At 40.7% G+C, this 40,632-nt stretch carries 31 protein-coding genes and 1 pseudogene (1 of these 32 cut by a window edge); 2 read left to right on the top strand and 30 right to left on the bottom strand.

Annotation, left to right across the window (positions count from 1 at the left end; translation table 11 throughout):
• Window positions 1-118: 118 nt before the first annotated feature.
• The 7 genes and pseudogenes from DXB52_RS02735 to DXB52_RS02705 form a co-directional block, all read right to left on the bottom strand.
• Window positions 119-631 (bottom strand): annotated as a pseudogene (locus tag DXB52_RS02735) (cysteine hydrolase family protein); the annotation flags it as partial.
• A 179-nt stretch (window positions 632-810) separates the two neighbouring features.
• Window positions 811-942 (bottom strand): sporulation transcriptional regulator SpoIIID, encoded by a 132-nt coding sequence (locus DXB52_RS02730; protein ID WP_330677901.1) that lies wholly within the window; start codon window positions 940-942, stop codon window positions 811-813.
• A gap of 105 nt (window positions 943-1,047) precedes the next feature.
• The gene (gene glgB, locus DXB52_RS02725) at window positions 1,048-2,973 is read right to left on the bottom strand and encodes a 1,4-alpha-glucan branching protein GlgB (protein ID WP_118106452.1); all 1,926 of its coding nucleotides are present in this window, start codon (window positions 2,971-2,973) and stop codon (window positions 1,048-1,050) included.
• A 240-nt stretch (window positions 2,974-3,213) separates the two neighbouring features.
• The gene (locus DXB52_RS02720) at window positions 3,214-6,351 is read right to left on the bottom strand and encodes a hypothetical protein (RefSeq protein ID WP_472519914.1); all 3,138 of its coding nucleotides are present in this window, start codon (window positions 6,349-6,351) and stop codon (window positions 3,214-3,216) included.
• Between the two features lie 793 nt (window positions 6,352-7,144).
• Complete coding sequence (gene metG / locus DXB52_RS02715; RefSeq protein WP_117825925.1) at window positions 7,145-9,046, bottom strand: methionine--tRNA ligase; 1,902 nt, start codon at window positions 9,044-9,046, stop codon at window positions 7,145-7,147.
• 590 nt (window positions 9,047-9,636) lie between these two features.
• Window positions 9,637-12,306, bottom strand: a complete 2,670-nt coding sequence (locus DXB52_RS02710) for an MFS domain-containing histidine kinase (RefSeq protein ID WP_117961188.1) — start codon at window positions 12,304-12,306, stop codon at window positions 9,637-9,639.
• A gap of 13 nt (window positions 12,307-12,319) precedes the next feature.
• The gene (locus tag DXB52_RS02705; protein ID WP_015530100.1) at window positions 12,320-13,015 is read right to left on the bottom strand and encodes a response regulator transcription factor; all 696 of its coding nucleotides are present in this window, start codon (window positions 13,013-13,015) and stop codon (window positions 12,320-12,322) included.
• Window positions 13,016-13,289: 274 nt separating this feature from the next.
• Between DXB52_RS02705 and DXB52_RS02700 the strand changes: the two genes are divergently transcribed.
• Window positions 13,290-14,180, top strand: a complete 891-nt coding sequence (locus DXB52_RS02700; RefSeq protein WP_118106448.1) for an undecaprenyl-diphosphate phosphatase — start codon at window positions 13,290-13,292, stop codon at window positions 14,178-14,180.
• A gap of 81 nt (window positions 14,181-14,261) precedes the next feature.
• Here DXB52_RS02700 and DXB52_RS02695 read toward each other — a convergent pair whose 3' ends face one another.
• From DXB52_RS02695 to DXB52_RS02650, 10 genes are all read right to left on the bottom strand, one after another.
• Window positions 14,262-15,833: an AAA family ATPase gene (locus DXB52_RS02695; RefSeq protein ID WP_117961192.1), complete on the bottom strand. Its 1,572-nt coding sequence runs from the start codon at window positions 15,831-15,833 to the stop codon at window positions 14,262-14,264.
• 143 nt (window positions 15,834-15,976) lie between these two features.
• Window positions 15,977-16,384: a hypothetical protein gene (locus DXB52_RS02690; protein WP_117579439.1), complete on the bottom strand. Its 408-nt coding sequence runs from the start codon at window positions 16,382-16,384 to the stop codon at window positions 15,977-15,979.
• A 134-nt stretch (window positions 16,385-16,518) separates the two neighbouring features.
• Window positions 16,519-17,811 (bottom strand): sensor histidine kinase, encoded by a 1,293-nt coding sequence (locus DXB52_RS02685; protein WP_181989148.1) that lies wholly within the window; start codon window positions 17,809-17,811, stop codon window positions 16,519-16,521.
• The gene (locus DXB52_RS02680; protein ID WP_118106444.1) at window positions 17,801-18,532 is read right to left on the bottom strand and encodes a LytR/AlgR family response regulator transcription factor; all 732 of its coding nucleotides are present in this window, start codon (window positions 18,530-18,532) and stop codon (window positions 17,801-17,803) included. The genes DXB52_RS02685 and DXB52_RS02680 overlap by 11 nt, the downstream gene beginning before the upstream one ends.
• A gap of 210 nt (window positions 18,533-18,742) precedes the next feature.
• Window positions 18,743-20,200 carry a xylulokinase gene (gene xylB, locus DXB52_RS02675; RefSeq protein ID WP_118106442.1) on the bottom strand — a complete coding sequence of 486 codons (1,458 nt, stop codon included), beginning with the start codon at window positions 20,198-20,200 and terminating at the stop codon, window positions 18,743-18,745.
• 87 nt (window positions 20,201-20,287) lie between these two features.
• The gene (locus DXB52_RS02670) at window positions 20,288-21,772 is read right to left on the bottom strand and encodes an L-fucose/L-arabinose isomerase family protein (RefSeq protein ID WP_117961194.1); all 1,485 of its coding nucleotides are present in this window, start codon (window positions 21,770-21,772) and stop codon (window positions 20,288-20,290) included.
• Between the two features lie 100 nt (window positions 21,773-21,872).
• Window positions 21,873-22,487 (bottom strand): DUF4867 family protein, encoded by a 615-nt coding sequence (locus DXB52_RS02665; RefSeq protein ID WP_117569828.1) that lies wholly within the window; start codon window positions 22,485-22,487, stop codon window positions 21,873-21,875.
• Between the two features lie 162 nt (window positions 22,488-22,649).
• Complete coding sequence (locus DXB52_RS02660) at window positions 22,650-24,722, bottom strand: efflux RND transporter permease subunit (protein ID WP_117961255.1); 2,073 nt, start codon at window positions 24,720-24,722, stop codon at window positions 22,650-22,652.
• Between the two features lie 175 nt (window positions 24,723-24,897).
• The gene (locus DXB52_RS02655) at window positions 24,898-25,716 is read right to left on the bottom strand and encodes an AraC family transcriptional regulator (protein WP_117860646.1); all 819 of its coding nucleotides are present in this window, start codon (window positions 25,714-25,716) and stop codon (window positions 24,898-24,900) included.
• 19 nt (window positions 25,717-25,735) lie between these two features.
• Window positions 25,736-26,461 (bottom strand): hypothetical protein, encoded by a 726-nt coding sequence (locus DXB52_RS02650; RefSeq protein WP_117860645.1) that lies wholly within the window; start codon window positions 26,459-26,461, stop codon window positions 25,736-25,738.
• Window positions 26,462-26,773: 312 nt separating this feature from the next.
• On the opposite strand from DXB52_RS02650, the gene DXB52_RS02645 reads away from it, so the two are divergent.
• Window positions 26,774-27,202, top strand: coding sequence for an RrF2 family transcriptional regulator (locus DXB52_RS02645; RefSeq protein ID WP_117579447.1), 429 nt, complete (start codon window positions 26,774-26,776; stop codon window positions 27,200-27,202).
• A 118-nt stretch (window positions 27,203-27,320) separates the two neighbouring features.
• Here DXB52_RS02645 and DXB52_RS02640 read toward each other — a convergent pair whose 3' ends face one another.
• From DXB52_RS02640 to DXB52_RS02580, 13 genes are all read right to left on the bottom strand, one after another.
• Complete coding sequence (locus DXB52_RS02640; RefSeq protein WP_117836674.1) at window positions 27,321-28,505, bottom strand: MalY/PatB family protein; 1,185 nt, start codon at window positions 28,503-28,505, stop codon at window positions 27,321-27,323.
• 11 nt (window positions 28,506-28,516) lie between these two features.
• Window positions 28,517-29,668 carry a trans-sulfuration enzyme family protein gene (locus tag DXB52_RS02635; RefSeq protein ID WP_270370757.1) on the bottom strand — a complete coding sequence of 384 codons (1,152 nt, stop codon included), beginning with the start codon at window positions 29,666-29,668 and terminating at the stop codon, window positions 28,517-28,519.
• A gap of 33 nt (window positions 29,669-29,701) precedes the next feature.
• The gene (locus tag DXB52_RS02630; RefSeq protein WP_117860644.1) at window positions 29,702-30,145 is read right to left on the bottom strand and encodes an RrF2 family transcriptional regulator; all 444 of its coding nucleotides are present in this window, start codon (window positions 30,143-30,145) and stop codon (window positions 29,702-29,704) included.
• 80 nt (window positions 30,146-30,225) lie between these two features.
• The gene (locus DXB52_RS02625) at window positions 30,226-31,533 is read right to left on the bottom strand and encodes an O-acetylhomoserine aminocarboxypropyltransferase/cysteine synthase family protein (protein ID WP_055165845.1); all 1,308 of its coding nucleotides are present in this window, start codon (window positions 31,531-31,533) and stop codon (window positions 30,226-30,228) included.
• A 114-nt stretch (window positions 31,534-31,647) separates the two neighbouring features.
• Window positions 31,648-32,580: a cysteine synthase A gene (gene cysK, locus DXB52_RS02620; protein WP_015530088.1), complete on the bottom strand. Its 933-nt coding sequence runs from the start codon at window positions 32,578-32,580 to the stop codon at window positions 31,648-31,650.
• 213 nt (window positions 32,581-32,793) lie between these two features.
• Window positions 32,794-33,108 (bottom strand): type II toxin-antitoxin system RelE/ParE family toxin, encoded by a 315-nt coding sequence (locus tag DXB52_RS02615; protein WP_055146569.1) that lies wholly within the window; start codon window positions 33,106-33,108, stop codon window positions 32,794-32,796.
• 3 nt (window positions 33,109-33,111) lie between these two features.
• Entirely contained in the window at window positions 33,112-33,378 is a 267-nt protein-coding gene (locus DXB52_RS02610; protein WP_015530086.1) for a type II toxin-antitoxin system prevent-host-death family antitoxin, read from the bottom strand.
• A gap of 1,201 nt (window positions 33,379-34,579) precedes the next feature.
• Complete coding sequence (locus tag DXB52_RS02605) at window positions 34,580-34,942, bottom strand: sortase (RefSeq protein WP_270370767.1); 363 nt, start codon at window positions 34,940-34,942, stop codon at window positions 34,580-34,582.
• Between the two features lie 11 nt (window positions 34,943-34,953).
• Entirely contained in the window at window positions 34,954-35,148 is a 195-nt protein-coding gene (locus DXB52_RS02600) for a hypothetical protein (RefSeq protein WP_207658466.1), read from the bottom strand.
• Window positions 35,149-35,284: 136 nt separating this feature from the next.
• On the bottom strand, window positions 35,285-35,785 hold the full coding sequence (locus DXB52_RS02595) for a PTS sugar transporter subunit IIA (protein ID WP_117836186.1): 501 nt from the start codon (window positions 35,783-35,785) through the stop codon (window positions 35,285-35,287).
• A 2-nt stretch (window positions 35,786-35,787) separates the two neighbouring features.
• Entirely contained in the window at window positions 35,788-37,227 is a 1,440-nt protein-coding gene (locus DXB52_RS02590) for a 6-phospho-beta-glucosidase (RefSeq protein WP_118106440.1), read from the bottom strand.
• Window positions 37,228-37,265: 38 nt separating this feature from the next.
• On the bottom strand, window positions 37,266-39,821 hold the full coding sequence (locus tag DXB52_RS02585) for a glycosylhydrolase-like jelly roll fold domain-containing protein (RefSeq protein WP_117860641.1): 2,556 nt from the start codon (window positions 39,819-39,821) through the stop codon (window positions 37,266-37,268).
• Between the two features lie 83 nt (window positions 39,822-39,904).
• Window positions 39,905-40,632: the 3' portion of a PTS transporter subunit EIIC gene (locus DXB52_RS02580; protein WP_207661747.1), read on the bottom strand. Its footprint extends 604 nt past the window's final position; the window shows 728 of its 1,332 coding nt (coding positions 605-1,332); its start codon lies off the right edge, out of view — the gene reads right to left on this strand; it ends in the stop codon at window positions 39,905-39,907.

Raw genomic sequence — 40,632 nt, 5'->3', positions numbered from 1 at the left:
TGCGATAAACAAATCTATCCACTCCAGCCATAATAATATAAAGAATAATTCCCATACTGATTAAAATACTTTTATCTTTCATAATAATCTCCTCATCAACTAAATTTAGTCCTCCATTCTTTTTTATAGTTTCCTCTATAGAAATACATTCAGCATACCGTTCATGCCACATAAATTCGTTATAATACCGATAGCTTTTTTTGTTATTCATATAATTATTGTTTACCGTCGAATTTGCGAATGCAGGTACAATCAAATTAAAGCCATATTCAAATCCACTTATTACTGTTGCATTGATACATTTATCGGTTTGAAGTCCAACAACAACTATATCTTTTTCATTTTTTTTCATTAAATACTCAACTAAACCAGTATCTTTAAACGCACTATTCACGATTTTAACAAATACTTTTTCATTAGATAGTGGCTTAAATTTTTCAAATATTTCAAAACCATCAGTACCTTTTGTTAAACCGCTCCCAACACCATCATCATGTACAACATAAATGACTTCAACATTGTTTTCTCGTGCTTTTTTAATTAGCAGTTGAATATTGTCAATAAACTCATTACAATTATATAATTCATCGTTAACAAGTGCCTTTTGCGTGTCTACAACCAATAATACCATTCTTCCACTACTCCTTAATAAATTCCAATATTTATCTTTATTTGCATTATACCAAATCGTTAGCACGCCAACTAGTCCTAAGTACATTGTTAGTTCTATTTTTTATAATGAAAACGGGCATATTGTACTTACACAACACGACCATTTTTTCTCTTATATTATCTCGATCAGAAATCTTTCTATTTTGTTACTGCCATATGCACCGTACTCTTACTAATCCGAAACTGTTTCGCTGTCTGTCTCACTGTCGCATTATTTTCTATAATATAATTTGCAATTTCTACTGCACGCTCCTCAATATATTCTCTCATAGAAAAGCCCCTGCATAGTTTGTTTTTTACAATCTATGCAGGGGCAAATCAATGTATGTCTAATTCCTGTTCCATCTATTCGTAGAAAATATCATACCATACAACTTAATACTCAAATACTGCCACACCATATCCCGGAAGAGGATATGCAAAGGAATATTTCTGACCATCACATTCCTGTTTCTCTGGCTTGTAAACCAATTGGCGTTCCTCTCCTGATCCGCCGTATTTTGTCTCATCACTGTTAAGAACAAGCTTGCACTGCTTTCTTCTCGGAACACCAACACGGTAATCTGGCCTGTCTACCGGTGTAAAGTTGCATACAAAGAGCAGATTTTTCTTACCATCCCTTGAATGTCTTATGAAACTGAAAATACTCCGGAAGATGTCATCCTTATTGATCCAGTCAAATCCCTTCGGATCATTATCCAACTCATACAATGCCTTATTCTTCTTATAAAGATGAAGCAGATCTTTATACCAGTTCTGAATCTGCTGATGCGGTTCTTCTGCAAGAAGGAACCAATCCAGTTCTCTCTCTTCACTCCACTCACGAAGTTGTGCAAACTCCTGTCCCATAAAGAGAAGTTTCTTTCCAGGATGTCCCATCATAAATGCATATGCCACCTTCAAGTTGCGGAACTTATCCCATCCTTCTCCCGGCATCTTATTCAACATGGAGCATTTCAGATGAACAACCTCATCATGAGAAAGTACAAGAATATAGTTCTCTGAATATGCATATTCCATAGAAAATGTCATCATATGATGTGCATTCTTTCTGAAATAAGGATCCAGTTTCATGTATTCTGTAAAGTCATGCATCCAACCCATATTCCACTTCAAAGTAAATCCAAGTCCATCATCCTCAGGAGATCCTGTCACCTTCGGCCATGCTGTAGACTCTTCTGCGATCATCATAACGCCTTTATTTCTTCCGCAAACTACAGAATTCAGATGTTTAAAGAATGCAATCGCCTCAAGATTCTCATTTCCGCCAAATTTATTCGGAATCCACTGTCCATCTTCTCTTCCGTAGTCCAGATACAGCATAGATGCCACTGCATCTACACGAAGTCCGTCTACATGATAATGTTCAACCCAGAACAATGCATTCGCCAAAAGGAAGTTAGAAACTTCCGGTTTTTCATAATTGAAAACCTTCGTTCCCCAATCAGGATGCTCGCCCTTTCTCGGATCTGGATATTCGAATGTCGGTGTTCCGTCAAAATCTGCCAGACCATGTGCATCTTTCGGGAAATGCGCCGGTACCCAGTCAAGAATAACACCGATATTATTCTTATGAAGATAATTTACCATATATGCAAAATCTTCCGGTGTTCCATAGCGTGAAGTTGGTGCATAATATCCGGTTACCTGATATCCCCAGGAACCGTCAAATGGATGCTCTGCGATTCCCATCAACTCAACATGAGTATATCCCATCTCTTTTACATACTTTGTAATTGCTTCTGCAAACTCACGATATGTATAAAATCCTTCATCTTCTCTTCCAGGATGTCTCATCCAGGAACCCATATGTACTTCATAAATAGACACTGGTTCTTCTTTGTTATCCCATTTCTCACGAGCAGTCATCCACTTACTGTCTGACCAGTTCAGATTAGAAATATCTGTGATTCTGGAAGCTGTTCCCGGCCGGAGCTCTGCATAATTAGCAAATGGATCTGCTTTGTAAATCTTCTCACCCGCCTGTGTCTCTATACAGAACTTATACAAATCCCCTTTCTTCGCCTCCGGAACGAAGCATGTATATATTCCGAGAGGCTCCCCTCTCTTCATCTTATCTTTCGTCTCATCCCAGTCATTAAACTCTCCGATTACAGAAACGTTTACTGCATGAGGAGCCCATACCGCAAAATATACTCCTCTTTTTCCGTTCTTTGTCACCTCATGGGCACCCATCTTTTTATAAATCTCATAATGATTTCCCTGCCCAAAAAGATAATGGTCAAGTTCTCCGATCTCATAAGGCTGCACTTTCGTCTTCGTGCTGTTTTTCTTAACCATAAAGCCACCTCACTGCTCAAATATATTCCTGATTGTAATGATTTAAAAACCATACAATTTCTTATAGATCAAGGCACATTACCGAATCATTCAATTGGTAACAAAGTTTCATTCTACCCTTGAACACTATAGTTTTATTATACTTGATACTGTATAAAAAAGAAAGAGAAAATGTATTATTGCACAAAAATAGACAGTCGTTTTACTGACTGTCTATTAATTCTTAACAAATATATGTCATTAAATGTTGAAATCTTTCTCTGAAAGCAGAATTCTGTCGGAAGAATCTGTATTCTTTCCAAATACTCTCTTCACAAGCTTCTTTGCGGAAGCTTTCTGTGAATGAGCGATTGCATCATCCATCACTTCTTTCACTTCTGCTACTGTCACTGCATGATCTTCTCGCTGTAAAGAATCAATCTTACTGTACAGTGCAAGAATTCCCATCTCATCGATTCTGTAACCATTCTCCTGAGCATAAGTCTGTCCAAATGTTACAAGCTCATCATTGATAAAGATCGGCACTTCAAGTCTGGAAGTAAATTTTCTTCTGAATTCTCTGTTGGAAGAAAGAAGTCTGTCCAGTGGTTTTCTCTGCTCTTCAAGAACTACCAAAAGTTCTCCTGTATCCTGCTCCATTGCTTTGTTCAGCTTGGCGAGTGTTTTTTCGTTCATCTGTCCGGCTTTTTCAATGATCAGTGCACCGCCGTACAATTTACGGAAAATGTCTCCGATTCTCTTCTTATTCAGTGACTCACCTGTCACAATTGCAACCTTACCCTGACGGATATCACGCTGCTTCTGAATTGCCTTTACAACATCAACAGCGAGGACTGTCTTTCCATTTCCTTTGTTTCCAATGATCAAAAGGTTTCCTGTTCTGGAAGTTCCTTTGCGGTTTGTACAGTTCTTATCCTGCTCAAGTACATCTACCAGCTGCTCACTCATACCACGCACAGGTACAAAATAAGAGAAGAGTTTTTTCTGTTCCTCTGTAAGCCCTGCTCTTGTACCGATTCCACTCTGTGTTTCAAGATCATAACGACCATGTACGATAAATCCTGTATCAGACATTGCATCTGCAATCTCATCTAACGGTAATGGTGATGTCTTACCTGTTGCGATCAATTTTGCAGTCTCTTTACGGCTCAATGGTGTCGTCGCAGACATGATATCAATTCCGCCATCTTCATCCGGAATCTCTCTGTCATCCGGTTCCTCACTATGCGCTGGATTCACGCTGAATTCATCTTCAAAATTTGGCACTTCTTCATAAGAATTCAGACCAAGAAGATCATCATCTGAAACCTTATCTTCCGCTGTGAAAAGATCTCTTGGATTGATTACTTCATCATCCTCATCGTCTTCTTCATAACCATAAGCATCCAGATCATCATATCCTTCTTCCTCACCGAACAGATCATCATCAGACTCTTCATAATCATCCGGCAGATCGTCATCAGACTCTTCATAATCATCCAACAAATCGTCATCAGACTCTTCATAATCATCTAAAATATCGTCTTCGTCAAACTCTTCTGCATCATCCCAGTCATACGCATCATAATCTTCGTACTCGTCCTCACCGAGTCTGAGATCATCCGCAAGCTCTCCCATATTTTCATGTGGTTCTTCTTCTACCTCAAGAACTTCTTCTGAACTTACTGTTGCATCTACTTCTTCCTCTTCCGGAATAACACCTTCAATCTCATCAATCAGTTTCTGTATCTCTGGTGATAAAATTGGTTCTTCATTATTTTTATTGTCCATAGTCTCTCTTACTGCTGCTCCTTCTGAATCATCTTCATCATTGACAACTTCAGTTTCTGAGATCAGTTCCTCCACCTCAGACAAATCTTCTGATTCATCTGTCAGATCTTCTGACTCAGCTTCATCTATTTCAAGGATTTCTTCCTCTTCCGGTTCTGCCTCTTCTACTTCAAGGATTTCTTCCTCTTCCGATTCTGCCTCTTCTACTTCAAGAACTTCTTCCTCTTCTGGTTCTGCCTCTTCTACTTCAAGAACTTCTTCCTCTTCCGGTTCTCCATCTCCTGCTTCTATAGCAACTGCATCTTCTGAGACATCTTCTGAAGCCTCCTCCACTGCCTGTTCTATAAGCTCTTCTTCTGTCTCCGGTTCCGGTATCAGTTCTTTCATCCCTGATGGAACTACTCGTTCTTTACTGGCTTCCTCAGCTTTCTTCTCTTCTGTCAGTTGATTCACGATCTCAAGATCTTCTATATCCTCAATTGCTGCAATATCCTCTTCCAGATCTGTCATATCCGGTTCGACTTCTTCTCCCGGTTCTACCTGAACTTCCGGTTTCGGGTTGAGTAATTGCTGCAGAGCTTCATCTAACCGCATCGTATCTCCAAGTTTCTTCTTGACTGGTTTTACCGGATTCTTACTGACAATCGGTATGGAAGCAGTATCTTTGCTAAGTGTTCTCTTATCTCCACTTGTCTCTACCGTTGCCGGCTGAACTTCTGACTCATCCTCGGAAGATTCTATAACTTCTGCTGTTTCTGCTCCTGTTTCTTCCGGATTTTCTACTTCGGCATCCGGCTCTTCTGCCGCTTCCAAAGTAACCGCATCCGTGTCAATCACATCGGAAGTACTGTCGTTCTCCATCACCGGCTGCTCCGTCAGCCCGATTGATCTTGTATCTCCAAGTGCTTCAGCTCCTTCTGATACAGAATCTTTTTCCTCGCCTTCTCCTAAATAGGAAGTCAGATCCGGTATTTCTTCTGTCTCTGAAGAAAGCTTCTCGTATCTGTGATCATATTTCTGCTGCTGCGATGGTGACAATGGCTTATACTGCATCTTCAGTTCCATTGCCTTATAAACATACTTACCCTCGCTGAACCAGAGGATCAGATCATCACACTCTTCCAGACATTCTGTCATCATACCTGCTTCGCGATAAAGCTTCGCCAGTTCATAAGCCCACTCTTCAATATATTCTGCCTTCTTAAATTCCTCCAGAGCCTCAATCTGCTGTTCGATCGGCGCTCTCTGCGCTCTTAAGATCTGATATCTAAGGATATGCCTGTTCGGATCTTTCGGTGCAATCTGGATAAATTCGTCATAATAGTCGATTGCTTCATCTATATTCTTTGTCTTAATTGCAAGAGAACATAACTTATAGATCACCTTGCGGCTTCCTTCAGAACGGCGATATGCAAGATTCATCACATCATAGCTCTTCTGATACTCTTTTGTTTTTTCATAAATATCACTGACATTCATCAGCATCCCTGCGTTACGGACACGCTTCCAGTCAATCAGATCTGCTGCTGCCGCTGCTTTTCTGTATTCTCCATCTTCCATAAGTTCCAGCATCTCTTCTGTCTTTAACTTATATTCATACTTATCCACTGTACTCACCTCATTGTCATTGAAATATTAGTTTTGGTCTGAATGTGTCCATTAGGCACTAGCCGATACTCTTTCATTATTCTACCATATGAGGTCTGTAATGTCAAAAAAATGCACCTTCAATTCCTTTTGAAAGTGCATTTTTAGTGTTATTTAATTGTATTATTATTATAATTTTATATTTTGTATCGGAGATTATTCGCGATTCTACGTTCCTGTGAGACCTTTGTCGTCTGTTATTTTATCACTTGAATGATTTTCATATCCATTCAATACTTTATGTATTAAATCTTCTGTCAAGTCATTCCTGCTTTTATAACAAATCTGAGATTATAACATGTCCTTTCAATGTTTCTTTACACATTTTTCATTCTATGTTATATGCGGTATTTTTATTCAATACATCTATGAGTGATTCATCTTTTTCTCTTTGCTTCCAGTTTTCGTACTCTCCGATCTTTGATCTTCTTTTCTTTCTACTGGACTTTTACGCTTGGCAAAGGTCTCTTTCTTCACAGGAACCTTCACTCATCATACCACTGACATATTGATAAAAATCTGAAACTATACTGTCCATGGGACTGACCTCCTGTTGAACTTGTATTTTTAATCTAATCAGGCATCTGTTACTTTTGCCTTCTTAGTTAAATATCTTTGGGAGATTTCTTTCTCTCTTTGATGGTTATATAATAACATTCGGCGTCTAATTTGTCAATATATTTATTTGATTTTTTTATATTTTTTATTTATTATCTACTTTAGTTGTAATTGTCTGAATTTTCAAACGTTTCAATTAACAGATTTCTGCTCCAGCCGGCATTTCTTTTTCCGGTGTCATCAGTGCAAGGTTACCTTCTGCATCTTCTGCACAAAGCAACATTCCCTCTGAAAGTACGCCTGCCAGCTTCGCAGGTTTCAGGTTTACAAGAACCATAACTTTCTTACCAACCATTTCTTCCGGTGTGTAATGTGCTTTGATTCCGGATACGATCTGTTTTACCTGGCTTCCAACTTTCACCTGAGAGCAGAGAAGCTTTTTGGATTTCTTTACAGCCTCACATGCAATGATCTCTCCAACCTGGAACTGCATTGCTCCGAACTGCTCAAATGTGATCTCATCTTTCGGCTCAATGTCGATAACAGCTTCTTCCTCTTTCTTTTCTTCTACCTTCGGATGAAGTTCTTCAACTTTCTTCATAACCTCTTCGAGATCCATTCGCTGGAACAGGATCTCCGGTTTCTCTGTTACATGTCCGTTACCAAGCTGCTCAAGGATCTTCTTACTTGTAGAAGGCATAAAAGATTCAAGAAGTCTTGCCCCTTCAGAAATGCTCTGGATCAGATTCCAAAGTACTGTAGAAAGGCGATCCTTCTTGGATTCATCTTTTCCGAGTACCCAAGGAGTTGTCTCATCAATATATTTATTGCAGCGTTTGAACAGATTGAAGATTTCTGTAATCGCATCGGCAACGCGGAGGTCTGCCATCTTAGCATCAACTGCTTTAGAAGTATTCTCTACAACTGCTTTCAGTTCTGCATCTACATCTTCTACAACACCCTTATCTTCTACTGTTCCGCCGAAGTATTTGTTTGTCATAGAAACAGTTCTGTTTACAAGGTTTCCAAGTGTATTGGCAAGATCAGAGTTCAGACGCTCTACCATCAGCTCCCAGGAAATAACACCGTCATTCTCGAATGGCATTTCATGCAGTACAAAGTAGCGAACTGCATCTACGCCAAAGAAATCAACGAGTTCATCTGCATAGAGAACATTTCCTTTAGACTTACTCATCTTACCGTCTCCCTGAAGCAGCCACGGATGTCCGAACACCTGTTTCGGAAGTGGAAGATCAAGTGCCATAAGGAAGATTGGCCAGTAAATTGTATGGAAACGGATGATATCTTTTCCAATCAGATGAAGGTCTGCCGGCCACAGTTTGTTGAACTGCTCTGTGCTGTTTCCGTCTGCGTCATATCCGATTCCTGTGATATAGTTTGTAAGAGCATCAAGCCATACATATACAACGTGCTTTGGATCGAAATCTACCGGAATTCCCCACTTGAAGGATGTTCTGGATACACACAGATCCTGAAGTCCCGGAAGGAGGAAGTTGTTCATCATCTCGTTCTTACGGGCAACCGGCTGAATGAACTCCGGATGTGTATTGATATGCTCGATCAGGCGGTCAGCATACTTGCTCATTTTGAAGAAATATGCCTCTTCCTTTGCCGGCTGAACCGGGCGTCCACAGTCAGGACATTTTCCATCTACAAGCTGAGACTCTGTGAAGAAAGACTCACATGGTGTACAGTACATTCCTTCATAATGTCCCTTGTAAATATCTCCCTTGTCGTAAAGTTTCTTGAAAATCTTCTTAACCTGTTTCTCATGATCTTCATCTGTTGTACGGATGAATTTGTCATAAGATGTATCCATCAGATCCCAGATTCTTTTGATTTCTGTTGATACATTATCTACGAATTCCTTTGGTGTGATTCCAGCCTCCTCGGCTTTGAGCTCGATCTTCTGTCCATGCTCATCTGTTCCTGTCTGGAAGAATACATCATATCCCTGGCTTCTCTTGTAACGTGCGATTGCATCTGCAAGCACGATCTCGTATGTGTTTCCGATATGCGGTTTACCTGATGTATAGGCAATCGCTGTTGTTATATAATATTTTGGTTTTTCTGACATTTGTCTGCCTCCTTTTCCCACAATGTGGGATTCTTTTCTCAACTTTCAGTGATTACTAATACGATTTTTTCTGAATTTTCCGGAACATCCCTAGCGGAGCGTTTTTAATATATTAGGAAAGAACCTAATACATTAAAAAACGCCCTCCCAGAGACTTGCATCCCTGAGAAGACGAATCCTACTTTCGTGTTACCACTTCTCTTCGTTCCTTCCTCGCGGAAAGAAACCTCTATGAGTATCTGCACTTTCGTTAGTAAAAACTGCTTTGTTAATCAAAACCACTTTGAATACTACGGCATTTCTCACTGTTGATACTCTTCGCTATAAAGGGCGAATCCCTTCACAGACTAACCCGGATCTTTTTATTCAAGATTGCCGCTTAAACAACTCACTTGCTCACTCTGTTCAGGCTCATCTGCGCTGCTCAGAAGCCATCTTCATCTGTCTTCCATCCATCCCTCTCAACATCCAGCCTGACAGCCTTCAGGACTTTTCTGTAGAATCTGTTACAGACTACTCTCTTCCTCATCGCGTTTCGCTTATCACTGCTTTTCATTCCTTAAAAAGGTTAGCATAACGCGAATAGAATGTCAAGATACACCGCTTGATGATTTCTTTTTCGATTCCTCTGTTGCCCCGGCAGCATTTCTTTTTGCTTTCACTCTTGGAAATGTAATATCTACCCGGAACAAATCTCCGTCCAGATACAGATCAAATGTGCCGCCCTGCATCGTTGTAAGGCTCTTCGCAATGGAAAGTCCCAATCCACTTCCCTCCGTACTTCTGGAAATATCCCCGCGAATAAAACGTTCTGTCAGTTCGTCAGCCTGAATATTCAACTGATGCTCGGAAACATTTTTCAATGAAAATTTCACCTTTGTATCATCTGTTTTCAGAGTCGCATAGACTCTTGTTCCAGGCATTGCGTACTTGGCTGCATTTCCGTAAATATTTTCCAGGACACGCCACATTCTTCTTCCATCGACATGCACAACAGCCGGTTCTGCCGGAAGATCTGTGACGATCGCCAGATTTCTCACCTCGAATTTTTCTTCGAGTTCGCCCTGCGTCTGCTGGATCATTTCCGACAGATCAAGATCCATATATTCCAGCGAAATATTTCCACTGCTGACTTTCGATGCTTCTACTACATCTTCTGTCAATGTCTTCAGTCTCTGAGCTTTCTCTTCCAGAATATTCAGATAATCCTGAACTTTCGGATCCGCCGGATCTGTCTGTCTTAAGATGCCGACATAATTCAAAATGGACGTCAGTGGTGTCTTAATATCATGAGAAACATTTGTGATCAAATCTGTCTTGAGACGTTCGTTTTTCATTGCCTCAGCAACTGCTTTATTAAGTCCGGTTCCGATTCCGTTGATCATCAATGCAATGGTTTTATTCTCTCCATGCAGTCCGTCAATTGGAATCTGATAACTCATATTTCCGGCAGCAATCTCCTGGATTCCTTTTCTCAGTCGGTTCTTCTCCATCACATCTGCAACCATGTAATAGAATAGCACTGCGTCAGCGATCAGCAGCAGAAGCACCAGGAAGAAATCTCCATTCCAAAGTACGAAAAACTGAAGCAGGAAATAAAGAATCAAAAGTCCTGCTGTTTTCTTTGTAAGCTTCACATCTCGGAATACTTTTCCAAGAAATACTCCCACGCTTCGAAGCAGACTGTTCTCCCACAGACTCTTTGCTTTAATTCTTCTTACCAGACTGAGGTAACCGGCAAAGAAACAAGTAAAAGTGAACACTCCATAGGAAAACACACCCACTGATTCTCCGAGACTTAAAGTCTGCATATATACATTCGGAACATAGGATGATGGAATAAATGTATCACTTTCCATAGCCCCATAAGAACTACACAACCCTGTAATTCCATCAAATCCTGCTACGAAAAAGAAATAACTTCCAATCACCCAGACAAAAATAATAACTGCAGCGGCAATCTCTGTCTTCCGGGAATCGAACTTTAACAAATGCAGTTCTTCATCCTGCGGTTTTCTTCCTGCCCCCAATGTCAGCCACACTACTGTGATCAAAAAGAGTACTCCGCTGAAAATCATAAAATGCAATGCTGCTTTCATATGCGGAATATTATTCTGATACTCAATACTGTTCTGGTAAAATTGATCCTGAATCGCATATTTTGTATCAACCGCAACTGCAAAAACATCTTTCCACTTTGTTCCTCCGGAATAATAACCATAAGAACGAATATTAAGCCATTGATCAGAATAAGATACATTCATATTTGTCTTAAAATCTTTCAATTCCGGATAGATCACCATGTATTTCACAGATTTTTTAGATGCAGAAGCTGTTATATTCTCTATGCTATCTCTTACATCCGCATAATTTGCATATTCTGCTTTATTTGTAGTAACTTTCTTTGTCGATTCATCTGCGTACAGATAGGTAAAATTGGTATTTCCCTCTTCCAGATAATTCCAACCGTCTTCATAATCCTGCCAGTCTTCATAGATTGTTTGCAATGCTGTGGCTATATTATCGTAAACCAGCGACAATCTTCCATTTAGCTGTGGATTGTTATTTACAACCTGAAGCAGATTATCCGCTTCAGCCGGTGCGTATTTCTCTATCAGAGACTGGCCAAAATTCCAGCAGTCTGTATAAAGCAGATCACCATTTTCATCTGTAATCTGAAATGTATAATATCCGGAAGTTGTAAATTCACCTGCCTGCAATCCTGCCAGGAACTGATCTCTGTCCTGTTCGCCCATCTGAAATTGAAGTTTTCCTGCATTTACAAGAGAGAAGAAATCATTCATATAATAGTAGTAATAATTTCCGTCTGGTTTCTGGCAGACGATCACGCCATTCTGTTTGTAAAGATTGTCGTTATCTGTCCCACTGTAAGTTTCGCCCCAGTTCACCAGCTCTTCCATCGTGTACGTGACGCCGGACAGATTCGTCTCAGATATCTTTCCCTTCTTCGACAGTTCCATTACATCCACCAGCTTTTTCGGATTGTAGGCGCCGTCACTTTCAAAAAGATTCTGCAGATAAAGCTTCTCTTGTACATCGTACATGTAACTTTCGACCATCTTGCTGAATTCTTCGGATTCTTCAAAAGACTGTGTATTCATCTTTTGGATCTGTGACAAACTCATTCCCCCCGCCAGTGTCAGGAGAGAAAGCAAATTTGTCACAAGCAATGCTCCGCTAAGAATCGCCACAACAAGAACAATTGTCCTTGTCACGGTCTTCCTGTACCATTTCTTCATTGTTAATCCTTTCTTATGCTTTTTCGATTTTATATCCGACACCCCAGACTACTTTCAGGTAACGTGGGTCTTTCGGATTGATCTCTATTTTTTCTCTGATATGACGAATGTGAACTGCAACTGTGTTATCCGCACCAATTGCCTCTTCATTCCAGATGGATTCATAAATCTGATTGATTGAAAATACTTTTCCCTGATTCTTCATCAGAAGCAAAAGGATATTGTATTCAATCGGTGTCAGTTTCACAAATTCTCCGTCTACTGTCACCTGCTTGAGATCATCATTGATCTGAAGGCCACCCACCTTATAAATCGTCTCTTTTGGCTCCTGTGCTGTTCCGCCAAGCTCGTTAAATCTTCTCAGCTGTGATTTCACTCGTGCCACAAGTTCCAGCGGATTGAACGGCTTTGTCACATAATCATCCGCACCGATATTGAGTCCAAGAATCTTATCGGTATCTTCTGACTTCGCAGACAAAATAATGATTGGCAGACTGTTCTTCTCGCGGATCTTCAATGTCGCTCGGATTCCGTCAAGTCTTGGCATCATGACATCGATGATCAGAAGATTCACTTCCTCTTTCTCCAGAATCTCCAGTGCCTCGATTCCGTCATATGCTTTTAAGATCTGATATCCCTCCTGGGAAAGATAAATTTCGATTGCTTCTACGATTTCTCTATCGTCATCACATACTAATATTTTATACATTTTACATACCCCTCGATAATTGCTGACACCGATAACAGCGCAGCAACATAATTATCACATGATCAAGTTCTAACTATAGTATACATGATACTTGATGGTTTTTAAGAGATAGATTGGAAAAATATTAGAAATTTCTTAAATCGACGATTTAACAATTTAAATACTTTCTATTTCTTGCACATCTTTCATCAACGTTTTATAATAAGAAACCGTGAGCCGCTTTAGAACATAAGTATAGCTGCAATCCATCAATAAAAAGGAGTATAAATTAAGAATGATTGAATTTTTAAAATCCTTCCTCTTTGGAATTGTGGAAGGAATCACAGAATGGCTGCCGATCAGCAGCACCGGACATCTGATCCTTTTGAATCAGTTTGTGAAATTAGATGTTTCCGAAGAATTCTACAGTATGTTTGAAGTTGTGATCCAGTTAGGTGCGATTCTTGCCGTTGTCATCTTATTCTGGAACCAGATCTTCCCGTTTGGTGCACCGGAAGGAAGTCACACGGTCAGACGCCGTCAGGCAAAACATGCGCATAGAAAAAAGAAATCCGGAAATGGAATTTTAAGTTATGTGAAGATGGATATCATTATCCTCTGGCTGAAAGTCCTTGTTGCATGTATCCCTGCGATCGTGATCGGAATGCCGTTCAATGATCTGTTTGAGAAATGGTTTTACAATTACCCTTGCGTTGCGATTGCTCTGATTGTCTTCGGTATCGCCTTTATCATTGTTGAGAATAATCACAAGGGCAAACCTGCGAAGATCAACAGTATGGACGAACTTACTTATAAGACTGCATCTCTGATCGGACTTTTCCAGCTGATTGCTGCAATCTTCCCTGGAACATCCAGATCCGGTGCAACAATTGTCGGCGCTTTAATCCTTGGAGTATCCAGAACCGTTGCTGCTGAATTCACTTTCGTACTTGCGATTCCGGTTATGTTCGGTGCAAGTCTTCTGAAGCTTGTGAAGTTTGGCCTGAACTTTACCGGAACAGAGGCAATAATTCTTCTGATTGGTATGGTAACAGCATTTGTTTCTTCTATTATCGTTATTCAATTCCTGATGGGATATATTAAGAAACATGATTTCAAAGTATTTGGATATTACAGAATCGTGCTTGGTATTCTTGTGATACTGTATGCGTTGTTTTTAGCGTAGTTTGAAAAAGACGGGTAATGATGAGTTCCATTCACCATTCCCGTCTTTTTTAACTTACTTTCACTAGAGGTCCGTTTCCTTTTACTTAATATCTTCCTCTATTATACATTCATGTTTCTTCGTTTTTTTATTGTAATTTACTCCTACAAGAAGTATGTTTCCTTTGTATTCCTCTAAACTTTTACAATATTCTTTCTTCTTAATCTGTTCAATTGCACCGTTTGCGCTTTCATTCCATTTAAGTTCTACCACAAGTGCAGGTTTTTCCTGGAATTTTTTTCTAGGAAGAAATACAAGATCTGCAAATCCTTGTCCTCCGGCCAATTCTCTGTGAACAGTGTAAAAGTTTCTTGCAGCATATAACGCAAGTGATATCGTATAACTCAATGCATTTTCATCGTTATATTGCAAATGAGATGTCTCAAAATGTGCTTGTCTTATTCCCTCTGCTACTTGTACAGGACGTTTCTGCCAAATAGCATTCAATGTATCTGCCGAATTTTTCAATGCTTTAGAAACTTCACCCCAATCCGACACCGAAACGCTGCTAACGTATTCTGCTCTCACCTCATTATTTGGTATTTTCACTGTTTTATTATCGTAGTCATATGCCAGATATCCAAGATGGATTAATAAAGTAAGTACATCATCCTCTGTATGAAATGTTGCCATATCATTTGTAAAACTTCCTGTATTCACTGGAACACTTTCCCCGGCGATCATGCTTAACACGTCATCTCGCAATCCTTCAAAATTCATATCAATGTACATTTTTAAAGCTTCAAACGTTTCTGTCTGATTCCAGTAATTTCCAAATTTCCCAAATCGCATGCAGCTCACTACTGAACGTGGACTATAAACAGAAGGTGCTCCTTCAAAAGAATATCCGTCATACCAGCTTTTTAGCTCCTGCATGTCCATGCCATATCGTTCACACAGCTCGCTTACTTCTTCTTCTGTAAATCCGACATATTTCGCCAATGGTCCCGGATCAATCATGGAAAATTCATCAAACATATTCAACGCTGAATGTGTTCCATATTTTTTTATTGGAAGAATTCCTGTCATATAAGCAAGTGCGACATATCCTTTGTCTTTCAACAAATCTCTTAGAAAATCCAAATACTTTTCCTGCGCTTTTTTATCTGTTATATACTCTCTGAAAATGCAGTCCCATTCATCAATAATTACAACAAACGGTCTCTTTGTCTTATTATAAATATCCTGAAGAGTTCTCATTAAATTTGTTTCATCAAAGTATCGGAAATCCGGGTATTTATCTAACAAATCCCATATTACGCTCTTTTTAAGCAAGCTAAGCATTTCCTCCACATTGGAGCTTTGACTCAGGAATTCTTGCATATTAAGAAAGATCACATCATATTTATTCAAATGCTTTTCATAACTATCTGATGATGCTATTTTTAAATTTGAGAACAGCTCCCTTGAATCATACTCACACGTATAGTAGGCAGAAAGCATATTCGCAGCAATAGACTTTCCAAAACGGCGTGGACGACTGATGCAAATATAACTTTGTAATGTTTTAGCACTTCTATTTGTATATTCAATCAATCCCGTCTTATCAACATATATTTCTGAATTTACAACTCTTGCAAAAGTACTAATATCCGGGTTCAAATAATTTCCCATTTAATTTTTACCTCCATACAGTTCTCTTTCTGGCGATTATTTTTGGACACTCATGTTATTATTATACGACATAAAAGAAAGACGGGCAATGTTTTCCACACCCGTCTCTCCGGCAACCGTACAAAAATATCCATTTAGCCTACCTACATTTCATTGGCATAATAATCGCAAAACCATAATGTCTTGCCACGTTTGATTTCAAATGAATTTACATAAGCTCCTTTTCTAGTATTTTCAACTCTGTAAACTCCCGGAAATATTAATTCACACGTTGTATTTTTGTCACCATCATATACAATTCGAGTAATTGACATTTTCTCCCAAATTCTGAGATTTATAAAATAAAAGTTATCGAAATCTGAATTACTTGCTTCTCGTCTAAAAGGGAAATTGTTGTACTCATTCAACATGTGCGTTTCAAAGCTGTCTGCTCTACTCCCAAATTCGATCCAACCATCAGCCAGCATTATTGGTGGTGTAAAATAGAGTATTAAAACTATACACAATAAAATAACAATACTTATAATGTTCTTTTTATAATACTTCTTCACACGCTCACCCCCTTTTTTCCTGGCACCCACATTATGCCATAAAAAAGAAGCCTGTGCGAAAACATGTAATCAACTGCGGATTTCTCGTAGTCAAATGCATCAGTTTCTTTTCAGACTTCTTATTTTTGCTTTATTTAATTTTTCTGTGGCAGATAAATTATAAAATCCACCCTGAATTCCCAGTTTGCATAATCTATTTCCATATAACCATTATACTTCTTTATTATTTTCTCTACATTACTCAGTCCATATCCATGCTTCTGTTTTTCTTTCTTTGAAGTTAATATCTTATCATCCTTCAGGTAGATTTCTCCGCAATAAGTATTCGTGATCCGACCAATTAAACGCTCTTGACTGAACATAATCTTTATCGTCAATATTCGTTGTTCCCGATCAACTTTTTTCAATGCTTCCAAAGCATTATCCAATAGGTTTCCCAATAGCGTAACAAAATCTGCTATATCAATGTTTAACTGTTTCGGTACAACAATTTCTGTTTCTACTTTTATATTTTCACTCGCCACACTTTGAAGCTTATAGTTAACTAACCCATCAATAATTATATTTCCTGATGTACTATAAATTACCTTTCCTTTTATGAAACGAGAAAGTTGATCCAACTGTCTTCTTGCCTCTTCATCTTTTCCCTCTTCCAGTAAATGATTTAAAATAATAAGTTGATTACTCATATCATGTCTAAACGCCTGTAAATCTTCTGTAGAGCTTTGCATAATCTCACACTGTCTGCTGTATAATTCATTTTCCTTTTGTAACAAAGCCAGTTTTGACTTCTTTATATAATTTTCTGCTAATGAATCATAAAGATAAAATGCAATTATATTTACTGCAAACAGAAGTGATACTGAACCCACTGCTTCTACCTTAGTTAAATTGGTCTGATTTGCAATAATTACTTCTAATATCAATGTAGATACTGGAATCATAATGGAAGCTAACCAAAAAATCCAACCTATATTACGACCGTTTTTTGTCAATTTAATATTTTCAAGTAATAGAGTTTCACCATATATAACAATCCGTACAGCTATTACCCCAAAACTATCTCTGTAATCACCTTGCGAAAAAACAGAAAAATAAACATATCCCGTCATAGCGGCTGTAATTATTTCCGCTACTGCCATAAAGAGATACATATATATCACATAAATAATTCTTTTCTGAATACTTGCTTCATAAGTCAAAGAAATCATAAACATAGTAATCAGATTTATAATCAACGTGATCAATGGAATATTAAACCAAAAATAGAACAATGATGTTGCCACAAAATATAATAAATATGACAGCAAATTTAATGTTCTATTACATCTCCTACTTTCAAAAAATATTCTCATAAAACGATAAATAACAAATATTGTAAAAAAATTCGCCAGCAGATAAATTATATGATATGTATCAAATACCATGTACAAACCCTCCATTTTCAAAATGAAGCTGCATTCTCGCTATTTCCTCTTTTCTGCCTCTGGCAACAGGAATTACGTCACCATTTACCATAATAACCTGTTCTCCCTGAAAAGATCTGATATAACGATAGTTCACCAGATAAGATTTATGTGTCAGAATCATTCCCTGCCCTTTTAATTTGTCGCAGACTTCTTCCAACGAACCATAGAATTCGTCTTCTGACTTCTGCATTACAATCTTTACTTTTCTTCCGTTACTTTTAAAATACAGAATCTCACTCACACGGGCACAATACATATCGTGACCATATTTATAGTGAAATATATCATTCTTCTTCCCATAAATCCTGTTATACTTTTCAAGCGTAGCAATCACCATATTCTGGTCAAATGGCTTCTCTATAAAATTGAATGGTCTGAAGGCAAATAACTGACGGTCATATCCATCCTTTCCCGATACATATACAATCTGAGCTGCTTCATCTTTTATCTCATTTCTGATACAATCACTTACACTAATCCCGGTATCATCTGCGAGCTCAATATCCAGAAAATAGATCTGATAATTTTCCCCTTCTCGAAGTTTCCGTTTCAACACTTTCCCCGAAATGAAACTCTCCGTTTCAGCTTCTATATGGAGTATCCTGCAGGAATCGTTAATATAATTTTCCAGCAGATTACATATCTTTTCATCATCATCACAAACCGCAATTTTAAGCATTTCTTATCCTTCTATCCATTCATGTACTGTTATCTATGTTCATTTTTTCACTGTTTTAGCAAATACAACATATTATTTGTCTTGGGACACTCATGTTATTATTATACGACATAAAAGAAAGACGAGCAATGTATTCCACACCCGTCTCTCTGACCCGTCTCTCTGACCCGTCTCTCTGACCATCTTTCCGGCAAATTATGCTTGTTTCTTTTAAATAATTCCTTTCAATGCCGGATACAGTTCTTTAAATTCCTGATATCTTTCCTCGTACTTCTGCACCAGTTCTAGATCCGGTTCTTCTGTTCCTGTTACTTTCACAAGTTTCTTCGCAGCCTCTTCCACCGAATCAAATACGCCGCATCCAACTGCTGCCAGGATTGCCGCTCCATAGCCAGGACCTTCTTCGCTTTCGATCAGATCTACTTTCATATTCATCACATTTGCAATGATCTTTCTCCACAGCGGACTCTTTGCTCCACCGCCACAGATCTTTGTTCTCTCCGGATTCACACCAATACTTCTTGCAACTTCCAGGGAATCACGCAGTCCGAATGCAACACCTTCCAGCACAGCCTGTGTCATATCCTCTCTTGTGCTGTCCATAGACATTCCGATAAATGCTGCTCTTGCGGAAGGGTCATTATGAGGAGAACGCTCTCCCATCAGATACGGAAGATAGAACACATGGTTCTCGCCAAGCTTTGTAATTCCTGCCTGTTCTGCCGGATAATCCTTTGTCTTAAGGATTTCGTCCATCCACCATTTATTACAGGATGCCGCACTGAGCATACAGCCCATCAGATGATAGTTACCGTCTGCATGGTCAAAGGAATGCAGTGCATTGTTCTTATCTACTCCGAACTTCTTACTGGAAATAAAGAGTGTCCCGGAAGTTCCGAGAGAAATATTGCAGCCGCCGTCTCCGACTGTTGCCGTTCCAACTGCTGCCGCCGCATTGTCCCCGGCTCCTGCAATTACTTTTACATCCTCTGATACGCCAAGTTCTGCTGCGATCTCTGCTTTCAAAGTTCCAACGACTTCCCAGCTTTCATACAGCTTTGGAATCTGTGCCTCTGTAATACCACAGATCTCAAGCATTTCCGCAGACCAGCACTTATGCTCCACATCCAAAAGCAGCATTCCGGAAGCATCTGAATACTCTGTGCAAAAAGAACCTGACAGACGGTATGCAAGGTAATCCTTTGGAAGCATAATCTTCGCAATCTTTGCAAAATTCTCCGGTTCATTTTCCTTCATCCAGAGAATCTTCGGTGCTGTAAATCCGGCAAATGCAATATTTGCTGTATACTCTGAAAGCTTCTCTTTTCCAATCACCTGATTCAGGTAATCGGTCTGTTTTGCAGTACGTCCGTCGTTCCACAGAATTGCCGGGCGAATCACCTTGTCTTCCTTATCAAGCGCAACAAGACCGTGCATCTGACCTCCAAAACTGATTCCTTTCACTTGATCCTTATCAAAGCCTTCAAGAAGCTCTTTCAGCCCTTCCATACTCTGTGCAAACCAGTCTTCCGGTTTCTGCTCTGACCATCCCGGATGTGGGAAATATAACGGATATTCTTTTGATACGATATTCTTGATCTTTCCATTCTCATCCATCAGAAGAAGTTTTACTGCGGATGTTCCAAGATCTACTCCTACAAATAACATGTTGTTCCTCCTGTATAAAGACAGAGAGCCTTGCCGTTTCCGGCACGGCTCTCTGCCCGTTTTCTATGCTTATAACTTTCTATGTAATTAACCCCACGGATTCTCTGTTGGATATCTTACACCCTTCGGCTGGTTGTATCCGATCTCTTCAACCGGCACACCAATGTATTTAAATACTTCGAACAATGCTTTTCCAAAGTGTCCGAAAGCAACTGCTCCGTGATGTGGATAATTCTTTTCGATCAGTACGTGACGGTAGAATCTTCCCATCTCCGGAATTGCAAACACTCCGATAGATCCGAAGGATTTTGTAGCAACCGGAAGTACTTCTCCCTGTGCAACATAAGCACGAAGTACATTGTCAGATGTACTCTGCAGTCTGTAGAATGTGATATCTCCAGGTTTGATATCTCCTTCCAGTGTTCCCTGTGTAACCTCGATTGGAAGAGATCTTGCCATGATCATCTGATATTTCATTTCGCAGAAAGCAAGTTTGCCGGAAGCTGTATTTCCACAATGGAATCCCATAAATGTATCTTTCTGTGTATATGGGAATTTTCCTTCAATACTTTCTTTGTACATATCTGCCGGTACTGTATTGTTGATATCAAGAAGTGTTACTGCATCCTGGCTCACAGCGGTTCCGATAAACTCACTGAGTGCTCCGTAAATATCAACCTCACAGGATACCGGGATTCCCTGAGCTGTCAGACGGCTGTTTACATAACATGGAACGAATCCGAACTGTGTCTGGAATGCCGGCCAGCATTTTCCTGCAATTGCAACGTATTTTCTGTATCCTCTGTGCTCCTCAATCCAGTCTTTCAAAGTAATCTCATACTGAGCCAGCTTCGGAAGGATCTCCGGTTTCTTATTTCCTGCTCCGAGCTCTTCTTCCATCTCTTTTACAACGGCCGGGATTCTTTCATCGCCTTCATGTTTATTATAAGCCTCGAAAAGGTCAAGTTCAGAGTTTTCCTCAATCTCAACTCCGATATTGTAAAGCTGTTGGATCGGTGCATTACATGCAAGGAAGTTCAGCGGACGCGGTCCAAAGCTGATAATCTTTAAGTCACTTAATCCTACAACTGCTCTCGCAATTGGTTCGAACTCATGGATCATGTCAGCACATTCCTCTGCTGTTCCTACCGGATACTCCGGGATGTAAGCTTTTACTCCTCTGAGTTTCAGATTGTAGCTTGCGTTAAGCATTCCACAGTAAGCATCTCCACGTCCCTGTGTCAGATTGTCTTGTGTCTCCTCTGCAGCTGCAACAAACATCTTCGGTCCGTCAAAATGTTTTGCAAGCAGTGTCTCTGAAATCTCCGGTCCGAAGTTTCCAAGGTAAACAACTAAGGCATTACAGCCTGCTTTCTTTACATCTTCCAGAGCCTGTACCATGTGGACCTCACTCTCTACGATACAGATTGGACATTCATAGACTGTTCCCTCACCGTATTTCTTTGTATAAGCATCGATCAATGCTTTTCTTCTGTTTACGGAAAGGCTCTCCGGGAAACAATCTCTGCTCACTGCTACAACACCGATTTTTAATTCTGGCATGTTATTCATAATAAAATCCTCTCTTTCTTATCTTATTCACACTATTGCTTTCATTCGAAAATGTTATCCACATTTCAGCACTTCTGTTTGTGAACAACTTTCTTTCTACCTAAATATTAATATTCTCACCTTTTAATCCGCAGAATGCTCCTTCAATCTGTGCATCCTCATGCGCAATCAGCCATTTATTCATAGCTGCAAGAAGTCTGTTTTCTCCCTCTTTCGCTGTTTCAAATGGAAGCTCTTCATTCGTTCCTTTCGGCAGAACTACTACACAACGGAATCCACCTTCCTGTGCAGTACACGGTGCATAATGAAGTGTTGTCGCATACAGTTCTACACCGGTTCCTGCCGGAACAAAAAATGCTTCTACCTTGGCTGTATCATAGATATCGCCATCTTCAATATCCTGCTGCATTCCAAGAAGCAGGATCAGATCTGTCTGTGCGATATCAAATTCTGAACTTCTGTGATATTCCAGTGCATTCAGTTTATGGTTGTCTCCATTACAGTATCCAATCTGGATAGGCAGTCCGCCGAATCCTTTCTTGCAGATTTCAGCTGCTTCTGGAAGTACTTCCAACTCTTCAACAGACGGTACATAGACAACGTCTTTCGGAAGTGGTGTGTGTTCCATCTCTTTTAAAATCTTCTCAAAAGAGTATTCCGTGATGATCTTGCCATATTTTCGGAAAGATGCATCTGTTACATTCTGGATTTTCATGATGTCCTCCTGAATTTTCTTCTGTATCCTGTTTCGTTTGTTTCTATGGTCATTTTACCAACTCAAAAGGGCATTATCGACCAAATAATTAGCCAAATAATGCCCATTTCTTATCTTTTTAGTAATTCTTTTGTCGTTAATAGCATTCTATTCCACGCCCCATCATTCCTTCGGTGGCAGGAATCCCTTACTTGTCTTCACGATTACTTTATCAAATACCATGAACATAGACGGCAGTACGAAGATTACGACTACCATACTGATCAGTGCTCCTCTCGCCATCAGGATACACAGGGAACTGATCATATCGATATTGGAGTAAAGTCCTACACCGATCGTTGCTGCGAAGAAGCTTAGCGCACTTACCATGATGGACTGTGCGGATACGCGGTGCGCAGTTGTGATGGAATCGTATTTATTCGCGCCATGGTTACGCTCTCTCTTATAACGAGTTGTCATCAGGATTGCATAATCTACGGTGGATCCTAGCTGGATCGTTCCGATTACGATAGATGCCACGAATGGCAGCTTAGTTCCCATGTAGTATGGAATACCCATATTGACGAAAATCGCGAACTCAATAACGCCTACCAGGATGATCGGCAGTGAGATTGACTTGAACAGAAGCATAATGATCACGAAAATAATTCCGATTGATACTGCACTTACTGTCTTGAAATCTTTATCTGTAATGTCAATCAGGTCTGCTGTCAGAGGACCTTCTCCGATCAGCATTCCACCTTCATCATATTTATGAAGAATCGTATTCAGCTCTTTGATCTGGTCATTCAGTTCATCTGTTGCTACCTTATATTCTGAGTTCGCCAGTACAAGCTGGTACTTATCATTCTTTAATGAGCTTGTCACTGAATCCGGAATCATGCTTGCCGGTACGGACGGCCCGATCAGAGAGTCGAGTCCAAGTGCCCACTTGATTCCGTCCACCTTATCCATCTCATTCAGCATCTTGCCTACGTCCGCTGAATCTGTAGAGCTGTCTACAAGAATCATATGCGTCGTATTCATGTCATAGTCTTCCTTCAGTTTCTCATTTGCAATGATACTCGGAAGATCTTTTGGAAGTGTCTCATCCAGATTGTAGTAAACTCCTGTATGGTTATTTCCGTAAATAGCCGGGAATAACAGAACTACGAACAGTGCCACATAGATAGGATATCTCTTAGTAACCTTATCTGAAATCTTTCCGATATCCGGAAGGAATGGTTTATGCTTTGTCTTCTCAATGATCTTGTCACAGCACAGGATCATAGATGGGAGGATTGTTACACAAGCCAGTACTCCGAGGATAACACCCTTAACCATAACAATTCCGATATCCTTACCAAGTGTGAATGACATAAAACACAGTGCAATAAATCCGGCGATTGTTGTAACGGAACTTCCGATTACAGAGGAAAATGTCTGTGAGATCGCATGTGCCATTGCACGGTGTTTATCTCCATTGTAGCGAATCTGCTGTTCTTCGTAACTATGCATCAGGAAAATGGAGTAATCCAATGTTACACCCAGCTGCAGAACTGCTGCCAATGCCTTTGTAATATAGGAAATCTCTCCCATAAAGTAGTTACTTCCCAGGTTATAGACAATCGCGATTCCGATACTGAGCATGAAGAGGATCGGTACAAAGAATGATTCCATTGTAAGACCGAGCACGATCATCGCCAGTACAACCGCGATCAATACATACAGCGGTGTCTCTTTCTCCGCCAGCTCCTTCGTATCTGTAACAACAGCTGACATACCACTTAAGAAGCACTGCTCGCCCGCCAGAGAACGGATCTCGGAGATTGCCTCCATTGTTCCGTCTGAAGATGTTCCTTCATCAAAGAAGATTGCCATCATTGTTCCGGTCTCGGAGTTAAATGCATCATAAACCTTTGTTGGCAGCATACTCTTCGGCATACTGATATCTGCGATAGAATCATACCAAATAACCTCTTTTACATGATCTACCTTCTCAATCTTCTCTTTTAGCTTCGATACATCCTTATCTTCCATTCCATCGACTATAAACATCGAAAATGCACCTGTACCGAAATCATTTACCAAAATATCCTGCCCTTTCATCGTCTCAATGTTATCCGGCAGGTAAGTCAATACATCATAATTAATTCTCGTATGCAGATACCCCAATGCAGACGGAATCAATAATAAAATACTGAGAATCAGAATCGGCACTCTGAATTTTACTATCTTTTTTCCAAACTTTACCATCATATCCTTTTTCGCTTCCTTCCTCATATTCAGTTTATGACCATTGGTCATTTTAATCTCTTCTTGCACTATACAATAAAAATGACTAACAGTCAATATATTTTGTACTGTTAGTCATTTTTTCTTTTTATTTATATTCCATTTTCGTAACTGTTCAGAGCCAACCTCTAAAATGCTACCCATTTTCTTTATATTCGCTTGGAAGAATTCCGTATTTTTTCCGAAATGCCCTTGCCATCGCCTTGCTTCCGGAGAATCCGCTGCGAAGTGCTGTCTCAGTGATATTATATTTTCCGCCCTTCAGGTCTTTCATTGCATATTCCAGACGGATATTCTGTAAATAGCTCTTATATGTAATTCCCGCATACTTCTGAAACATCCTCGACAAGTACGTTGGTGAGTAGCCAAAAATTCTTGCCACTTCTTCCAGACTGAGCTCCTGTGCATAATTCTCTTTCATATAAGATGTGATTGCTGAAAGCTTGTTCAGATTCTTATTCTTCCTTACAAAAGCATCCTCAACTTCCGTCAGACGGTATTCTTTCACAAGGAGATATAAAAGATGATAAAAAATACTGTTCATCTTCATGTCATATCCACACTGCTTTTCACAATACGTCTTATACAGTTCTTCCAACAATTCCATAAAACGCGCGTCCTTACGTCCCGGTTCATGCGTAAACCAGATAAATTGCTCTCCTGTATAATATTTTTCAAAAACTTTCAACGGAATCTGAAGAACGATCGTCTCGTTTGGCAACGGAGAATCTACTTCATGAACCTCATTCGAATTCACAATCATAAATTCTCCCGCTGTCAGATGCCAGGTCTTCTCATCGATCTTAAATTCCAGTTCTCCGTCGCACACTGCAAAAATCTCAATCGATCTGTGCCAATGTTTTTCTCTATGGTAATGTCCTTCTCTGCCTTCAAATAAGAATAGTTTAAAAGAAAATCCAACTTCCGGAACGATCAATTCATGCGCAAACTGCATCTCTTTTATTCACCACACTTTAGGCTTTCGTCCACTTATGTACCGTATCTGTTCCCGGACTACATAATTCCACTGTAGATCCATCATCTGACAGTGTATAGACATATTCCAGTGTTCCACCGGAGATAACCAGATTCAGCCTCAATGTACCGTCTGTATTCTCTGCTACACAATATGTTCCCTTTGTCTCACCGGAGGAACTCTTGATCACAAGCTTTCCGTCCTTCTTTAATTTATATTCATTTCCGCTGTTGTCTGTCCACTTTCCGATCAGCCCCTTCGCACGGTCATCCGTCAGATCCAGAAGGTCTGTATCCGCCTGGAGGAACTTCATATCCTTTCCGCCATCTAGAGACTTCAGTACTATGCCATAGCCTGTATCATCTGTTGTAACCGCATACAGTTTACCTTCATCTTCGCCGTCCATTGTGATCTTGATCGTAATGTTGTTATCCTCATCAAATCCACACTCAAATGTCAGTCCGGCGTCATCCTTCGTTCCTGTTCCATCTTCTTTCAGATCATACACAGTATCTGTTCCAATCACCTTCCACTGTTTTGCCATAACTCTCTTAACAGAATCACTTGGAAGAACCGCGTTGTCTCCCATCTGTTCTTTCATCGCACTGCTTGCTTTGTCCACCTCTTCTGTCTTAGATGCAGCCGGTTCCGCTTTCTTCGTATCGCCACATCCTGTCATACACAATGTGCTTGCCAGAAGTAATGCTACTATTAATTTTTTCATATTCTCTCTCCAGTCTTGTTACTGTTCACATGATGTGCGACCAATAACCCAGTCTTTTCTGTCTGATCAGGAAGGCAGCATCCCGATCAGGACTTACAGTCTTTAGAGTATCACAAACGCGCTGTAAATTCCAGTAAAGTTAATACAATTTCACGGTTATTTCATTTTTAGACACACTCGTTTTCGTCTGTTTTCAACAAACTTTAATGCTTTTGCACTGTTTCACTTTACCTCGACAGCTTGTTTATTTTCTTAACATATGATACACTATTCACAATGTAAAATTATAGGTAACTTGGGAGGAAATAGGTTATGATTATCTCTACAAGAGGGCGTTATGCTCTCCGAGTCATGATTGATCTGTCTCAGCAGGATCCGGAATCTTACACACCGCTGAAAGAGATCGCAGCACGTCAGGAGATTTCTGAAAAGTATTTGGAAAATATTTTAAAATCTCTTGTCACACAAGGATTTATCCTTGGACTTCGCGGAAAGGGCGGCGGCTACCGCCTGACAAAATCTCCGGAAGAATACACTCTCGCTTCCATTCTTCATGCGACAGAAGGAAGCCTTGCGGCAGTAGCATGTTTGGAGGATCATGCACCGGAATGCGCACGTGCTGGTCAGTGTCCGACACGTCCGATCTGGGAAAAGCTGAATAATCTGATTGAAGATTATCTTGGAAGCATTACACTTGCTGACTTTCACAAAACGATCATTCCATGCAAGATTGAGAAGTAGCATTATTTCAGAGGGGAACGAAATAACAGCTGTTTCAAACAATGAAAGTTCAGATCTACATAGAAAAAGATGGCTAAGCATTGAGGGCGTTGCTTATCCATCTTTTTCTGTTTTCTTTTTATTTATTTTTCACTGCTTTTTCAATCCGATCCAACGCTTCCACAAGCGTCGCTCTCTGGCAAGCCACGTTGATCCGCTCAAAACCACTTCCAGGCTCTCCGAAGATCGCTCCTCCATCCAGCCAAACCTCTGCCTTATCTTCTATCAGTTCTTTTAGTTCCTTGTCTGAAAGCCCTAATGCCCGGAAATCCATCCAGACGAGATAGGTTCCTTCTGTCTTTGTCACCTTGATCTGTGGTAAATGTTCTGCCATCCATGTATGAAGGAAATCAATATTCGACTTCACATACTGTTTCATCGCCTGATACCATTCTTCGCCCTGAGTATACGCAGCGATCAGTGCAAAGATTCCGGGTGCGCCGACCTGACTATACCCGGCTGCAGTTACCTGATGCTGAAATTCCTTGCGAAGGCTTGCATTTGGAATGATAATATTGGAAATCTGAAGTCCAGCAAGATTGAATGTCTTCCCCGGGGAAGTACATGTCACTGTAATGTCTTTATACTCGTCCTTAAGATCTACAAGTACCTGATGCTTCCCTTCAAATACGAAGTCTGCATGAATCTCATCACTTACAATGATCACCTGATGCTTTAGGCAAATGTCTCCCAGACGCTCCACTTCTTCCCTTGTCCATACCCGGCTGACCGGGTTGTGTGGGCTGCAGAATAAGAATAATTTTACACCCTTTTCCACGATCTGGCGTTCAAAATCTTCGAAATCAATCGCATAAGATCCATCTTCCTTACGGATAAGGATATTGGCGGCCACTTTACGGTCATTGCTTTCAATCACTTCCCGGAATGGATAATAGACCGGATCCTGGATCAGAATATAATCCCCGGGTTCTGTATAAGCCTTCACCGCCATTGCCAGTGCAAAGACAATTCCCGGAGTCTTTGTGATCCACTCCTTGTCGATCTTCCATCCGTGACGGCGTTCCATCCAGGAGCTGACCGCATCATAATACTCCTGATCTGACTCTGTATATCCATAAATTCCATGCTCTGCCTGACGGATCAATGCTTCCTGAACGAAAGATGACGTCTTAAAATCCATATCAGCGACCCACAACGGAAAAATATCTTTCTTTCTCCCTCTTTCTTCTGCAAAATCATACTTCAGACTGTGGGTTCCTCTTCTCTCTACAGGCTGGTCAAAATTCAAATTCTTCTCACTCATTTTTACTCCTTTTATTGAAATGCCTGTTCCAGATCTTTGATCAGATCTTCAGCATTTTCAATTCCAACAGACATTCTAAGGAAATCTTCTGTGATTCCAAGACGTTCTCTTATCTCCACCGGCACATCACCGTGTGTCTGAAGCATCGGATATGTGATCAGCGATTCTACACCGCCAAGACTCTCCGCATAAGAGATCAGTTTCACGCTTTCAAGAATCTTCCTTGTACGTTCCACCGTATCTACACGGAAAGAAAGCATACTTCCTGCTCCCGTTGCCTGTTTCTTGTTTACCTCATATCCCGGATGATCTTCCAGCCCTGGATAATAAACTTCTGTCACTTCCGGTCTGTTTTTCAGCCAAAGTGCAATCTTCTTCGCATTCTCCTGCTGGCGCTCCAGACGCACTGATAAAGTTTTGATTCCGCGAAGCACAAGGAAACTGTCAAACGGAGACAGACTACAGCCAACTGTCTTATATGTATAACGCAATTTTTCCGACAGCTCTTTCCCTTTGACACAGACAAATCCTGCGAGAACATCATTGTGTCCTCCAAGAAATTTTGTTCCACTATGTACTACAATATCAGCACCCAACTGTAGCGGTTTCTGGAAATAAGGAGAAAGGAATGTATTATCCGCAAGAATCAGTAACCCGAATTCGTCTGCGAGTTTTCTCATCTCTGCAAAATCTGTAATCCTCATCGTTGGATTGCTTGGTGTCTCAATATAAAGTGCCTTTGTCTCTTTTCTAATATTCTTTCTTACAATATCAATATCTGAAGTATCTACATAAGAAAACTTTAATCCTCGCTTTTCGCCAATGCTTTTAAACATTCGCACAGTTCCGCCGTACAGATCTTCTGTACATAAAATATGACTGCCTTCTCCGAAAAGCTCCAGGCAGATTCCAATTGCCGCCATTCCTGTCGAGCACGCAATACTGTCATCTGCTCCTTCTAAAGAAGACATTACGCTTTCTAATTCATACCGTGTCGGATTGCTCTCACGAGAATAATCATATCCTGTACTTTTCCCGATTCCCGGGTGTGCAAAAGTTGCTGTCTGAAAAATGGGAACAGAGACTGCTCCGTATGGATGTTCCTCTACAAATCCTCCGTCCCCGTGAATACATCGTGTTTCAAATTGATAATTTTCTGCCATGCTGTCTGTCTCTGCTCCTTACGTTCCTCTCCACTAAATATAGTACATTCCCTCAACGGAATCCTGATATCCTTCGTATGCATCCACAAGATCCTTAAGCGTCATATCTTCCAGAATCTCCTGAACACAATCATTGATCCGGTCAATGATCAGATGCTGAATTGCTTCCTGATCTCCACGTCCCACGTTGTTTCGATCAACTTCATCTTCCAGATCATAAGTTCCTTCCAATGCCTCTACAATCTGCGCAACCGTGATTTCTTTCGGATCTCTCTCCAGAAAATATCCTCCCTGGGAACCTTTCATACTTTTTACAATATGACCCTTGCGAAGGGCTGAAAATACATGCTCAAGGTACTGAGCGGAAATGTCATTTCTCTGTGCGATACTTCCTAATGAAACCAGCTCTGTCCGTGAATTCACCGCCAAATCAATAAGAGCACGCAGTCCATATCTGCTTTTCTTTGATAATTTCAAACGCTTCTACTCCTTTCTTCTAAGCACTATAGGAGCAGCTTTTACTGCTCCTACTTCTTACAGATTTCTCTGATTCTTATTTACTGAATTGCTTTGAATGCCTCATCCAGATCCTGGATGATATCATCAATATTCTCTGTACCGATAGACAGACGGATTGTGTTTGGCTTGATTCCCTGATCAAGAAGCTCTTCCTCTGTGCACTGGCTGTGTGTTGTTGTAGCCGGGTGGATAACAAGTGATTTCACATCCGCTACATTTGCAAGCAATGAGAACAGTTCCAGGTTATCAATGAAATCCTGAGCTTTCTTAGAATCACCTTTGATCTCAAATGTGAAGATAGAACCACCGCCGTTCGGGAAATATTTCTTATAAAGTTCCTGCTGTTTCGGATCTGGATCTACAGATGGGTGATGTACTCTCTCAACCTGTGGATGATTGTTCAGATACTCAACAACCTTCAGTGCATTTTCCACATGACGCTCTACACGAAGGGAAAGTGTCTCAAGTCCCTGCAGGAAGATAAAGGAACTGATCGGAGAAATTGTTGCTCCTGTATCTCTCAAAAGGATTGCTCTGATCTTTGTAACAAATGCAGCCGGTCCGCAAGCCTTTGTAAAGCTGATGCCGTGGTAGCTTGGGTTCGGATCTGTCAGTGACGGGAATTTTCCTGAAGCCTCCCAGTCGAACTTACCGCCCTCGATGATAACTCCACCGATTGTTGTTCCATGTCCACCGATGAACTTTGTAGCAGAGTGAACAACAATGTCAGCACCATACTCGATTGGTCTTACAAGATAAGGTGTTGCAAATGTATTATCTACAACAAGCGGGATTTTATGCTTATGTGCGATATTTGCGATTGCTTCAATATCAACTACATCTGAGTTCGGATTACCAAGTGTCTCGATGTAAACAGCTTTTGTATTCTCCTGGATTGCATTCTCAACTTCTTCCAGATTGAAAATGTCAACAAATGTTGTTGTAATTCCATAATTCGGAAGTGTATGCTCAAGAAGATTGAAAGATCCTCCATAAATATTCTTTGCAGATACGATGTGATCTCCCTGCTGAGCCAAATTCTCAATTGTATATGTGATTGCTGCTGCTCCGGATGCCACTGCAAGTGCTGCTGTACCTCCTTCAAGTGCTGCGATTCTCTTCTCAAACACATCCTCTGTCGGGTTTGTCAGACGTCCGTAAATATTTCCTGCGTCTTTCAGTCCGAAACGGTCTGCTGCATGCTGGCTGTTGCGGAACACATAAGAAGAAGTCTGGTAGATTGGTACTGCTCTTGCATCTGTCACCGGATCCGGCTGCTCCTGACCTACGTGAAGCTGTAATGTTTCAAATTTAAAATTTCTGTCTTTTCTCTCTAATTTTGCCATGGGTTTATTCTCCTTTTTCTAATTCCTGTTTTGTATTCTTATTCCACAGCTAAAGCTGTTCGAAAGTTAAAATCTTACTTAGTTAATGCCTTGCTGTTGTCTTGATAGTCGTGTTTACTCTGTAAAGAGTGGTGTAGAGTAGTATCTGTCTCCGCTGTCCGGAAGAAGTGCTACGATTGTCTTGCCCTTGTTCTCCGGTTTCTTTGCATATGCAATTGCTCCGGAAAGTGCTGCTCCTGAAGAAATACCTACCAGGATTCCTTCTGTCTTTGCAAGAAGCTTCGCGGCTGCGAATCCTTCGTCATTGTCTGCTTTGTATATCTCATCATAGATCTTTGTATTAAGGACATCCGGTACGAATCCTGCTCCGATTCCCTGAATCTTGTGCGGTCCGCCCTTTCCTTCTGAAAGTACCGGGGATGCTGCAGGCTCAAGTGCTACAACCTTCACATCCGGTTTCTGGGACTTCAGATATTCACCAACACCTGTCAGTGTTCCACCTGTACCAACACCGGCGATAAAGATATCAACATTTCCATCTGTGTCTTTCCAGATCTCCGGGCCTGTTGTCTCTCTGTGTGCTTTTGAGTTCGCCGGATTAACGAACTGTCCCGGGATAAAGCTGTTCGGGATTTCTTTTGCAAGCTCTTCAGCTTTTGCAATTGCTCCCTTCATTCCCTTTGTACCTTCTGTAAGTACGATCTCTGCTCCATATGCTTTGAGGATATTTCTTCGCTCAACACTCATGGTCTCTGGCATGGTAAGAATTGCTCTGTACCCCTTCGCTGCTGCGATTGATGCAAGTCCGATTCCTGTGTTTCCGGAAGTAGGTTCGATGATAACAGAACCTTCTTTCAGGATTCCTTTCTCTTCTGCATCTTCGATCATTGCCTTCGCAACACGATCTTTCACACTTCCTGCCGGATTAAGATACTCAAGCTTTACAAGAATCGTTGCTTCAAGTCCAAGCTCTTTTTCCAGATTCACAGGTTCAACAAGTGGTGTGTTTCCAATCAGTCCAAGTGTGCCTTTATAAATTGCCGCCATAGTCTATATCCTCACTTTCTTTATTAACCTACTTAGTTGGTGTGTTTTTGATGGTTTGTATTATATACTTATAAAACCCATCTGTCAACTATGTTTTAATATTTTTCTACATTTTTTATTATACAATATCGATCGGAGATGTAAATGATTAAAAAATGTAAAAAAATCAGGTATCCGAGATGTTTTACTTTCCCCGATACCTGACTCTTTTATTTAATGAATCAACCAGTTATAATCTTTTCTGCACTCAACAATATACTCCACATATACCGTATCATCCTGTATCTGATAAAGAATCAGATACCATTTTTCAATAAACATCTTATGATATTTATTCGGTGGAATATACGCTTCTTCAAAAAACGGAAAACGCTGCGGCATATGATTCAAGGCGCGGATTGCTGTTATTATTTCCTTCTTCTTTGTGCTGGCGGCATCTTTATTAACCTGAGCCATAAACCGAATATGCGCTCCCAACATTCTCTTTGCCCTGTCAGAAACAATTACTTTGTACTTTTTATCTGCCATTCACTATACCTCTGCAATCACATCCTCAAGATATGCATCCAGTTCATCTACTGTGCATCCACTTCTCCCTGCCATCCGATCCTCTTCGACTGCAAGCAGTTCCTCCCTTAACTTCAACATTTTTTCTCTGCGATTGAAGGTTTCTATATCCATGACAACCAGATCGCCTTCGCCATTTTTTGTAAGAAATACGGGTTCTGCAGTTTTACGACACATATCTGCAATCTCATTATAATTTTGACGGATTGCTGCTGATGGACGAATATTCATACTAGCACCTCCTCAAGTTAACTATAGTAGTATTCTAACCATATTGTATCTTTTTAATGCTATTTCGTCAATCCGATTTTTCTTCTATGTCGTCTCTCGCTCAATCAGTTTCGTTCCGAACACCATGTGCTGTACGCTTGGTTTCCCATCATACGCTCTGTTTCGTAAAAAATTCGTTCGACACTGTCGAACTTTTTCCAAATTTTTCAAAAAATGAGAACCATCTTCTCCACTATACTTTATATGTGTTACTTTTTATGTTGATTTTTCTTAACATATTTGCTATCATATGTTCAGGCTTTATGCCTGGGGTGCTACTTCACATTGACGTGAATGGCGGTTCGCTTTGCGCGGAGAGTTTATAGCTCCGATTACATAGATCATCTCTCATTTGAGAAATCTTGGAGAGGAGAATTGGCCTATGCTGACCATTACTGACCTTATTGCAGTGATTTCACTGTGTGCGACTTTTTATAGTCTTGGTTACGTGCGTGGAAAGCATGATTCCAAGACGCAAAAATAACCGCCCAACGTCCTGAGAAAACTTGAGCGGTTATTTAACCAATTAAAAACATCAGGCGAACCGTCATCGGTAGCACCTTTCTATTTATTATACTAGCATTTCTTTTTTCTTATGTCAAACAAATCTTTTACTCCTCGTTACCGCTCACACGATGTGTGACCGGAAACCTCACACCGCACCGTCACCCTGTTCTTTCCATCCAGCGTACATGTCAGAGCAATAAAATTAGCTTTTCACTTTATGTGTGTTACTTTTTATGTTGATTTTTCTCGACATATTTGCTATCATATGTTCAGGCTTTATGCCTGGGGTGCTACTTCACATTGACGTGAATGGCGGTTCGCTTTGCGCGGAGAGTTTATAGCTCCGATTACATAGATCATCTCTCATTTGAGAAATCTTGGAGAGGAGAATTGGCCTATGCTGACCATTACTGACCTTATTGCAGTTATTTCACTATGTGCGACTTTTTATAGCCTTGGTTACGTGCGTGGAAAGCATGATTCCAAGACGCAAAAATAACCGCCCAACGACCTGAGAAAACTTGAGCGGTTATTTAACCAATTAAAAACATCAGGCGAACCGTCATCGGTAGCACCTTTCTATTTATTATATTAGCATTTCTTTTTTCTTATGTCAAACAAATCTTTCAACTCTTTACCTCACACGATGTGCAAGTTACTGCTCACATGATGTGCAACCAGCAGCCTCACACCGCACTGTCACTCTGTTCTTTCCATCCAGCGTACATGTAAACAAGCTTAACGCCCACTCTCCGCTTGTCATGTCCTTCACGCTTTGTGGAGTCAGTGCCTCTACCGCCGCCACTTTGTATTCGAACCGGTTCCCGGCTGCATCTGTGAAGATCACCTCAGTTCCAACTTCCAGTTCCTTCAGCTTCCCGAAATATGTTCTGTAATTATGTACCGTGATCACGAGATTATCCAGATAAGCACTGCCCGAATAGCGACAAGGTGCCCTCTTCAGAAACGGATAGCTCCACTCACTCAGTACCGGAAGCTTCAGGTCAATCGCCGGTATCTCAAGAATTCCTATACATGCCGCGCCGTTGCTTTTATCGATTTAAGATAGGTGTCAGCAGCTTCCTGTGCTGCCTGAAATACGCCGCTTAACTGCATTGCTGCATCAGCAATTGACCCTGACTTCTCAATCGTAATTTCTCTGTCCTTAAGCTGTGCCTCAGCTTCGTCTAGTCTAGCCTGAAGCTCTATCTCCCGTTTTTTCATCAATATTGTTGCGGTATATTTGTGATTTCTTGTGAATTTTCACCATTTTTCCGTATTTTACACCAAAAAGAGACAGAGCCTTTTCTCGCATTGGAAAAGTATCTGTCTCTTAATTTTTCATCTCTTTCAAAATTGATTAGAATTCAGCGATCACTGTCTCGCCCTGTACTGCATCCATTCCTGTGTGCAGCTTCATATCCGGATAATCGTCTCCGTTCGTAACTACGAGAATACATGTTTTCTCATATCCGTGTGCTTTGATCTTCTCCGGATCAAATGAGAGCAGCTTGTCTCCTGCGCTTACCTTGTCTCCTTCTTTCACGAAGTACTCGAATCCGTCACCTTCCATGTTCACTGTGTCGATTCCTTCGTGGATCAGAAGCTCTACTCCGTTCGCAAGTGTAAGTCCAACTGCATGTCTGGATCCTTCCATCAGTACAGATACTGTTGCGTCACATGGTGCCACGATCACATTCTCAACCGGCTCGATTGCAAGTCCGTCACCTAATGCTTTAGATGAGAACACTTCGTCCTTTACTTCCTCGATTGGTACTACTTTTCCTGACAGATAAGCCTTTACGGCAAATGCCTTTTTCTCCTCTGCAGGAGCCTGTTTTTTCTTAAAAAATGAAAACATACCTACTTCTCGCCTCTTTCTTTTAAACATTGTCCATTGGTCTCAATTACGGTCTTATACCAGTCAAATGATTTCTTCTTTGTACGTCTAAGCGTTCCATTTCCATTGTCATCTTTATCGACATAGATAAAGCCATAACGCTTTTTCATTTCACCGGTTGAAGCACTAACTAAATCAATGCACCCCCATGAAGTATAACCCATAATTTCCACACCGTCAATCTCTACAGCGTCCATCATAGCCAAAATATGTGCTTTTAAATATTCTATACGATAGTCGTCTTCCACATAACCGTTCTCATCCGGCTGATCCACCGCACCAAGTCCATTTTCTACGATAAAAAGCGGCTTCTGATATCTGTCATACAGTGCATTCATTGTAATACGAAGTCCCAGCGGATCGATCTGCCATCCCCATTCACTTGCTTTCAGATGTGGATTCTTTACTGTAGCAAATACATTTCCATCTGTTGTGTCAACGCTTGCATCCGCACTTGCGCATCTGGAAGAGTAGTAAGAAAATGAAACAAAATCAACTGTATTTTCTTTCAGGAGTTTTTCATCTTCTTCTGTAATATCGAGCTGGATTCCTTCTCTTTCGAAGAATTTCTTTGCATAAGCCGGATATTCACCTCTTGCCTGTACATCAATGAAGAAGTAATTTTCACGATCTTTTCCCATCGCTTTCCATACATCTTCTGGCGCACAGGAGTATGGATATGTCTGACCTGCTGCCAGCATACATCCGACCTTATTCTCTGGATCGATCTCATGAGCGATTCTTGTTGCTTCTGCAGACGCTACCAGTTCATGATGTGCTGCAAGATATTTCGCCTGTGTCTCATTTTCTCTTTCTTTAAAGACAAGTCCCGCCCCCATAAATGGAAGGTGCAGAATCATGTTGATCTCATTAAATGTCAGCCAGTATTTTACAAGTCCTTTGTATCTTGTAAAGAGTACTGTTACAAGTTTCTTATAGAACTCAATCAGTTTTCGGTTCTTCCAGCCTCCATACTCTTTGGTCAGATGAATCGGGCAATCAAAATGTGTAATTGTAACAAGTGGCTCAATTCCGTATTTGTGGCATTCTTTAAATACATTTTCATAGAATTGAAGTCCTGCTTCATTTGGTTCTGCATCATCACCGTTTGGAAAGATTCTTGACCAGGCAATCGACAGACGAAATGTCTTGAAACCCATTTCACCTAGAAGCGCGATATCTTCTTTGTAATGATGATAGAAGTCGATTCCTTCCATTGCCGGATAGATATGTTCTGTATCCGGTTCTAGTGTCTCTCCATGTCCAAGCATTACCTTGAATCGGTCTTTTCCTGCCGGACATATATCGACATTGGCCAGCCCTCTTCCATCCACATTATATGCACCCTCACACTGGTTCGCTGCTGTTGCGCCGCCCCACAAAAAATTTTCCGGTAAACTCATCTTACTGCCTCCTGCTGAATTTTTCTGATTTTTCTGATTTATTTTCCCATGTAAAGATGCACCATTCCTTCAACGCCAAACGGTTCAATTGGCAGATAATGGCTGATTGCATCTCTCATCTGTGTACCTAGTGTATTTGTTACCTCAATTGCCAGCCGGTTCTCACCCTCTTTAAGAAGTCCTGTCAACTCAAAGCGATATGGCTTACAGATACGAACACCTGCGGATTTTTCATTTACAAACACTTCCGCTGTCTCATAGGCATTGCCCAGATCAAGCCAAATACTTCTTTCTATATTTTTCTTTTCTAGCTGGGTTGTTCCTTCATAGCGCACGGTTCCGGATTTATTTTCAAATCCTGTAATACTGCTGATCAGATCTAGCTTTTCTGTTGGAACTGTTTCTATGAATTCTGGATAGGAGCAGCTGTCTGCAAATGTTACTTTCCATTTTTCCGGGAGCAGATTGGTTCTGTCTTCCATTTCATCATCTGTACCAAATAATTTCTTGCCACTTTCTCTATCAAATTCTTCAGTGAAAACGGCCTCCAATTTTTCTGCGATCGCCTTCACCTGATTTTCTTCTCCCTGAAGAAATACCACTGATTCATATGGCTGCAGAACAAGCTTTGCTGTCTGTGATACTTCTGTCAAAGTATTGGCAAATGCATCGTAACGGTAGACTGCATTTCCGTCTGAAATTGTCAGTTCTGTGTCGATTGTATTTCCAATATTTTCATTAAATAACATAAGACAATACACATCATTTTTCATATATTCTCCGACTGTAAGCTCCGGATACGCATTAGTAAATTTTACTGCCTGATATTGTCCTAATTCTTTCTGTACATCAAAGTTATAAATCTCTTTTTCAAGATAGATCACACGAACTCCCGACTGCTCTAATTGACTAAGACGCTCTTTTCCCTGCTGTGGCAGGAAAGTGCTATAAGGAACAATCAGCACCTCAAAATTCTGTCCATTGATAATGTACTGTTTCTCCTGCAGCTCTGCGCCTGCAAGGTAATCCAGTGAAATGATATCAAAGCTGATCTGATGTTCCGTCAGTGCTCTTGCCGGTTTCTCGATTGGCATATACTCTCCGCCCCATTCCTGCTCAGCCGGATAGAGCACTCCGACCTTCGCCGGGTGTGTGCCATCCCGGAACAATTCCATCAGACGATTCACATAATTACTGAATGTTGAGAAATACCGAAACTGCGGATTCATTCCATGCGCATAGAAATGCGGTGGGCAGTCGAAGTCCGGGAATTTCTTTGGATCAAAAGCATGTGGAACAATGTGATTGATTCCACGGACGATCAGGTGATCTGCGATCCATTTCATCATCTTCAGTCCTTCATTCCATCCGTAAGCTCCAAAGGCTTCACACATAGAATTCCCGTTCTTGAGTGGATCTAAATGTGCTGCGGATGAAGCCAGTTTTGCAAGTGCATAATGGTAAAATTCTCCATTGCTTCCACCGGTATTGAATGCGTCATGATGATAATTCATCCCCGGAACGATCTGACCTCCGATCACATCGATTCCTGCGTAGTCCATCGTCTCCTGTCCACGGAAATAATGTCCTGTTCCGTAACCGAGTCTTGCATGTGCACCGTTGTCTTCAATTGTATGTCCAAGATACATCACACCATGTGCATGGCACCAGTCCGAAAGAACATTTGTAAAATTATCACGATACAGCTTTGTGATCAGATCCATGTAGCGGTAACGGATTTCTGCTTCAGCACCGTTTGCATTTACCCATAAAAGCGGCAGATATTTTGCATCAAATTCCAGCTCTTTTTCAAGGCCTTCTCTCCATGGAAGAACCATATCAGATCCGATTTGTGCTTCCGTTCCTTTTTTATTTCCAAATCTCGGTTCATCTGAGAAGAAACCTTCAATCAACGTTCCGAAATCATCTTTATAATGTGCATAGTGAGGTTCATAAACCTCATCAATGAGAATTTGCGTTGCTTCTTTTACAAGTGGATTAAGGTAATCTTTTGTCGCCTCTTCACCACCTTTTCTAGTTAGATACAGAATAAAAATACTCCACGCACCGTCTTTAACATCCAATGTCAGAAGGCGTTTTTCCATGTCCATGCAATCCGTAATATCCGTCAGTGTCTCTGCATCAACTGGATCTCCCTGCTCTGTATAACGGCTGCTTCGTTTTGCCATGTAGACTTTCAGGATTCTCTGTTCCGGATCCGGCTTGTCCCACGGTCTTCCTTTTAAAAGCTTTAAATCAATGCGCATCTGTCGCATCGGTCCTTGCACATCATAGCGACGCATATCCAGATATTTCTTCAGATACTGTGGATAGCATTCTTTTACTTTTCCATTCGCATATCCTGTTGGAAAATGAGAATCATCGAGAATCCAGACCTTCATCTCATTTTCTTTTGCTTTCGCAAGAATCAGATCCAGATCACTCCACCACTGATCTCCAACGAAGTCCGGATGTGGGCGTGCCTCAATGCACACCCCTTTCATCCCACTCTCTGCTATCTTGTCCATATATTCACTCAATATCGCATGTTCTTCTCCATGCTGCCAAAAAAATGGATATAATCCGTTCTTCATTTTCTGTCTCCCTTGTATCATTACTAGCTTTTAGTTTTTCTTCTCTTCTTTTCCCTGTACAATGTATGCCAGTACCGCTGACACTATAAATGCGAGTGCTGCACACGCGATAAATCCATAGAAACTGATGTCCAGCCTGCCGGATTGATCATTCCAGGAATACGGAAGAGTCCGTCTCCTGCAAGTGCATATAATTTAGCTCCGAGCCCTCCGAGAATTGCACCGGAGATTCCTCCACCTACCCATGCGCAGGCAAATAATTTCATATTTGGCACAGCGATAGAATAGATTGCCGGCTCTGTTACTCCACAGAGTGCGGATGCAAGACTACCGAATCCGGCGCTACGTTTATCCGGATCTTTTGTTCTAAGTGAATATCCAAGTGCTACTCCGGCAAGTGCCCATACTGTCAATCCGAGAATCGCGTTGATTGGATCGCTTCCAAGTGTAAACAGGTTATTCATCAATACCGGGATAAATGCTGCATGCAAACCAAGGAGAACAACTAACTGCCAGAATGCTCCAAAAAGCAAGCCTCCAAGGATTGGACTGAAATTAAAGATTCCACAAACTACAGTTGAAAGTCCATTAGAAACATACTGCATAACCGGTCCGATCACTAAATAAGAAAGCGGAACTGTCAATGCAAGTACAACTGTAGGAACCATCATTAACTGAATCATCTCTGGAAGCACCTTCTTTGCCAGCTTTTCCACCTTGCTTGCGAAGAAAGATGCCAGAATGATTGGGAATAATGTGTTCGCATAAGTTGTTGTAGATACCGGAATATGGAGGAATGTGATTCCACCTT

The organism is Ruminococcus sp. OM04-4AA (genome assembly GCF_003462585.1).
Taxonomy (GTDB): Bacteria; Bacillota; Clostridia; order Lachnospirales; family Lachnospiraceae; genus Mediterraneibacter; species Mediterraneibacter faecis.
This window is presented reverse-complemented; position numbering and strand designations above follow the sequence as displayed.

Bases quoted from the DNA above. Each gene is read 5' to 3' on its own strand.
- DXB52_RS02730 (WP_330677901.1), bottom strand. From the start codon at position 942: ATGAGAGAATATATTGAGGAGCGTGCAGTAGAAATTGCAAATTATATT.
- DXB52_RS02680 (WP_118106444.1), bottom strand. From the start codon at position 18,532: ATGCTTAAAATTGCGGTTTGTGATGATGATGAAAAGATATGTAATCTG.
- DXB52_RS02645 (WP_117579447.1), top strand. From the start codon at position 26,774: ATGATTATCTCTACAAGAGGGCGTTATGCTCTCCGAGTCATGATTGAT.
- DXB52_RS02700 (WP_118106448.1), top strand. From the start codon at position 13,290: ATGATTGAATTTTTAAAATCCTTCCTCTTTGGAATTGTGGAAGGAATC.
- DXB52_RS02625 (WP_055165845.1), bottom strand. From the start codon at position 31,533: ATGGCAAAATTAGAGAGAAAAGACAGAAATTTTAAATTTGAAACATTA.
- DXB52_RS02660 (WP_117961255.1), bottom strand. From the start codon at position 24,722: ATGGTAAAGTTTGGAAAAAAGATAGTAAAATTCAGAGTGCCGATTCTG.
- DXB52_RS02665 (WP_117569828.1), bottom strand. From the start codon at position 22,487: ATGAAAATCCAGAATGTAACAGATGCATCTTTCCGAAAATATGGCAAG.
- glgB (WP_118106452.1), bottom strand. From the start codon at position 2,973: ATGGTTAAGAAAAACAGCACGAAGACGAAAGTGCAGCCTTATGAGATC.
- cysK (WP_015530088.1), bottom strand. From the start codon at position 32,580: ATGGCGGCAATTTATAAAGGCACACTTGGACTGATTGGAAACACACCA.
- DXB52_RS02640 (WP_117836674.1), bottom strand. From the start codon at position 28,505: ATGAGTGAGAAGAATTTGAATTTTGACCAGCCTGTAGAGAGAAGAGGA.
- DXB52_RS02685 (WP_181989148.1), bottom strand. From the start codon at position 17,811: ATGGTATTTGATACATATCATATAATTTATCTGCTGGCGAATTTTTTT.
- xylB (WP_118106442.1), bottom strand. From the start codon at position 20,200: ATGTTATTTGTAGGAGTAGATCTTGGAACATCCGCAGTAAAACTTCTT.
- DXB52_RS02590 (WP_118106440.1), bottom strand. From the start codon at position 37,227: ATGAGTTTACCGGAAAATTTTTTGTGGGGCGGCGCAACAGCAGCGAAC.
- metG (WP_117825925.1), bottom strand. From the start codon at position 9,046: ATGTCAGAAAAACCAAAATATTATATAACAACAGCGATTGCCTATACA.
- DXB52_RS02650 (WP_117860645.1), bottom strand. From the start codon at position 26,461: ATGAAAAAATTAATAGTAGCATTACTTCTGGCAAGCACATTGTGTATG.
- DXB52_RS02655 (WP_117860646.1), bottom strand. From the start codon at position 25,716: ATGCAGTTTGCGCATGAATTGATCGTTCCGGAAGTTGGATTTTCTTTT.
- DXB52_RS02595 (WP_117836186.1), bottom strand. From the start codon at position 35,785: ATGTTTTCATTTTTTAAGAAAAAACAGGCTCCTGCAGAGGAGAAAAAG.
- DXB52_RS02585 (WP_117860641.1), bottom strand. From the start codon at position 39,821: ATGAAGAACGGATTATATCCATTTTTTTGGCAGCATGGAGAAGAACAT.
- DXB52_RS02635 (WP_270370757.1), bottom strand. From the start codon at position 29,668: ATGGCAGAAAATTATCAATTTGAAACACGATGTATTCACGGGGACGGA.
- DXB52_RS02670 (WP_117961194.1), bottom strand. From the start codon at position 21,772: ATGAATAACATGCCAGAATTAAAAATCGGTGTTGTAGCAGTGAGCAGA.
- DXB52_RS02710 (WP_117961188.1), bottom strand. From the start codon at position 12,306: ATGAAGAAATGGTACAGGAAGACCGTGACAAGGACAATTGTTCTTGTT.
- DXB52_RS02610 (WP_015530086.1), bottom strand. From the start codon at position 33,378: ATGAATATTCGTCCATCAGCAGCAATCCGTCAAAATTATAATGAGATT.
- DXB52_RS02695 (WP_117961192.1), bottom strand. From the start codon at position 15,833: ATGGGAAATTATTTGAACCCGGATATTAGTACTTTTGCAAGAGTTGTA.
- DXB52_RS02705 (WP_015530100.1), bottom strand. From the start codon at position 13,015: ATGTATAAAATATTAGTATGTGATGACGATAGAGAAATCGTAGAAGCA.
- DXB52_RS02600 (WP_207658466.1), bottom strand. From the start codon at position 35,148: ATGAAAAAACGGGAGATAGAGCTTCAGGCTAGACTAGACGAAGCTGAG.
- DXB52_RS02615 (WP_055146569.1), bottom strand. From the start codon at position 33,108: ATGGCAGATAAAAAGTACAAAGTAATTGTTTCTGACAGGGCAAAGAGA.